Source organism: Janthinobacterium sp. FW305-128, assembly GCF_020858135.1.
Taxonomy (GTDB): Bacteria; Pseudomonadota; Gammaproteobacteria; order Burkholderiales; family Burkholderiaceae_D; genus Janthinobacterium.
The window spans coordinates 226,256-272,641 of sequence record NZ_JACYMK010000012.1 but is presented as its reverse complement, the minus strand read 5'-3'; the positions used below and the strand labels follow the sequence as shown (position 1 = coordinate 272,641).

48 protein-coding genes (1 of these 48 running past the window's edge) are annotated in these 46,386 nt (G+C 63.6%); 28 read left to right on the top strand and 20 right to left on the bottom strand.

Features of this window, described 5'->3' with window-relative positions:
* Nucleotides 1-130 precede the first annotated feature (130 nt).
* From IGS60_RS24005 to IGS60_RS23990, 4 genes are all read right to left on the bottom strand, one after another.
* Nucleotides 131-475, bottom strand: a complete 345-nt coding sequence (locus IGS60_RS24005) for a DUF1840 domain-containing protein (protein ID WP_070224486.1) — start codon at nucleotides 473-475, stop codon at nucleotides 131-133.
* Nucleotides 476-655: 180 nt separating this feature from the next.
* On the bottom strand, nucleotides 656-1,201 hold the full coding sequence (locus IGS60_RS24000) for a hypothetical protein (RefSeq protein WP_230506404.1): 546 nt from the start codon (nucleotides 1,199-1,201) through the stop codon (nucleotides 656-658).
* Between the two features lie 64 nt (nucleotides 1,202-1,265).
* The gene (locus tag IGS60_RS23995; RefSeq protein WP_230506403.1) at nucleotides 1,266-2,786 is read right to left on the bottom strand and encodes a YifB family Mg chelatase-like AAA ATPase; all 1,521 of its coding nucleotides are present in this window, start codon (nucleotides 2,784-2,786) and stop codon (nucleotides 1,266-1,268) included.
* Nucleotides 2,787-2,905: 119 nt separating this feature from the next.
* Nucleotides 2,906-3,160, bottom strand: a complete 255-nt coding sequence (locus IGS60_RS23990) for an accessory factor UbiK family protein (RefSeq protein WP_070289926.1) — start codon at nucleotides 3,158-3,160, stop codon at nucleotides 2,906-2,908.
* 270 nt (nucleotides 3,161-3,430) lie between these two features.
* Between IGS60_RS23990 and IGS60_RS23985 the strand changes: the two genes are divergently transcribed.
* The 13 genes from IGS60_RS23985 to IGS60_RS23925 all read left to right on the top strand — a co-directional run bounded on the left by IGS60_RS23985 (nucleotide 3,431) and on the right by IGS60_RS23925 (nucleotide 16,213).
* On the top strand, nucleotides 3,431-4,198 hold the full coding sequence (locus IGS60_RS23985) for a TorF family putative porin (protein WP_230506402.1): 768 nt from the start codon (nucleotides 3,431-3,433) through the stop codon (nucleotides 4,196-4,198).
* A gap of 11 nt (nucleotides 4,199-4,209) precedes the next feature.
* A complete protein-coding gene (locus tag IGS60_RS23980) occupies nucleotides 4,210-4,548 on the top strand; it encodes a P-II family nitrogen regulator (RefSeq protein ID WP_010393464.1) in 339 nt (112 codons plus the stop codon).
* Nucleotides 4,549-4,559: 11 nt separating this feature from the next.
* Nucleotides 4,560-6,095 carry an ammonium transporter gene (locus tag IGS60_RS23975; RefSeq protein ID WP_306798516.1) on the top strand — a complete coding sequence of 512 codons (1,536 nt, stop codon included), beginning with the start codon at nucleotides 4,560-4,562 and terminating at the stop codon, nucleotides 6,093-6,095.
* A 203-nt stretch (nucleotides 6,096-6,298) separates the two neighbouring features.
* Complete coding sequence (gshA, locus tag IGS60_RS23970) at nucleotides 6,299-7,597, top strand: glutamate--cysteine ligase (RefSeq protein WP_070222828.1); 1,299 nt, start codon at nucleotides 6,299-6,301, stop codon at nucleotides 7,595-7,597.
* Nucleotides 7,598-7,694: 97 nt separating this feature from the next.
* Nucleotides 7,695-8,651 (top strand): glutathione synthase, encoded by a 957-nt coding sequence (gshB, locus tag IGS60_RS23965; protein WP_070289932.1) that lies wholly within the window; start codon nucleotides 7,695-7,697, stop codon nucleotides 8,649-8,651.
* Nucleotides 8,652-8,663: 12 nt separating this feature from the next.
* Nucleotides 8,664-9,068: a PTS sugar transporter subunit IIA gene (locus tag IGS60_RS23960; protein ID WP_035824452.1), complete on the top strand. Its 405-nt coding sequence runs from the start codon at nucleotides 8,664-8,666 to the stop codon at nucleotides 9,066-9,068.
* Nucleotides 9,069-9,160: 92 nt separating this feature from the next.
* Complete coding sequence (locus tag IGS60_RS23955) at nucleotides 9,161-9,430, top strand: HPr family phosphocarrier protein (protein WP_010393142.1); 270 nt, start codon at nucleotides 9,161-9,163, stop codon at nucleotides 9,428-9,430.
* A 44-nt stretch (nucleotides 9,431-9,474) separates the two neighbouring features.
* Nucleotides 9,475-11,217 (top strand): phosphoenolpyruvate--protein phosphotransferase, encoded by a 1,743-nt coding sequence (gene ptsP / locus IGS60_RS23950; RefSeq protein ID WP_230506401.1) that lies wholly within the window; start codon nucleotides 9,475-9,477, stop codon nucleotides 11,215-11,217.
* A 133-nt stretch (nucleotides 11,218-11,350) separates the two neighbouring features.
* Complete coding sequence (locus IGS60_RS23945) at nucleotides 11,351-12,550, top strand: homoserine O-acetyltransferase (RefSeq protein WP_071650235.1); 1,200 nt, start codon at nucleotides 11,351-11,353, stop codon at nucleotides 12,548-12,550.
* On the top strand, nucleotides 12,547-13,158 hold the full coding sequence (gene metW / locus IGS60_RS23940; RefSeq protein WP_070222822.1) for a methionine biosynthesis protein MetW: 612 nt from the start codon (nucleotides 12,547-12,549) through the stop codon (nucleotides 13,156-13,158). The genes IGS60_RS23945 and metW overlap by 4 nt, the downstream gene beginning before the upstream one ends.
* Nucleotides 13,158-14,417, top strand: coding sequence for an AmpG family muropeptide MFS transporter (locus tag IGS60_RS23935; RefSeq protein ID WP_070222820.1), 1,260 nt, complete (start codon nucleotides 13,158-13,160; stop codon nucleotides 14,415-14,417). Before metW ends, IGS60_RS23935 begins: the two co-directional genes overlap by 1 nt.
* Nucleotides 14,398-15,300 (top strand): M48 family metallopeptidase, encoded by a 903-nt coding sequence (locus IGS60_RS23930; protein WP_230506400.1) that lies wholly within the window; start codon nucleotides 14,398-14,400, stop codon nucleotides 15,298-15,300. The genes IGS60_RS23935 and IGS60_RS23930 overlap by 20 nt, the downstream gene beginning before the upstream one ends.
* A gap of 1 nt (nucleotide 15,301) precedes the next feature.
* Nucleotides 15,302-16,213: a pseudouridine synthase gene (locus IGS60_RS23925; RefSeq protein ID WP_230506399.1), complete on the top strand. Its 912-nt coding sequence runs from the start codon at nucleotides 15,302-15,304 to the stop codon at nucleotides 16,211-16,213.
* Between the two features lie 134 nt (nucleotides 16,214-16,347).
* Here the strand turns inward: IGS60_RS23925 and IGS60_RS23920 are convergent, their stop codons facing one another.
* Nucleotides 16,348-17,124, bottom strand: coding sequence for an exodeoxyribonuclease III (locus tag IGS60_RS23920; protein WP_070222814.1), 777 nt, complete (start codon nucleotides 17,122-17,124; stop codon nucleotides 16,348-16,350).
* Between the two features lie 109 nt (nucleotides 17,125-17,233).
* On the opposite strand from IGS60_RS23920, the gene pyrE reads away from it, so the two are divergent.
* Entirely contained in the window at nucleotides 17,234-17,896 is a 663-nt protein-coding gene (gene pyrE, locus IGS60_RS23915; protein WP_070222812.1) for an orotate phosphoribosyltransferase, read from the top strand.
* On the opposite strand, the gene IGS60_RS23910 is transcribed toward pyrE, so the two are convergent.
* Nucleotides 17,893-18,135: a GNAT family N-acetyltransferase gene (locus tag IGS60_RS23910; RefSeq protein ID WP_230506398.1), complete on the bottom strand. Its 243-nt coding sequence runs from the start codon at nucleotides 18,133-18,135 to the stop codon at nucleotides 17,893-17,895. The genes pyrE and IGS60_RS23910 overlap by 4 nt on opposite strands.
* A complete protein-coding gene (locus IGS60_RS23905) occupies nucleotides 18,135-18,878 on the bottom strand; it encodes a sulfite exporter TauE/SafE family protein (protein WP_070311077.1) in 744 nt (247 codons plus the stop codon). The genes IGS60_RS23910 and IGS60_RS23905 overlap by 1 nt, the downstream gene beginning before the upstream one ends.
* A 125-nt stretch (nucleotides 18,879-19,003) precedes the next feature.
* On the opposite strand from IGS60_RS23905, the gene IGS60_RS23900 reads away from it, so the two are divergent.
* From IGS60_RS23900 to IGS60_RS23880, 5 genes are all read left to right on the top strand, one after another.
* The gene (locus IGS60_RS23900; RefSeq protein ID WP_034749390.1) at nucleotides 19,004-19,897 is read left to right on the top strand and encodes a LysR substrate-binding domain-containing protein; all 894 of its coding nucleotides are present in this window, start codon (nucleotides 19,004-19,006) and stop codon (nucleotides 19,895-19,897) included.
* Between the two features lie 21 nt (nucleotides 19,898-19,918).
* Entirely contained in the window at nucleotides 19,919-20,788 is an 870-nt protein-coding gene (locus tag IGS60_RS23895; RefSeq protein WP_230506397.1) for an alpha/beta fold hydrolase, read from the top strand.
* 95 nt (nucleotides 20,789-20,883) lie between these two features.
* A complete protein-coding gene (locus IGS60_RS23890; RefSeq protein ID WP_070222801.1) occupies nucleotides 20,884-21,075 on the top strand; it encodes a YqaE/Pmp3 family membrane protein in 192 nt (63 codons plus the stop codon).
* Nucleotides 21,076-21,137: 62 nt separating this feature from the next.
* Nucleotides 21,138-21,602, top strand: coding sequence for a carboxypeptidase-like regulatory domain-containing protein (locus IGS60_RS23885; RefSeq protein ID WP_230506396.1), 465 nt, complete (start codon nucleotides 21,138-21,140; stop codon nucleotides 21,600-21,602).
* Nucleotides 21,602-21,931 carry a hypothetical protein gene (locus IGS60_RS23880; RefSeq protein WP_230506411.1) on the top strand — a complete coding sequence of 110 codons (330 nt, stop codon included), beginning with the start codon at nucleotides 21,602-21,604 and terminating at the stop codon, nucleotides 21,929-21,931. Before IGS60_RS23885 ends, IGS60_RS23880 begins: the two co-directional genes overlap by 1 nt.
* Here IGS60_RS23880 and IGS60_RS23875 read toward each other — a convergent pair.
* The 6 genes from IGS60_RS23875 to gatC form a co-directional block, all read right to left on the bottom strand.
* The gene (locus tag IGS60_RS23875) at nucleotides 21,924-22,961 is read right to left on the bottom strand and encodes an oxidoreductase (protein ID WP_230506395.1); all 1,038 of its coding nucleotides are present in this window, start codon (nucleotides 22,959-22,961) and stop codon (nucleotides 21,924-21,926) included. The two genes, IGS60_RS23880 and IGS60_RS23875, sit on opposite strands and share 8 nt — an antisense overlap.
* A gap of 258 nt (nucleotides 22,962-23,219) precedes the next feature.
* The gene (locus tag IGS60_RS23870) at nucleotides 23,220-24,467 is read right to left on the bottom strand and encodes a M56 family metallopeptidase (RefSeq protein ID WP_230506394.1); all 1,248 of its coding nucleotides are present in this window, start codon (nucleotides 24,465-24,467) and stop codon (nucleotides 23,220-23,222) included.
* Nucleotides 24,464-24,847 carry a BlaI/MecI/CopY family transcriptional regulator gene (locus IGS60_RS23865; protein WP_070289952.1) on the bottom strand — a complete coding sequence of 128 codons (384 nt, stop codon included), beginning with the start codon at nucleotides 24,845-24,847 and terminating at the stop codon, nucleotides 24,464-24,466. The genes IGS60_RS23870 and IGS60_RS23865 overlap by 4 nt, the downstream gene beginning before the upstream one ends.
* Before the next feature lie 190 nt (nucleotides 24,848-25,037).
* A complete protein-coding gene (gatB, locus tag IGS60_RS23860) occupies nucleotides 25,038-26,540 on the bottom strand; it encodes an Asp-tRNA(Asn)/Glu-tRNA(Gln) amidotransferase subunit GatB (protein WP_268994183.1) in 1,503 nt (500 codons plus the stop codon).
* 8 nt (nucleotides 26,541-26,548) lie between these two features.
* Nucleotides 26,549-28,045: an Asp-tRNA(Asn)/Glu-tRNA(Gln) amidotransferase subunit GatA gene (gene gatA, locus IGS60_RS23855; RefSeq protein ID WP_230506392.1), complete on the bottom strand. Its 1,497-nt coding sequence runs from the start codon at nucleotides 28,043-28,045 to the stop codon at nucleotides 26,549-26,551.
* A gap of 53 nt (nucleotides 28,046-28,098) precedes the next feature.
* Nucleotides 28,099-28,401 (bottom strand): Asp-tRNA(Asn)/Glu-tRNA(Gln) amidotransferase subunit GatC, encoded by a 303-nt coding sequence (gatC, locus tag IGS60_RS23850; protein WP_070222787.1) that lies wholly within the window; start codon nucleotides 28,399-28,401, stop codon nucleotides 28,099-28,101.
* 351 nt (nucleotides 28,402-28,752) lie between these two features.
* Here gatC and IGS60_RS23845 point away from each other — a divergent pair, with 351 nt between their 5' ends.
* The 6 genes from IGS60_RS23845 (at nucleotide 28,753) to IGS60_RS23820 (ending at nucleotide 35,634) form a co-directional block, all read left to right on the top strand.
* A complete protein-coding gene (locus IGS60_RS23845) occupies nucleotides 28,753-29,796 on the top strand; it encodes a rod shape-determining protein (RefSeq protein WP_010393186.1) in 1,044 nt (347 codons plus the stop codon).
* A 108-nt stretch (nucleotides 29,797-29,904) separates the two neighbouring features.
* Nucleotides 29,905-30,966 (top strand): rod shape-determining protein MreC, encoded by a 1,062-nt coding sequence (gene mreC / locus IGS60_RS23840; RefSeq protein ID WP_070222785.1) that lies wholly within the window; start codon nucleotides 29,905-29,907, stop codon nucleotides 30,964-30,966.
* A complete protein-coding gene (mreD, locus tag IGS60_RS23835; RefSeq protein WP_035824494.1) occupies nucleotides 30,963-31,475 on the top strand; it encodes a rod shape-determining protein MreD in 513 nt (170 codons plus the stop codon). Before mreC ends, mreD begins: the two co-directional genes overlap by 4 nt.
* A gap of 12 nt (nucleotides 31,476-31,487) precedes the next feature.
* Complete coding sequence (gene mrdA, locus IGS60_RS23830; RefSeq protein WP_230506391.1) at nucleotides 31,488-33,458, top strand: penicillin-binding protein 2; 1,971 nt, start codon at nucleotides 31,488-31,490, stop codon at nucleotides 33,456-33,458.
* An 8-nt stretch (nucleotides 33,459-33,466) separates the two neighbouring features.
* Nucleotides 33,467-34,582 carry a rod shape-determining protein RodA gene (gene rodA, locus IGS60_RS23825; protein WP_070222781.1) on the top strand — a complete coding sequence of 372 codons (1,116 nt, stop codon included), beginning with the start codon at nucleotides 33,467-33,469 and terminating at the stop codon, nucleotides 34,580-34,582.
* Nucleotides 34,582-35,634 (top strand): septal ring lytic transglycosylase RlpA family protein, encoded by a 1,053-nt coding sequence (locus IGS60_RS23820; RefSeq protein WP_230506390.1) that lies wholly within the window; start codon nucleotides 34,582-34,584, stop codon nucleotides 35,632-35,634. Before rodA ends, IGS60_RS23820 begins: the two co-directional genes overlap by 1 nt.
* 160 nt (nucleotides 35,635-35,794) lie before the next feature.
* Here IGS60_RS23820 and IGS60_RS23815 read toward each other — a convergent pair whose 3' ends face one another.
* Genes IGS60_RS23815 through argS form a run of 7 tightly spaced genes read right to left on the bottom strand, consistent with a single transcriptional unit; the run spans nucleotide 35,795 to nucleotide 41,981 of the window.
* Nucleotides 35,795-36,484: an SPOR domain-containing protein gene (locus tag IGS60_RS23815; RefSeq protein ID WP_230506389.1), complete on the bottom strand. Its 690-nt coding sequence runs from the start codon at nucleotides 36,482-36,484 to the stop codon at nucleotides 35,795-35,797.
* Complete coding sequence (locus IGS60_RS23810) at nucleotides 36,478-37,236, bottom strand: type III pantothenate kinase (protein WP_230506388.1); 759 nt, start codon at nucleotides 37,234-37,236, stop codon at nucleotides 36,478-36,480. Before IGS60_RS23810 ends, IGS60_RS23815 begins: the two co-directional genes overlap by 7 nt.
* Before the next feature lie 4 nt (nucleotides 37,237-37,240).
* On the bottom strand, nucleotides 37,241-38,044 hold the full coding sequence (locus IGS60_RS23805; RefSeq protein ID WP_070222772.1) for a biotin--[acetyl-CoA-carboxylase] ligase: 804 nt from the start codon (nucleotides 38,042-38,044) through the stop codon (nucleotides 37,241-37,243).
* Between the two features lie 10 nt (nucleotides 38,045-38,054).
* Nucleotides 38,055-38,816 (bottom strand): SDR family oxidoreductase, encoded by a 762-nt coding sequence (locus tag IGS60_RS23800; RefSeq protein ID WP_230506387.1) that lies wholly within the window; start codon nucleotides 38,814-38,816, stop codon nucleotides 38,055-38,057.
* Nucleotides 38,817-38,853: 37 nt separating this feature from the next.
* Nucleotides 38,854-39,525 (bottom strand): thiol:disulfide interchange protein DsbA/DsbL, encoded by a 672-nt coding sequence (locus tag IGS60_RS23795; protein WP_230506386.1) that lies wholly within the window; start codon nucleotides 39,523-39,525, stop codon nucleotides 38,854-38,856.
* A gap of 9 nt (nucleotides 39,526-39,534) precedes the next feature.
* Complete coding sequence (locus IGS60_RS23790; protein WP_070289966.1) at nucleotides 39,535-40,251, bottom strand: SPOR domain-containing protein; 717 nt, start codon at nucleotides 40,249-40,251, stop codon at nucleotides 39,535-39,537.
* Nucleotides 40,252-40,271: 20 nt separating this feature from the next.
* On the bottom strand, nucleotides 40,272-41,981 hold the full coding sequence (argS, locus tag IGS60_RS23785; protein WP_230506385.1) for an arginine--tRNA ligase: 1,710 nt from the start codon (nucleotides 41,979-41,981) through the stop codon (nucleotides 40,272-40,274).
* Nucleotides 41,982-42,356: 375 nt separating this feature from the next.
* On the opposite strand from argS, the gene rsmB reads away from it, so the two are divergent.
* The 3 genes from rsmB to IGS60_RS23770 form a co-directional block, all read left to right on the top strand.
* On the top strand, nucleotides 42,357-43,778 hold the full coding sequence (gene rsmB, locus IGS60_RS23780; protein ID WP_230506384.1) for a 16S rRNA (cytosine(967)-C(5))-methyltransferase RsmB: 1,422 nt from the start codon (nucleotides 42,357-42,359) through the stop codon (nucleotides 43,776-43,778).
* A gap of 97 nt (nucleotides 43,779-43,875) precedes the next feature.
* Nucleotides 43,876-44,382: a DUF4390 domain-containing protein gene (locus IGS60_RS23775; RefSeq protein ID WP_226939765.1), complete on the top strand. Its 507-nt coding sequence runs from the start codon at nucleotides 43,876-43,878 to the stop codon at nucleotides 44,380-44,382.
* On the top strand, nucleotides 44,382-46,386 hold the 5' portion of the coding sequence (locus tag IGS60_RS23770; protein WP_070222758.1) for a PAS domain-containing sensor histidine kinase. It continues 293 nt past the right edge of the window; only the first 2,005 of its 2,298 coding nucleotides appear in the window; its start codon is at nucleotides 44,382-44,384; the stop codon falls past the right edge of the window. The genes IGS60_RS23775 and IGS60_RS23770 overlap by 1 nt, the downstream gene beginning before the upstream one ends.

Genomic DNA, 46,386 nt, shown 5'->3' with positions numbered 1-46,386 from the left:
ACAGGACCGTGAAACAACTTTGCGCCGATGATAGTGCTGCAACCAGTGTGAAAGTAGGTTATCGTCAGGCTTGTTATATAAAAAAACCCCGCATCAGCGGGGTTTTTTTTCGTCTGCAGCATTCATCGGACTAGATGCCCCAGGTGATGCTTTCATTTTCCGCCTTGGCCGAGCGCAGCATCTCCATCAAGGGATAGGCGCGCTGCGAGAAATGCACTTTTTGCGCGCGCGCATGGGCGCCCGTTTCGCCATCTTCCAGCGTTTCCGGCGTATGCGCATCGTGTTCGACGTCATTTTCCGGATGTAGTTTGCTTTCCGCGACTTCTTTTTCCAGCAGGGCCAGGGCATCGCCCGCTTCGGCTGGCGTGATGACGCCGCGTGTGGGGTTCTTGTGCAGGATGTCGAGGATGCGCTGGGCATGTTCCTGGTACATCAGCACTTCAGGGGAGGATTTGGATTTGAATGAGATCAACATAAGCGCTTTCTGAAACTTGTTGTTAGTGTCGAAACAATATCACGACTTGAAATGTCGCACAGGCCGTCCGATTGCCCGGATTGCACATTTGCAAGCCGGATAGGGCCATCTGTTGGACAACGCACGCATTTACAAGAGCTTGCTTGCGGTGAAAACACCCGTTTAAGCGATCGTTAAGTCTCAATCCAGTTTCACCGAGTCCATGAAAGTGTCGATGGTGTCACGCGACAGCTTGCTTTCTTCACCGAGGATGATGATCTGGAAAATCCGTTTATCCTGCGCCACGAAACGGCCGACCAGCAAGACAGGCTTGCCTTGCTGCGTGCCTTTGGCCTCGATGCTGAGCGAACTGTGCTGGTGTGTTCCTGCCGCCGTGCTGCTGGCCGTCGATGCCGATTTTTCGCTGCGCACGGTGCCGTTAATATTCTTTAACAGGGCAGTCTGCATGGCGGGCAGGGCCGCTTGCGCCTGTTCTGCGCTGTCGAGCACGGCGCTGCCGATGGCGAAGGTATTGCCATCAACCTCGCTGGCCGTCATGGTCAGGCTGATTTTCCTGCCATCAAGATCGATCTCGCGCGTCAGCACGGCCGGTTTGCCTGGGAACAAGGCCGTGAACTGGGCGTCGGGGCTGCGGTAGTCGCGCCAGTCGAACTTCGGACTGCAGGCCGACAAGATGCCGGCGGCCGCGAGCGTAGCCAGAAAGAGGGCAAGTGATGGTTTTTTCATCAGCAGATGGTAGCAGCGCCGCCAGTCGCGCGCAATCGTGCACGTGTGGCACTTACGGGCCGCCTTATATTTCACGCAGCACGCGCCGGTACTGGATCGCTTCGGCGACGTGCGGCTGTGTGATGCCGGGGCTAGCCTCCAGGTCCGCGATGCTGCGCGCCACGCGCAGTACGCGGTGGTAGGTACGCGCCGACCAGTGCAATCGCGCCATGGCGCCGTGCAGCAGCTGTTCGCCATGCGTTTCCAGGCGACAATGCTGTTCGATTTCCGTGCTGCTCAGGCGCTGATTCGCCTTTCCCTGGCGCGCCAGCTGCAGGGCAAAGGCTGCCGCTACCCTTGTGGCGATGGCTCGCGTGCTTTCTCCGGCGCCGGCGTGCCGGCCCAGCGCCGCCGGCGGCATCGCGGCCACTTCAATCTGCAGGTCGATACGGTCGAGCAGCGGGCCGGACAGGCGGCTGTGATAACGGAGCACGGCGTCCGGCGTGCAGCGGCAACGTCCCGAAGCGTGGCCCAGATAACCGCACGGGCAGGGATTCATGGCGGCGATCAGCTGGAAGCGGGCAGGAAACTCGGCCTGGCGGGCCGCGCGTGAAATGTTGATCACGCCCGATTCCATGGGCTGGCGCAACACATCGAGCACCCGGCGCTGAAATTCGGCGATTTCATCGAGAAACAGCACGCCGCAGTGCGCGAGCGAGATTTCTCCGGGGCGCGGAACATTGCCGCCGCCCACCAGGGCCACACCGGACGCCGTCTGGTGCGGGGCGCGGTAGGGGCGGCGTTTCCAGTGTTCCACCTTGAAGTGGCCACCCAGCGAATGCACGGCAGCCGATTCCAGCGCCTCTTCGTCGCTCATGGGCGGCAGCACGCCGGGAAAACGGCTGGCCAGCATGGTCTTGCCCGCGCCCGGCGGCCCGACCATCAGGACGTTATGGCCGCCTGCGGCCGCCACTTCCAGCGCCCGCCGCGCCTGCTGCTGCCCTTGCACGTCGGCAAAGTCGGGATACGGAAAGACGTGCGCTGCCAGCATGGGCTGATGGCGTTGCAGGGCGGTCTGGCTGCCGTGCGCGGCAAAATGCGCGCAGACTTCCAGCAGGCTGTGGGCGGGATAGATGCAGGCATCGCTGACGAGCGCCGCCTCGTCCGCGTTCGCCTGCGGCAGGATGAAGGCGCGTGGCGCGCCCGCCGGGCTGCGCTGCATGGCAAAGGTCATGGCCAGCGCGCCGCGAATGGGACGCAACTGGCCTGAGAGCGACAGTTCGCCCGCGAATTCGTAGTGATGTAATTGGTCGCCCGGCAACTGGCCCGAGGCGGCCAGGATACCCAAGGCAATAGGCAGGTCGAAGCGCCCCGATTCCTTGGGCAAGTCCGCCGGCGCCAGGTTGGCCGTGATGCGCCGCGCCGGCATCTCAAAGCCGCAGTTTTGCAGCGCGGCACGGACGCGGTCGCGCGATTCCTTCACTTCCGTATCCGGCAGGCCGACTATCGTAAACGAAGGCAAACCGTTGGCAAGGTGGACTTCGACACTTACCTCGGGCGCTTCCATGCCGGCCAGGGCGCGGCTTTTCAGGACGGCCAGACTCATCAAACTCCCCTGTGGCGCGGGCGCGGGCAGTCTCAGTCTAGCGCGTGAAACGCCGTCAGGCTTGAGCTATGCCAGCAAGGCCGTCAATAACGTGGTCTGGCTGGCGTCACCTTACAACCTTACACCTTGGCCTTGGGTTCGTTCAGACGGGTTTCCAGTTCGATCAGGCGCAATTCCAGTGCGTCGAGCTTGGCGCGGGTCTTGGCCAGCACTTGCGCCTGGATATCGAATTCCTCGCGCGTGACGAGATCGAGGCGGGCGAAGCCCTGGGTCATCATCGATTTCACGTTTTTCTCGATATCCTTGGCCGGCGAGTTCTCGATGGCCTGGTGGATCTTGCCTTGCAAGTCGTTAAAGAAGGTATTCATGTCCATGTTCAGTCCTTTTATGGTGCGGCATGTGCATCGCACCATTGCGGTGCACAGCGGTGTTAATCTGGTGCGAAAATAGGCAAATCCACAACGCTTCAGCAACGTATTTCCGCATGCCCAGCGGCTTGCACGGTATGTATGGCCGGAAAGGCACCTGTCAAGGTGGCAAGAGAGCTGGCACGTATTCTGCTAAAGAAGGTATGAACGCTTTGTGATCTCCAGCCAAGATTTTAAACCTCAACCGCTTTAAAAGTTCAATAAAAGGGAATCGCCATGAAGAATCTGTCCAAGAACATGACTTTAGCTGCAGCGTTGACGCTGGCCATGACCGCCTTGTGCGGCAGCGCCATGGCCCAGGATGCAGTGGCGGCGCCTGCTGCGGCCGAAGCCGTACCTGATAACGTGGTGAGCTACAACGTGGCGCTGACCAGCGACTACCGCTACCGTGGCGTGTCGCAAAGCCGTCTCGACCCTGCCATCAGCGGCGGCGCCGACTATACCCACAACCCGACGGGTTTGTACGTGGGGACCTGGTTGTCGAGCATCAAATGGATCAAAGACGGCGGCGGCGATACCAACCTGGAATGGGATATCTACGGCGGCAAACGTGGCGAGATCAGCAACGATTTCACCTACGATGTGGGCGGCCTGTACTACTTCTATCCCTCGAATGGGCTGAGCACCAACGCGAACACCTTCGAACTGTACGGCCAGCTCGGCTATGGCCCGGCCTACATCAAGTACTCGCATTCGACCAGTAATCTGTTCGGCGTGCCTGACAGCAAGAACAGCGGCTACCTCGATGTGGGTGCCAACGTCGATGTGCACGATGGCTACATGCTGAACCTGCATGCCGGACGCCAGAAGGTCGCGCACAACGATTCCCTCAGCTATAACGATTACAAGATCGGCGTGACCAAGGATTTCGGCGTGGTGACCGTGGCTCTGGCCGCCGTCAAGGCCAACATCACGTCGCTGGCACCGAATGGCAAGAATCTGGCGAAATCCGGTCTCGTGCTGACCGTATCCAAAACCTTTTAAGCGAGACTGCCATGAAAATGATTACTGCAATCATTAAACCGTTCAAACTGGACGAAGTACGCGAAGCCTTGTCGGCTATCAATGTGCAAGGCATTACCGTCACCGAAGTCAAAGGTTTCGGCCGCCAGAAAGGCCATACGGAACTCTACCGTGGCGCCGAGTATGTCGTTGATTTTTTGCCAAAAACCAAGATTGAAGCAGCCGTCGATGACGCCATTGTCGATCAGGCCATCGAAGCGATCGAAGGCGCCGCGCGTACCGGTAAAATCGGCGACGGCAAGATTTTCGTCTACAACCTGGAACAAGTCATCCGCATCCGTACCGGTGAAACCGGCAACGAAGCGCTCTAAGGGGAATATTGATGCGTAAAAATATAACAAAATTGCTCGCTGGGTTTGCCTGTCTGTGTGCGTTTGGCGTCGCCGCGCCGAGCTTTGCCGATGCCCCTGCCAAGACGGAGGCGGCCACGACTACGGCCGTTGCCGCCCCCGCCGTCACGCCCGTGCCTGACGCCGCCCCCGCTGCCGCCGCCCCGGCCCCGGCCGCTGCCGCACCGGCCGCCGCCCCTGTCGCCAACAAGGGCGATACCAGTTTCATGATGATTTCCACCTTGCTGGTGATTTTGATGACCATCCCCGGCCTGGCCCTGTTCTACGGCGGCCTGGTGCGCTCGAAGAACATGCTGTCGGTGCTGATGCAAGTGTTCATGGTGTTCGCGCTGGTCATCGTGCTGTGGTGTATCTACGGCTACTCGATCGCCTTTACGGAAAAAACCGCCTTCTTCGGTGGCTTCGACCGCCTGTTCCTGAACGGTATCTGGGATCCGGCCAAGGGCACGTTTGCCGCCGCTGCCACCTTCAGCAAGGGCGTCGTCATTCCCGAGTTCGTCTTCGTCGCCTTCCAGGGCACGTTTGCCGCCATCACCTGCGCACTGATCGTCGGCGCCTTCGCCGAGCGCGCCAAGTTTGCCGCCGTGCTGGCCTTCGTCGTGCTGTGGTTCACGTTCGCCTACCTGCCAGCGGCCCACATGGTGTGGTTCTGGACCGGTCCTGACCTGATCACCAATGCCGCCACCTCGGCCAGCGAAGCCCTGAAAGCGGGCTGGATCTGGCAAAAAGGCGCGCTGGACTTCGCCGGCGGCACCGTGGTGCACATCAATGCCGCCGTCGCCGGCCTGGTGGGCGCGATCATGATCGGCAAGCGCGTCGGCTACGGCCGCGAATCGATGGCGCCGCACTCGCTGACGATGACCATGATCGGCGCCTCGCTGCTGTGGGTGGGCTGGTTCGGTTTCAATGCCGGTTCCTCGCTGGAAGCGGGCGACGTGGCGGCCCTGGCCTTCGTCAACACCTTGCTGGCCACTGCCGCCGCCACCCTGTCGTGGGTATTTGGCGAGTGGATCAGCAAAGGCAAGCCATCCATGCTCGGTGGCGCGTCCGGCGCCGTGGCCGGCCTGGTGGCGATCACCCCGGCGGCCGGCTTTGTCGGCCCGATGGGCGGCCTGGTCATCGGCCTGCTGGCCGGTATCGTCTGCCTGTGGGGCGTGAATGGCCTGAAACGCCTGATCGGCGCCGACGATTCGCTCGACGTGTTCGGCGTGCATGGCGTGGGCGGTATCCTCGGTGCCTTGCTGACGGGCGTGTTTGCTGCACCACAATTGGGCGGCCAGGGCATCTTCGACTATGTCACCAACAAGATGTCGGCCGATCCGTATTCGATCGGTCATCAGGTGTGGGTGCAGGCGCAAGCGGTCGGCACCACCATCGTCTGGTCGGCCGTCGTCTCCGTCGTCGCCTATAAACTGGTCGACATCGTCATCGGCTTGCGCGTACCGGAAGAAGAAGAGCGCGAAGGCCTCGACATCACCAGCCATGGCGAGCAAGCGTATCATGGTTAAATAACAAGGATCTGGCATGCCAGCGCCCCGGCGCGGCATGTCCGGCCAGAAAGGCGCCTCATTGAGGTGCCTTTTTTTCGTTGTGGGAATGGAAAAGGTCTTTAAAACAAGGGTTTTGCCCCGATTTGGGGTACTTACACGGTAATATAGTCGGCAGTTCTGTGTGCTTTTTTGAATACTGCACATAATTTAAGGATGTAACTATGGTTCCCCATCTCGTCACGGCCCTGACCGGACCGCTGCTCGACCTCGAAAAAAAGATTCTGGCCGCGACGCCGGCCATTGAGCGCTGGTTTCGCATGGAGTGGCAAGAACACACGCCGCCCTTCTATTGCTCGGTAGACTTGCGTAACGCGGGCTACAAACTGGCGCCCGTCGATACCAATCTGTTCCCTGGCGGTTTCCATAACCTGGCCACGGAAATGCTGCCCTTGTCCGTGCAGGCCGCCATGGCTGCCATCGACAAGTATTGCCCGGACGCCCGCAACCTGCTGATCGTGCCGGAATTGCACAACACCACGCCGCAATACCTGCAGAACGTGGCGCGCCTGATGCAAATCTTCCGCCAGACGGGACTGCACGTGCGCTTCGGTTCGTGGTCGCCCGAGATCACCCAGCCGACACCCTTGGCGTTGCCGGATGGCAACATGCTCGTCATCGAGCCCCTCGTGCGCCTGAACAACGGCCGCCGCCTGGGCTTGAAGGATTTCGACCCGTGCACGATTCTGCTGAATAACGACTTGTCGGACGGCATCCCTGATATCTTGCAAAATATTCATGAACAAAGCCTGCTGCCGCCCTTGCACGCGGGCTGGGCTTTGCGCCGCAAGAGCAACCACTACACGGCCTACGATGAAGTGGTGAAAAAATTCGGCAAGATGATCGATGTCGACCCGTGGATGCTCAATCCCTTCCACGCCAAGTGCAGCGACGTCAATTTCCAGGAAGGCGAGGGCGAAGATGCGCTGGCCGCCAGCGTCGACGTGCTGCTGGCCAAGATCCGCAAGAAATACAAGGAATACGGCATCAAGGAAAAGCCCTTCGTCATCGTCAAGCCCGATGCGGGCACGTATGGCACGGGCATCATGACGGTGCGCGACGCCAGCGAAGTGCGCGACCTGTCGCGCAAGCAGCGCGACAAGATGTCCATCGTCAAGGATGGCAAGGTCGTCACCGACGTCATCATCCAGGAAGGCGTGCCCACGTTTGAAAGCATCAAGGATGCCGTGGCCGAACCCGTCGTCTACATGATCGACCGCTATGTGGTGGGCGGCTTCTACCGCGTGCACGCGGAAAAGGGCGTTGACCAGAATCTGAACGCGCCTGGCTCGCAGTACGTGCCGCTGGCGTTTGCCCAGCAGCATGCCGTGCCGGACTTGAAGGCCAAGCCGGGCACGGCCGCGCCGAACCGCTTCTATGTGTATGGCGTGGTGGCGCGCCTGGCCTTGCTGGCGGCGTCGCTGGAAATGGAGCGCACGGACCCGAATCCCGAGGTGTATTGATCGCTCCCCGCAGCTTGCCGGGCGCGGTGACTACCGCACCTGGCGATCTCGGCTAGAATCAAGCATTCCTTATCCAGGCTCCCCGATTGGACGCACCATGAAAATTGCATTCCTTGCCGACCCGCTGGCAGGCTTCAAGACTTACAAAGATTCCACCTTCGCCATGATGCGCGAGGCGGCCAAACGCGGTCATGCCGTGTATGCGTTCGAACAGAAGGACATGGCGCTGGAAGAGGGCATCGTCACGGCACGGGTAAAACACATCGCGCTGACGGGCGACGAACACGATTGGTACAAGGTCGTCTCGACCGAGGAAGTGCGCCTGTCGGCCCTGGACGCCATCATCGAGCGCAAGGACCCGCCGTTCGACATGGAATACGTGTACGGCACGTATTTGCTGGAACTGGCGGAAAAGCAGGGCGCGCACGTCTTCAACAAGCCGTCCGCCATCCGAGACAACAATGAAAAGCTGGCCATTGCCCAGTTTTCCGAATTCACGTCGCCGACCCTGGTGACGTCGGATGAAGCGCGCCTGCGCGCCTTCCACGCCAAGCACCAGGACGTCATCTTCAAGCCGCTCGACGGCATGGGCGGCACGGGCATCTTCCGCGTCAAGGCCGATGGCCTGAACTTGGGCGCCATCATCGAGACCTTGAGCGAGAACGGCGCGCAGACCATCATGGCGCAGCGTTTCATCGCCGACATCGTCAAGGGCGACAAGCGCATCCTCGTCATCGGCGGCAAGCCGGTGCCGTTTTCGCTGGCGCGCATCCCGCAGGCGGGCGAAGTGCGGGGCAACCTGGCCGCCGGCGGCACGGGCGTGGCGCAGCCATTGACGGCGCGCGACCTGGAAATCGCAGAAAAGCTGGGCCCGATCCTGGCCGCGCGTGGCCTGATGCTGGTAGGATTGGACGTGATCGGCGACTATCTGACGGAAGTCAATGTCACCAGCCCGACCTGCTTCCAGGAAATCATGCAGCAAACGGGTTTTGACGTGGCTGCCATGTTTGTCGACGCCGTCGAGCATGGCGTTGCGCAAGCGCAGCAGCGCTAGAGGGTATTGACTATGGTAGGGATTTTGCTCATGACACATGCACCGCTGGGACAGGCTTTCATCGCTGCCTGCGCGCATGTGTTTCGCGGTCCAACGGAGCGGTTTGAAGCCATCGACGTCGTCGCCGACCAGGACCTGGCGGAAGTGCAAAAGCTGGCGTCGGACGCCATTTGCCGCCTCGACGACGGTTCCGGCGTGCTGGTGATTACCGACGTGAAGGGCGGCACGCCGTCGAACTGCTGCAACAAGCTGGCCGATGCGGGCAGGGTGGAAGTCATCGCCGGCATCAGCCTGCCGATGCTGCTGCGCGCCATCACGTATCGCCGCGACACGCTCGACGTGGTGGTGGAGATGGCGCTGGCCGGCGCGCAAAGCGGCGCCGTGCGCGTCGATAACCGCATTCGCGTGGGCGAGTAAGGAAGTACATGGCCGCCGCCCTGAAGGCGGCGGGTTTTATAGGCCAAGATTGTCATCAGCGTAGTGCATTCAGGGATAGAGACCATACAAAAATGATTCAAAAAGAACTCGAAATCATCAACAAGCTGGGACTGCACGCACGCGCCTCCGCCAAATTTACCCAGCTCGCCGCCAAGTTCAAGAGCGACGTCTGGCTGACCCGCAACGCGCGCCGCATCAACGCCAAGTCCATCATGGGCGTGATGATGCTGGCCGCCGGCAAGGGCGCGAAAGTGACCCTGGAAGCCGAGGGCGATGATGAGCAGGCATGTGTCGATGCGCTCACCGCCCTGATTAATGACAGGTTTGGCGAAGGCGAGTAATGCCCGCCGAACGCAGCCGCAGCCGCATTCCGACAGGTCAACCCATGGCATCTTTCACGCTCCACGGCATCCCGGTTTCCCGCGGCATCGCCATCGGCCGCGCACATCTGCTGGCGCCGGCCGCCCTTGACGTCAAACATTACCTGGTCGCCCAGGAACAGATCGAAGCCGAAGTCCAGCGCCTGCAAAGCGCCATCGCCACCGTCCACAAGGAACTGCAGACCCTGTGGAACGAGCTGCCCAAGGATGCGCCCACGGAGCTGGGCGCGTTCATCGACGTGCATGCGCTGATCCTCTCCGACCCGATGATTTCCGAAGCGCCGCTCGACATCATCCGCAAGCGCCATTACAACGCCGAATGGGCGCTGTTGACGCAGATCGATGAGTTGTCGGCGCAGTTTGATGAAATCGAAGACCCGTACCTGCGCGAACGCAAGGCCGACATCCAGCAGGTGGCCGAGCGCGTATTGAAAGTCTTGCTGGGCACGGAGCAGCTGCTGCCCAAGGCCGCGGCCGAAGACGAATTGATGGCGCAGATGATCGTCGTCGCGCACGACATTTCTCCGGCCGACATGCTGCAGTTCCGCGACCGCTCCTTCATCGGTTTCATCACCGACGTGGGCGGGCAGAACTCGCACACGGCCATCGTCGCGCGCAGCCTCGACATCCCGGCCGCCGTCGGCATGTCGCAGGCGTCGATGCTGATCGACCAGGATGACTGGCTGATCATCGACGGCGACGCCGGCGTCGTCATCGCCAACCCCAGCGCGCTGGTGCTGGAACAGTACCGCGAGCGCCAGCTGGCCATGCAGCGCGCGCGCAAGAAGCTGGGCAAGCTGAAAAAGACGCCGGCCGTCACCAAATGCGGCACGCCCGTCACCCTGCTGGCGAATATCGAGTTGCCCGAGGATTGCGCGTTTGCGCTGGAGTCGGGGGCCAGCGGCGTGGGCCTGTTCCGCTCCGAATTCCTGTTCATGGGCCGCGCCCACAAGATTCCCACCGAGGACGAGCAGTTCGAGGCTTACCGCAACACGGTGCAGTCGATGAAGGGAAAAGTCGTCACCATCCGCACGCTCGACATCGGCGCCGACAAGCCGCTCGACCAGTCCGACCATACGGCCCTGAATCCCGCCCTGGGCCTGCGCGCCATCCGTTACTGCCTGGCCGAGCCGCAATTGTTCCTGACGCAGCTGCGGGCGATTTTGCGCGCCTCCGCCTTCGGCAAGGTGCGCATCCTGATCCCGATGCTCGCGCATGCGTTCGAGATCGACCAGTCGCTGGCCATGATCGCGCAGGCGAAGGCCAGCCTGCGCGAGGAGGGCGTCAAGTTCGACGACGAGGTCGAAGTGGGCGCCATGATCGAGATTCCGGCCGCCGCGCTGGCCCTGCCCATGTTCGTCAAGCGCATGGATTTCCTGTCGATCGGCACGAACGATCTGATCCAGTACACCCTGGCCATCGACCGGGTCGACTACGAAGTGGCGCATTTGTACAATCCGCTGCACCCGGCCGTGCTGCAGCTGATCTCGATGACGATCGCGGCCGGCCACAAGGCGGGCATCGACGTGGCCGTGTGCGGCGAGATGGCGGGCGACGTGAAGCTCACGCGCTTGCTGCTGGGCATGGGCTTGCGCGAGTTTTCCATGCATCCGGCGCAGCTGTTGGCGGTCAAGCAAGAGATCCTCAACAGCGACCTGGGCCTGATTGCGCCACAAATGCGCAAAATTATGCGTTCGATGGAACCAAATGTGATCGCGGAAGCCGTCCAGCAACTGCAGCTCATGTAAACTGTCACCTTAAGCATCAGGACACATCGCGCGCGGCAAGAGGTGTCCTGATGTTAAAGTTGCAGCACCTATCATCGCGGTGCTGCATCGACCATGGCCCGTGGGGCCGCCCCCCTTTTATAAACCGACACACATGTCATCCATTGGAATCGTTTCGCCGCAAACCATGTATTTTGCGCAACCCCTGCAGCTGCAAAGCGGCGCATCGCTGCGGGACTATATGTTGATGTATGAAACCTACGGCACCCTGAACGCCGACAAATCGAACGCGGTGCTGGTCTGCCACGCCCTGAACGCCTCGCACCACGTGGCCGGCGTCTATGCGGACGAGCCGAAAAGCACGGGCTGGTGGGACAATATGGTCGGCCCCGGCAAGCCGCTCGACACGGACAAGTTCTTCGTCATCGGCGTCAACAACCTCGGCTCCTGCTTCGGCTCGACGGGCCCCATGCACACCAATCCCGCCACCGGCAAGCCGTATGGCGCCAGCTTCCCCGTCGTGACGGTGGAAGACTGGGTCAGCGCGCAGGCGCGCCTGGCCGATGAACTGGGCATCACCCAGTTCGCCGCCGTGATGGGCGGATCGCTGGGCGGCATGCAGGCGCTGGCGTGGAGCATCATGTTCCCCGAGCGGCTGCGCCACTGCGTGGTGATCGCCTCGACGGCCAAGCTGTCGGCGCAAAACATCGCCTTCAATGACGTGGCGCGCCAGGCCATCCTGTCCGACCCCGATTACCATGGCGGCGACTTCTATGCGCACGGCGTGGTGCCGAAGAACGGCTTGCGCGTGGCGCGCATGGTGGGCCACATCACGTATCTGTCGAATGACGACATGGCCGAGAAATTCGGCCGCAAGCTGCGCGACGCGGCGCAGACGGGCGACTACAAATTCGGCTTCGGCATCGACTTCGAGATCGAATCGTATCTGCGCTACCAGGGAGACAAGTTCTCCGAGTACTTCGACGCGAACACGTATTTATTGATCACCAAGGCGCTCGACTATTTCGATCCGGCGCGCGCGCATGGCGGCGACCTGGCCAAAGCCCTGTCGGGTACCAAGGCCAGGTTCTTCCTCGCCTCGTTTTCCACCGACTGGCGCTTCTCGCCAGAACGCAGCCGCGAGATCGTCGAAGCGCTGGTGTGCAACCGCCGCCAGGTCACGTATGCCGAAATCGACGCGCCGCACGGCCACGACGCCTTCCTGCTGGAAGATGCGCGCTACATGAACATGGTGCGCGCCTATTATGGCCAGGTTTGGAACGACATCGGGGCGGGCTTGCCCGCTCCTGCACCGCACACCGCCGTCCGCCAGGGCGCCAAGGAGACCGCATGACTTTTGACGAATTGAGCGCGCTGCGCCCCGACCTGGCCTTCATCGCCCATTGGGTGCCGAACAACGCGCATGTGCTGGACGTGGGCTGCGGCGAAGGCGTGATGCTGCAGTATCTGCAAAGCGACAAGGAGTGCAGCGGCTATGGCATCGAGATCGCCGACGACAAGGTGCTGGCCAGCACCCTGCGCGGCGTGAACGTGATCCAGCAGGACATGGAAAAGGGCCTGGCCATCTTTGGCGACAACAGTTTCGATACGGTGCTGTGCCTGTCGTCCTTGCAGATGATGAAGCAGGTCGAGCCGCTGCTGCGCGACATCGTGCGCGTGGGCGCCGAGGCTATCGTCTCGTTCCCCAACTTCGCCTACTGGCCGCACCGCGTGGCCTTGCTGAAAGGCCGCATGCCCGTGTCGAAGTCGCTGCCCTACCAGTGGTACGACACGCCCAACGTGCGCTGCGCCACCATCAACGACTTCCGCGAGCTGGCCGAGGAATGCGGCCTGGAAGTGATCGAGTGCGTGGCCCTGGCCGAAGGCAAGATGGTCTCCGTGCTGCCCAACCTGCGTGGCGACCTGGCCGTCTTCCGCCTGCGTAAAAAAGCGGTGCATTGATGAGCACAAGCCCGGCGCCTGGCTGGCGTTCCTATGCCAATGGCCGCATGCTGGCCGTGCTGGTGCTGGGCTTCAGTTCCGGCCTGCCCCTGTTCATCCTGCTGTACCTGCTGCAGGCATGGCTGGCCAAGTCGGGCTTGAACGTCAAGGCGCTAGGGCTGTTCGCGCTGGTGCAGTTCCCGTACATCTGGAAATTCCTGTGGGCGCCCCTGATGGACCGCTACCGCATCCTGGGACTGGGACGCCGGCGCGGCTGGATGGCGCTCACGCAAGTGGCGCTGTTCTTTTCCATCGGCGCCATGGGCATGCTCGATCCGCTCACGCAGATCGGCCTGATCGCGGCCGCCGCCGGCGGCGTGGCCTTTCTGTCGGCCAGCCAGGACATCGTCATCGACGCCTACCGGCGTGAAATCCTTGCCGACAACGAGCAGGGCCTGGGCGCGGCCGTCATCGTCAACGCGTATAAAGTGGCGGGCATGGTGCCGGGCGCGCTGTCGCTGATCCTGGCCGACCGCATGCCGTGGCAGCCTGTCTTCTGGATCACGGCCGCCTTCATGCTGCCGGGTCTCGTGTGCACCCTGCTGATCAGGGAGCCGACCGTGTACGGCTCGCCGCCAAAGACCATGCGCGAAGCGATCATCCTGCCGTTCCAGGAATTCATCGCACGCGATGGTTGGCGTAACGCAATGTGGATACTCGCCTTCGTATTACTCTACAAAATCGGCGACAGCATGGCCACGGCGCTGGCGACGAAGTTTTATCTGGACCTGGGTTTTTCCATGACGCAGATCGGCCTGGCCGCCAACACCACGGGTTTCTGGGCCAGCCTGGCCGGTGGCGTGGTCGGTGGCGTGTGGATGCTCAAGCTGGGCATCAACCGGGGCCTGTGGGTGTTTGGCGCGCTGCAGGCGATCGCGATTCTGGGTTTCGCCTGGCTGGCGCAGGTGGGGCCGAATACCATGCTGCTCAGCGCCGTGATCGGTTTTGAAGCCTTCGCCAGCCTGGGCCTGGGCGCGGCCGCCTTTGTCGCGTTCCTGTCGCGCACCACGGACCCGCGCTATACGGCCACGCAATATGCCTTGTTTTCCAGCCTGAGCGCCGTGCCGCGCACCCTGATCAATGCCTCGGTGGGCTTTCTGGTCGCCGAGCTGGGCTGGTTCTCGTTTTTCATCGTGTGCTTCTTCCTGGCCTTTCCGGCCATGATGATGCTGCCTAAAATTGCTCCATGGAGGTCTGCCAATGGCACCAATATCCCTTAAACGTTACGCCATCCTGGCCAGCCTGTGCGCGGCCACCGCGCTGGCGCCCCTGTCCGCCCATGCCCAGCAGGCGACGGTCCAGGACGGCATCAAGGTGCGTCCCCTGTCGACGTCGCGCATCTTTGCCGGCGGCGCCGATTTCAATGCACAATCGAAGCAGCAATATGCGCAGCTGGTCAACGAGGCGAAGGAAAAAAATGCGCTGGTGCCCGACAGCGACCCGCAAGTGAAACGCCTGCGCGCCATCGCCCAGCGCATCATCCCGTTCGCCACGCGCTGGAACGAGGCGGCGGCCGACTGGAACTGGCAGGTCAACCTGCTCAATTCCGACCAGGTCAATGCATTCTGCATGCCGGGCGGGCAGATTGCTTTTTACAGCGGCATCATCACCAAGCTCAATCTGACCGACGACGAAGTAGCCATCGTCATGGGGCATGAAATCTCGCATGCGCTGCGCGAACACTCGCAGGCGCAGGCGGGCAAGGGCAACCTGGCCGCCGTCGGCGCCAAGCTGGCCGGCGCCGGACTGTCGGCCTGGCTCGGCGTCGATCCGAGCATCACCAGCACCGCCACGAATATGGCGGCGCAGGGCGTGATGCTGAAGTTTTCGCGCGACGATGAGCGCGAAGCGGACCTGATCGGCATGGACCTGGCCGCGCGCGCCGGTTTCGACCCGCGCGCCGGTGTCATCCTGTGGCAGAAAATGGCGGCAGTGAGCAAGGGCGCGCCGCCGGAGTTCCTCTCGACGCACCCGTCGGGCAAGGACCGTATCTCGCAGATGAACAGCCACATGGCGCAAGTGCTGCCTCTGTACGCGCGCAGCAAGGGCGTCAGCGTGGACGCCTTGCCGCCATACCGCAGCACCGCCATCGCGCAGCGCTAGAATGCCGAAGCGTCACGCCGCCGCACCCTTGCCCATGCGCGACGGCGTGGCGGCCAGCTACCTGTGGCTGCCGGAAGGGCAGTGGCCGGACATGCTGTCCTTTCTGGTCGAGCGCTATCCGCAGATCAGCGCCGCGCAATGGCGGGACCGCATGGCGCGCGGTGAAGTGGTCGATGGCGACGGCGCCGTGCTGGCGCCCGGCAGCACGTACAAGCGCGGCATGCGCATTTTTTACTACCGCGAGCTGGAGCGGGAAACGCCGATTCCCTTCCAGGAAGAGATCCTGTTCCAGGACGAGCATCTGATCGTGGTCGACAAGCCGCATTTCCTGCCCATGACGCCGGGCGGGCGCTTCGTGCAGGAGACCTTGCTGACGCGCCTGAAGAAACGGCTCGATAGCGCCGACCTCACGCCGATCCACCGCCTCGACCGCGAGACGGCCGGCGTGGTGATTTTTTCGCGCCAGATCGCCAGCCGGGGCGCCTATCAGTCGCTGTTCCAGCGCCGCGAAGTGCGCAAGACGTACGAGGCGCTGGCGCCCGTGCTGGCGGGACGCGATTTCCCATTCACCTACCGCAGCCGCATGGTCGAGGGCGCGCAGTTTTTTCTCATGCGCGAGGAAGCGGGTGAGCCGAATTCGGAAACCGTCATCGATGTGATCGAAGAGCGCGGCGGCGCGAATCTGTACCGGCTGCAGCCGCACACGGGGCGCAAGCACCAGCTGCGCGTGCACCTGGCCTCGCTGGGCATCCCCATCGTCAACGATGCGTTTTACCCTGTGGCCCTGCCGTGCAAGGAAGACGACATGTCGCAGCCCTTGCAGCTGCTGGCGCGGGCCATCGATTTCACGGACCCTTTGAGCGGCGAGCCGCGCCATTTCGAAAGCCGGCGCGTGCTGGCGTGGCATGCTTAATCCGCCACCATCACTGACGTGCCAACAATGCTGTCGGATTACGGTCCTGCGGACCTAACCCGACCTACAGCAGATTCAGCGTAGGTCGGGTTAGCGCGCAGCGCGTAAGCCGACACCACCACGGACGTATCAGATCAGCCCTTGACCGTGTAATCGATGATCAACGGTGCATGGTCGGAAAACCGCTCGTCCTTGTAGACGCTGACCGTATGCGCCTGGGCTGCGATGCCGGGCGTGGCGACGTGGTAATCGATGCGCCAGCCCACGTTCTTCGCGTAGGCTTGTCCGCGGTTGCTCCACCACGTGTACTGGTCTTCGCGCTTGTCCAGGCCGCGGTGCACGTCGACAAAGCCCACTTCGTCGAAGACGCGCGTCAGCCACGCGCGTTCCTCTGGGAGGAAGCCGGAATTCTTTTTGTTGCCCTTCCAGTTCTTCAGGTCGATTTCATGGTGGGCGATGTTCCAGTCGCCGCAGATGACCACTTCGCGTCCCAGCGCCTTCAATTCGAGCAAATGCGGCAGGAACAGTTCCATGAAACGGAACTTGGCTTCCTGGCGTTCCGGCCCGGACGAACCGGAGGGGCAGTACACGGAAATGACGGACAGGTTGCCAAAATCACAGCGCACGTAGCGGCCTTCGGCATCGAATTCGGGGCTGCCGAAACCGATATGCACGGCGTCCGGTTCCACCTTGCTGTATACGCCCGTGCCTGAGTAGCCCTTTTTCTCGGCATAGTGGAAATGGCCATGGTAGCCGTGCGGGTTGAGGAACTCCGGCGTCATGTCGGGCAGCTGCGCCTTCAATTCCTGTACGCAGATGAAATCGGCCGTCTGCGTGCCCATCCAGTTGAAAAAGCCTTTTTTTGCGGCGGAGCGGATGCCGTTCAGGTTGGCGGAGATAATTTTTGGCATAGAGTGAGAATGAAAAGGGCGCTGGACGGGGCCGGCGGGCGCGGCATGGCGATTGTCTCGCCGCTGCGCGCGGATTAAAATACAGGCACTTTTAAAAAATGAGGCTAATGTGAATAATTTACGCCAGCAGTTTATCGCGTTTTCAGTATCCAAGGGAGTCTTGCGGTTTGGCGAGTTCACCACCAAGGCCGGGCGATCATCGCCGTACTTCTTCAATGCGGGCCTGTTCCATGACGGCGCCACCCTGGCCGAGCTGGCGCAGTTCTACGCGCAGACCCTGCTCGACTCGGGCGTGGAATTCGACATGCTGTTCGGCCCCGCCTACAAGGGCATCACCCTGGCGTCGGCCACCGCCGTGGCGCTGGCCGGCAAGGGCCGCAACACCTCGTTCGCCTTCAACCGCAAGGAAGCCAAGGACCACGGCGAAGGCGGCACCATCGTCGGCGCCAAGCTGCATGGCAAAGTTGTCATCATTGACGATGTGATCTCGGCCGGCACCTCGGTGCGCGAATCGGTGGACATGATACGCGCCGCCGGCGCCGAACCATGCGCCGTGCTGATCGCCCTGGACCGCATGGAGCGTTCCGGCCCGGACGGCCAGCTGTCGCCAAGTTCGGCGGTGCAGGAAGTGTCGAAACAGTACGGCATTCCCGTCATCTCGATCGGCAACCTGGACGACTTGTTCGGCTACCTGAACGGCGCGGGCGCCGATCCGGAACTGCTCCAATACAAGGATGCCGTTTCCGCGTACCGCACGCGCTACGGTATTTAAGTCGTCTTTTCCAGCAGCGCCCGCAGCCGCGGGTCGCTGCAGGCGGCGCCAGCTTGCGGATGGCATTGCAGCAGCCGCTGCAGCAGCGCGCCGCCGATGCCGCGCCGGCGGAACGGCGGTTTCACGAACAGCATGTTCACCGTCACTTCATCGGCGTCTCTGCTGATATCGAGCATGGCCACCTGCTGGCCGTCGATCCACGCGCACAGCGCGCTGTCCCCTTGCCAGTCTATCCGCATCACGCCAGCCATGGTTTGACCGCCGCATGCAGGCCCAGGGCGAACAGGCCGATAAAAAAGCAGCGCTTGAATACCTGCTGCGCGATTCGCCCGCGCAGCCATTGACCGGCCAGCATGCCGGCCAGCGCCGGCAGCAGCGCATACGCGGATGCGCCGGCCGCGCCGAGGCTGAAGTCGCCGTGCAGGGCCAGGCTGGCCGCCAGCGCCACGGTCGACGCGGTAAACGCCAGGCCCAGCGCCTGCACCAGCGCGTCGCGCGCCAGCCCCAGTCCCTGCAGATACGGCACGGCGGGGATTACGAACACGCCCGTGGCGGCCGTTACCAGTCCCGTCACGGCGCCTGCCACGGGGCCCAGCCACGCTTCATGCCGCGCCGGCACGCGCAGCTGCAGCGAGAACAGGCCCGCCAGCGCGTACAGCATCAGCGCCACGCCCAGCGCGCAGACGGCCCAGGCGCCGCTGTCGGCCGGCAGCAGGGCGCCGCCCGCCACGGTAGCGGCCATGACGGCCGCCAGCATGGGCCACAGGCGCCCCAGCAGGGCGCGCAGGCCGGGGCCGGCCGCCAGTTGCCACACATTCGTCACCATCGACGGCACGATCAAGAGGGCCGCCGCCTGCACGGGCGGCATGACGAGGCTGAGCGTGCCCATGGCCACCGTCGGCAAGCCCAATCCGACTACGCCCTTGACGAAGCCAGCGACGAGGAAGCTGGCGCCGACGGCCAGCAGAAATGATGTCTCCATTTTTTCTGTTCCACAGTGAATTGCGTGGATTCTGCGCGTGCTGGGCGGTTTCGCCAAGGTGGATTATTTTGAGTCAGCCTCAGTAAAATACGAAGGCTGGTAAGATGGGGAAAAGGGGAGCCGTCATGCGCTTTGATCTGGTCGATTTACAGCTGTTCGTCAACGTCGTGGAAGCGGGCAGCCTGACGGCGGGCGCCGCGCGCAGCCATCTCGCATTGGCCTCCAGCAGCGCGCGCGTGCGCGGCATGGAAGAGATGCTGGGCATGCCCTTGCTGCTGCGCGGACGGCGCGGCGTGGAGCCGACGCCCGTGGGCCAGACCTTGCTGCATCACGCGCGCCTCGTCTTGCTGCAAATGGAGAAAATGCGTGGCGAGCTTGGCGAGTTTGCGCGCGGCTTGAAAGGGCAGTTGCGCCTGCTGTGCAATACGGCCGCGCTCAGCGAATTTTTGCCCGAGGCGCTAGGCGCTTTTCTCGACCGCCATCCGAACCTGACCATCGACCTGGAAGAGCGCCTCAGTTACGATATCGTCAAGGCCGTCTCGGAAGGGCTGGCCGACATGGGCATCGTGTCCGACTCGGTCGACATGCGCGGCTTGCAGACGTTTCTGTTCCGCCCCGACCGGCTGGTCGTCATCGCCGCGGCCGATGGCGTGCATCACCGCGCGCTCGGACAGGATGGCGTCGTCGACTTTGCCAGCGTGCTGGATCACGATTTCATCGGCCTGGCCGACGATAGCGCGATGCAGCAGTACCTGGGCATGCATGCGGCGCGCCTGGGCCGCCCCTTGAAGGTGCGCGTGCGCCTGCGCAGCTTCGATGCCGTGTGCCGCATGGTGGCCAGCGGCGTGGGCATCAGCGTGGTGCCGCTGGCGGCGGCCAGCCGCTGCCAGCAGACGATGGCGCTGCGCTGCCTGGAATTATCCGATCCCTGGTCGGTACGCAATCTGACGATCTGCGTGCGCCAGTTCAGTGAATTACCCCTGTATGCGCGCCAGTTGATCGATCATCTGAAGGCGTGACAGGGCATGACAGGAGCAGCGATGCGTTTTTCAGAAGACAAGATGGCCAGCCTGCTGTGCAGCGACCGGGTCGAACGGCCCATCCACATCTGGCAGCCGCCACAGCCCCCTCGCGCCGTGATCCTGGCGATCCACGGCGGCATGGCGCATGCGGGCGACTACGTCACGCCGGCGCTATACTTCCGCCAGCACGGCATCGCCACCGTCAGCTTCGACATGGTGGGCCACGACGGCAAGCGCAAGGTGGACATCCCCTCGTTCGACGCCTTCCTTGACGACGAAGAGCTGTTCCTCGCCTGGGTCAAGCAGGCGTATCCGGGCGTGCCGATCTTCGTCATGGGCCACTCCATGGGCGGCCTGATCGCCACCCACCTGGGGCTGCGCCGCTTTGCGGGCGATCCGGCCATCAAGGGCTTCATTATTTCATCGCCGTATTACGTGAATGCGATTCCCGTGCCGAAGGTGCTGCAGATGCTGTCGGGCTGGCTGGCGCGGCGCTTCCCCACGATGAAGGTGCCGCTGGGTAACCTGACCATGCTGCTCACGCATGACCAGACCATCACCGCGCGCCATTTCCAGGACGAGCGCGACGGCATACGCGCCAGTGCGGCGTCGGTGCGGTTTGCCCATGCGCTGACGTCGGCGCAAAAGGAACTGGCGGGCGGCCTGTCGGACTGGCGCTTCCCCCTGTTCGCCGCGGTGGCGGGCGACGACAAGCTGGCCGACAGCCGCGCCACGGAAAGCCTGCTGCGCAGCGTGCCCGATGGCTTGCTCGACTATCATTTTTATCCGGCCAATTATCACGAGAATTTCAATGAAGTGAACCGCGAAGCGATCTTTGCCGCCATCCTGGCCTGGATGGAAAAACTGCTTGCACCCGTGCAGGCTTGACGGCCGGGTATCGTTATAATCGGTTTGACTGCATTTACCGCCGGCGCATGCCGGCCCGGTCCCCGCGGCACAGGGGAATACTCAAGGAACGAACGATGCGCTTGCTGATTGCCCTGTTACTCCCATGGCTGACCTTTTTCACGATCGGCCGTCCGATCGCCGGCATCATTTGCCTGATCCTGCAAATCACCTTGATCGGCTGGCTGCCGGCCACGATCTGGGCCGTGTATGCGCTGAGCCAGTACAAGACGGACCAGAAGATCGCCGACGCCATGCGCCGGCGCTAACCTTCTAAGACTGGCCTAAGCTGCGCTTCCTATCTTGATTCAACCGACATGAGGAGAGTGAGATGGCGTTAAACAGACGCGGTACCCTGGGCCTGGCGGCGGCGATGCTGGCCGCCGGGCTGTTGCTGGGAAGTGCGGCGCAGGCGCAAACCGACGGCGCACTGCCGCCCGTGCAGAAAAGCGGGGCGGTGGAGTACCTGAGCGGCGGCATCGGCCTCGATGAGTCGACGGCCATCAAGAGCGCCAGCCGGCATTGGCCTTTGAGCCTGGTGTTTTCCGTGCAGGCGGCGGGCAAGGCGGAATTTGCTTCCGACGTGAAGCTGGAAATACGCGATGCCAAGGGTAATCCGGTGCTGGACACGACGGCCAGCGGACCGTTCCTGCTGGCGAAACTGCCGCCAGGCAGCTACAGCCTGCGCGCCACCCTGGCCGGCAAGTCGCTGGAGCGCAAGGTGCAGATCAAGGCAGGCAGTTCCGCGCGCGTGGAGCTGGTCTGGCCAGCAGGAACGAACCAGGGCCGGCCTTGATGCCTGGCGACGGCAAGGCGCCCGAACGGGGCTTGTCGGCGCGGGGCTTGTCGGCGCATATCCTGCCCACGTCGGCGACGATGGTCGGCGTGTGCATGACGGTGCTGTCGATCGGGCATCTGGCGCCGCGCGGCGACATGCGCGTGGTCATCGACAAGCTGCTCGCCGTCGATGCCATCGTCTTTCTCGTCAGCGCCGTGCTCTCGTTCATGTCGCTGCGCCCCGGCCAGTCGCGCTTGCGCTACGAATCGTGGGGCGAGCTGTTGTTCATCTGCGGCCTGGCCTTGCTGGCGCTGGGCGCCGTGGTGCTGGCCTTCGTCATCAACTGACCGCGAGCACGCGCCCTTCGGCGGCGCTTTGCAGCGCCAGTTCGATCAGGCGTATCGTCGCTGCCGCATCCTCGGCCGCCACGGGCGCCGGTGCGCCGTGGTGGATGGCGTCGGCCATGCCCTGGTAAAAGTCCTGGTAGCGGCCCGCCTGCATCTCGAGGTGTTCGCAATGGCCGTCCGGCTGCGTGCCCAGGTGCAGCGCGCCGCGCACGGGGTCCACGCCCCAGCCGGGCTGGCCCGGCCTGCCGCCCGCCTTCAGCGCGTCTTCCTGCGGATCGAGGCCGAATTTCACGAAACTGCCCTTGTCGCCATGCACGGCGAAGCGCGCCGTCGGCGCCTTCACCAGGCAGCCCGCTTGCAGCACCACGCGCAGCCGGTCGTAATACAAAACGATGTGCATGTAGTCGACGGCTTGCGCGCCATCGCGCTGCAGGACGATATCGGCGTACAGTTTTTCCGGCTTGCCGAACAGCTGCATGGCCTGGTCCAGCATGTGCGGACCCAGGTCGTACAGCAAGCCGCCGCCCGGCGCGCCGGATTCGCGCCAGCGCTGGCGGATCTCGGGGCGGAAACGGTCGAAGTGCGATTCGACGCTGGCGATGCGCCCCAGCGTGCCTTGCGCCAGCAGCGCTTGCAGGGTCAGGAAGTCGCCATCCCAGCGCCGGTTGTGATACACGCTGAGCACCAGCTGGCGCTCTTTCGCCAGCGCGATCAGACTCTGCGCCTCCGCGCTGGAAATGGTGAAGGGCTTGTCGACCACCACGTGCTTGCCCGCCTGCAGGGCCGCCTGCGCCAGGCTGAAATGCGCCTCGTTGGGCGCGGCGATGACGACCAGTTCGATCGAGGCATCGGCAAACAGCTGCGCCGCATCCGCATACACGGTGGCGTGCGGCCAATCCTTGTGCACGAGCTCGGGCTTGCTGGAGGCGACGGCCGCCAGTTCCAGGGCATCGATGGCGGACAGGACGGGAGCGTGGAAGGTGGAGCCGGCAAAGCCGTAGCCGACCAGGCCGGTTTTGATCTTGTTCATGGCGGGTTCACAGGTGCGTGGAAGAATCCATGATCATACCCGCAAGCGGGCGGCGGCACCGCTGCAGCAATGCTGCCACGATGCCGCCGCGCATGCTTTAGAGCCTATCCCAGTAGGGAGCGTCTTTTGCAAGCAGCACATCAGGAGCGCGGACAAGGCGCGAGGAGGACGCGTGGCGAGCCACGCGACGACGAACAACGCAGTCCCCGCTTCTGAGGGGCGCTTGCAAGAGATGTATTCATCTACTGGGATAGGATCTTAGTTCAGGCTCCAGACGTATTGCACCTTGACGCTGGCGCTGACCGGCTTGCCGCCAGCGAGGGCCGGCTTGAACGTGCACTTGGCAATGCCAGTGCGCGCCGCCTCGTCGAGGGCAGGATGGCCGCTGCTCTTGACCACGCTTGACCCTTGGACCTTGCCGGTGGCGTCGACATCAAAGGACAGGTTGACCGTGCCCGTTTCCTTCGCCTGCAGCGATGCGGGCGGGTAGACCGGTTTGCCGCACACGCCAAAGTCGATGACGGGGCGGCGCTCCAGCACGGGTGCGCTGTCGGCGGCGACGGCCTGGCCGTAGATGCCGAGGCAGGCGCCGGCCAATGCCAGCAGCGGCACGGCCGCCTTCCAGTTCAGGGCTTGTGGTGCGGGGCGCAGCAATCGTTTGATACGTGACATAAGATCTCCTCCGTTGGCCGCCTGGGCCAGGTGGTGGGTTGAGAACTGGAGACGTTCCAGTTCCGAGAGTGCAAGAGCCAGACGCCGCGGTTCGCCCAGTTGTCTTGCTGCGAAATCATCTGCAATATGTTCGCGTTCGAGGCGCACGCCGCGTGAAATCCACCAGACGGCAGGGTGGAAGAACAGCAGCGCCTCGATGGCGTTTTGCAGCAGGTTGATCAGATAATCGTGGCGCCGGATGTGCGCCAGTTCATGCGCCAGCAGCGCATCGAGCAGGTGCGGCGGCATGCCGGTGAGCAGCGCCGCGGGCACCAGCACCATGGGGCGCCAGATGCCGGCCGTGAGCGGACTGGCGATGTTGTCGAGCACGCGCAGCCGCACGGGCCGCGCCACGCCGGCATCGTGCGCCATGCGCGACAGCCTTGTCTGCAGTTGTGCATGCGTGGCGCCCGTATTCCTGGCGCTGCGCTCTATCCACAGCATGCCCAGCGCCATGCGCACGGCCAGCACGGCGGCGCACACGGCCCACACGCCGACGACGGCGCGCAGCAGCAGGTCCAGGTCGGGCAGGCTGTCGGGCGCCAGCAGGGCGGCGGGCAGCAAGGCGCTGGAGTACAGCGCGCCCGTGGCATCGGCCCCGGCCAGGCGCAGATACAAGCCCGCCGCCGGCCACGCCAGGCAGGCCAGCAGGGCGCCGCAACCGACGGCGTAGCGCGCCTCGGGACGCGCATTGCGCAGGGCCGCCCACGCCAGCGCCGTGGCGCAGCCGATCAGCAGCCCTTGCCACAGGAAGTGCAGCAGGGTCCAGCCCAGCGCCGGCACGAAGCCGCTCATGACTGATCGTCCTTGAGCATTTTTTCGATTTCCTCGCGTTCGGCGCGCGACACGCCCGTGCGCAGCGCCGCCAGCACCAGCGCCTTGGCCGAACCGGCAAAGGCCTTCTGCATCAATTCCTTCAGCAGATTCGTCTGCAGGCTGTCCTGCGCCTGGGCCGGCGCATACACGTGCGAGCGCTGGCTTTCGTCGCGGATCAGCAAGCCCTTGCCGTGCATGATCTGCATCAGGCGCAGCACGGTGCCATAGGTGATGGCCGGCTTGGCCAGCGCCATCGCCTCGTGCACCTGCTTGGCCGTGGCCGCACCCAGCGGCCACAGCGCCTGCAGCAGATCGAGCTCGGCTGCCGTCGGTTTCGGGGTGTCGTGCGTCTTGGCCATGCGGTTTTCCTCTTGCCTGAAATTCAATATGGCTAGATTAAACCTTGTAGACAAAAATGTATACTTTAATTTTCAGTGGCGTATAAACGCCTGTCAGACGTGACATAAAACGTAGACAAGCTTGTTTATGAGGAGACCCGACAGGCAAAAAAAAAGACGCCGCAGCGTCTTTTTTTGGGGCGAGTGAAAATTATCCAGCCAGCTTGGCCTTCAGCAGTTCCGTCAGCTGGGCCGGGTTGGCCTTGCCCTTGGATGCCTTCATGGCCTGGCCGATCAGCGCGTTGATGGCCGCTTCCTTGCCGGCGCGGTACTGCTCCACCGACTTGGCGTTGGCCGCCAGTACTTCATCGACGATGGCTTCCAGCGCGCCCGAGTCCGAGATTTGCTTCAAGCCCTTGGCGTCGATGATGGCGTCGACCAGATGCTCGTCGTTTGACTTCGCTTCCCACATGCCGGCGAAGACTTCCTTTGCCGCCTTGTTCGAGATCGTGCCGTCGGCGATGCGCTTGAGCATGGCGGCCAGCTGGGCGGCGGAGACGGGCGCGTCGTCCAGGTCCACGCCTTCGCGGTTCAGGGTCGACGAGACGTCGCCCATCAGCCAGTTGGCGGCGGCCTTGGCGTTTTCCTTGCCGGCCTTGTCCACCACGGCGACGAAATAGGTGGCCATGGCTTTCGATTGCGTCAGCACCAGCGCATCGTAGTCCGGCAGTGCGTATTCGCTGATGAAGCGGGCGCGCATGGCGGCCGGCAGTTCCGGCATCGAGGCCTTGACCGTGTCGATCCACGCTTGCGAGATGACCAGCGGCGGCAGGTCAGGGTCCGGGAAGTAGCGGTAATCCTGCGCGTCTTCCTTGCTGCGCATTTCGCGCGTTTCCTTGCGGTCCGGATCGTACAAACGCGTCGCTTGCACGACCTTGCCGCCGTCTTCGATCAGTTCGATCTGGCGGCGCACTTCGACGTGCACGGCTTCCTCGATGAAGCGGAAGGAGTTCAGGTTCTTGATCTCGCAGCGCGTGCCGAATTCCTTCTGGCCGACGGGGCGCACGGAAACGTTGACGTCGCAGCGGAACGAGCCTTCCTGCATGTTGCCGTCGCAAACGCCCAGCCACATGACCAGCGAGTGCAGCGCTTTGGCGTAAGCCACGGCTTCGGCGGCGCTGCGGATTTCCGGCTCCGAGACGATTTCCAGCAGCGGCGTGCCGGCGCGGTTCAAGTCGATGCCGCTCATGCCGGCATAGTCTTCGTGCAAGGACTTCCCGGCGTCTTCTTCCAGGTGGGCGCGCGTCAGGTTCACCGTCTTGGTGACGAATTCGCCATCCTTTTCATAGCCGAAGGTCAGTGCGCCGCCGATGACGACAGGGTCTTCGAACTGGCTGATCTGGTAGCCCTTGGGCGAATCGGGATAAAAATAGTTTTTGCGGGCGAAGACCGAGTGCGGCGCGACGGTGGCGCCCACGGCCAGGCCAAAGCGGATCGCGCGGTCGACGGCTTGCTTGTTCATCACCGGCAGCACGCCCGGCAGCGCCAGATCGACGGGGCTCGCCTGCGTGTTGGCTTCGGCGCCGTACTTGATCGGCGAACCGCTGAAAATTTTGGATTCGGTCGTGAGCTGCACGTGGTTCTCAAGACCGATGACGACTTCCCATTGCATAGTGTTCTCGCTTAATTTGGTGGCGCCGCCTGGGCGGCGCAAATTTTTTCTTAGATGCCGGCCGTTGCGTTGCCTGGAGCACGCGTATGCCAGTCCGTCACTTGCTGGAACTGGTGGGCCACGTTCAGCAGTTTGGCTTCGCCAAAATAATTGCCGATGATTTGCAGGCCGACGGGGCGCTTGCCGTTTTTCTCGCCTGCGCCGAAGCCGCAGGGTATCGACATGCCGGGCAGGCCGGCCAGGCTGGTCGACAGGGTGTAGATGTCGGCCAGGTAGTTCGCCACCGGGTCGTCCGTCTTGTCGCCCAGGTCCCAGGCGACGGTCGGCGCGACGGGGCCCATGATGACGTCGCAGACGGCGTCCGGGCCATTCAGGACGGCGTCGAAATCCTGCGCGATCAGGCGGCGGATCTTTTGCGCCTTCAGATAGTAGGCGTCGTAGTAGCCATGGCACAGCACGTAGGTGCCGACCATGATGCGGCGCTGCACTTCCGGACCGAAGCCCTGGGCGCGCGACTTCTTGTACATGTCCTGCAAGTCCTTGTACTCGGCGGCGCGGTGGCCGTAGCGCACGCCGTCGTAGCGCGACAGGTTCGACGATGCTTCGGCCGGGGCGATCATGTAATAGGCGGGAATCGACAGGGCCGTATTCGGCAGCGAGATGTCGACCAGGGTGGCGCCCAGCTTTTCATACTGCGCCAGCGCGCTGCGCACGGCCGCTTCCACGTCCTTGGCCAGGCCCTCGCCGAAGTACTCGCGCGGCACGCCGATGCGCAAGCCCGTCAACGGCTGGCCCAGTTCACGTGAAAAATCTTCCGCCACGCCGCCCTGTTCCGGCGACAGGCTGGTCGAGTCGCGTTCGTCGAAGCCGGCCATGGCGGTCAGCAGCAGGGCGCAGTCTTCGGCCGAGCGGGCCATCGGGCCGCCCTGATCCAGCGACGAGGCAAAGGCGATCATGCCGAAGCGCGAGACGCGGCCATAGGTCGGCTTGATGCCGGTGATGCCGCAGAAGGCGGCCGGCTGGCGGATCGAGCCGCCCGTATCGGTGCCGGTAGCCGCTGGCGTGAGGCCGGCCGCGACGGCGGCGGCCGAGCCGCCGGACGAGCCGCCCGGCACGGCTGTTTTATCCCACGGGTTCTGCACGGCGCCGAAGGCCGAGTTCTCGTTGCCGGAACCCATGGCGAATTCATCGCAGTTGACCTTGCCCAAAGTGACCATGCCGGCCGTCTGGAATTTTTCCACCACGGTGGCGTCAAACGGGCTGGCGTAGTTGGCCAGCATTTTCGAGCCGGCCGTCGTGCGCCAGCCTTTCGTGACGAACAAGTCCTTGTGCGCGATCGGCACGCCCGTCAATGGCGTGGCCGTGCCGGCGGCGATACGCGCGTCGGCGTCGGCTGCTTGCGCCAGGGTCAGGGCACGGTCGATGTGCAGGAAGGCGTTCGAGTTGTCCGCTTCGATGCGGTCGAGGAAATGCGTCGCCAGTGCAACGGCGGAAATTTCCTTGTTCTGCAAAAGCGTGGACAGCTGTTTGATGGATTTTGTATGCATGGCGTTTCTATTGTGATATTCGGCAAGAAGGCGGGAACGGCGCAACGGCGTGTTTATTCGATAACCTTGGGAACGAGATAGAGTCCATCCTGTACCTTCGGCGCCACGGCCTGGTAGGCGTCGCGGCGATTCTGTTCCGTGGCGACGTCTTCGCGCAGGCGCAGGGCGATATTGTCCATGTGGGCGGCCAGCGGGTGGCTCAGGGGCGCCACACCATCGGTATTGACGGCTTGCATTTGTTCCGCCAGTGCGAAAATCTTGTTCAATTGGGCCAAAGACGTGACGGCCTGGTCGTCGGCCATTTCAAGTTGGGCCAGGTGGGCGATGCGTTTTACGTCGGAGAGTGTCAGGGACATGGCGAATGGCGCGGAGTGCCGCGCATTAGTATTAAGTTGGCGTTTTGATAAAACGCGGGTATTTACTGCTATTTTGCTCACAAAAATCGAGGAATGCCGCGTAACTCGCGGCTGCAAGAGTCGCACTTTTCCATGGTTTTTGAGCAAATCGCATTCAAATTATAAGGTAGAATGGCGGGTTAATGCGTTGCCGGCGCTGATGGACCGCTGCCGCAGCATAGAAAAGATTGCGCAAGCGCCAAGCGAAACCCGAAAAAATCGCCTCCACGGATTTTCAGGGTGCCTGAAAGCGCCCGCTTTGAAACTCCCCATAAACAGCTTTTGCGCAGCTCGATGCGCTACAGGACACTCATGTTTGGTTTTTTACGCAGGTATATCTCCACCGATCTGGCCATTGACTTGGGCACGGCCAACACCCTTATTTATGTACGCGGCCTCGGTATCGTCCTGGACGAGCCATCCGTCGTCGCCATCCGCCAGGAAGGCGGTCCGAATGGCAAGAAGACCATTCAGGCAGTCGGCAAGGAAGCCAAGCAGATGCTGGGCAAAGTGCCGGGCAATATCGAAGCGATTCGTCCGATGAAAGATGGCGTGATCGCCGACTTCACCGTGACCGAACAGATGCTCAAGCAATTCATCCGCATGGTGCATGACTCGAAATTCTTCCGTCCATCGCCGCGCATCATCATTTGCGTGCCGTGCGGTTCGACCCAGGTCGAACGCCGCGCGATCCGCGAATCGGCCCTGGGCGCCGGCGCCTCGCAGGTGTACCTGATCGAGGAACCGATGGCAGCGGCCATCGGCGCGGGCTTGCCCGTGTCGGAAGCGACCGGCTCGATGGTGGTCGACATCGGCGGCGGCACGACGGAAGTGGGCATCATCTCGCTGGGCGGCATGGTCTACAAGGGTTCCGTGCGCGTGGGCGGCGACAAGTTCGATGAAGCCATCGTCAACTACATCCGCCGCAACTACGGCATGCTGATCGGCGAACAGACGGCCGAAGCCATCAAGAAGGCCATCGGTTCGGCCTTCCCTGGTTCGGAAGTGAAGGAAATGGAAGTCAAGGGCCGCAACCTGTCCGAAGGCATCCCGCGTTCGTTCACCATTTCCAGCAACGAGATCCTCGAAGCGCTGACCGACCCGCTGAACAACATCGTCTCGGCAGTGAAAAACGCGCTGGAACAGACGCCGCCGGAACTGGGCGCCGACATCGCCGAAAAAGGCATGATGCTGACGGGCGGCGGCGCGCTGCTGCGCGACCTGGACCGCCTGCTGATGGAGGAAACCGGCCTGCCGGTGCTGGTGGCCGAGGACCCGCTCACCTGCGTGGTGCGCGGTTCCGGGATGGCACTGGAACGTATGGACAAGCTCGGCTCGATCTTCTCCTACGAATAATCTGACAGAAGGGCCGGAAACCATTCCGGCCTTTTTTTGGTTTTGGCGCCGGCGTCTGACCGGGGCCTGCACGTTGGCGCACTGCGCCTGGCCTGATTATTGGAAGTCATGGAATACAGTCCTCCGCCACTTTTCAAACAAGGCGCCTCCGCCCGCGTCAAGATGATGGTGTTCGCCGGCATTTCTATCGCCCTGCTGCTGGTCGATTCGCGCATGCACGCGCTGACGGCCGTGCGTCAGGCGGTCGGCACCGTGCTGTATCCGGTGCAGATGGCGGCCCTGGTGCCGCGCGACGTGGCGCTGGGCGTCGGCAATTACTTTTCTTCGTTGTCGGCCCTGGAAAAACAGGTGCGCGACCTGAAGCACGAACAGATCGCCTCGGCGCAGATCCTGCAGCAGGCGCAGCTCAACATCGTTGAAAACAACCACCTGCGCAAGCTGATGGAAGCGCGCGAGCGCGTGCCCGTCAAGACCATGATGGCCGAAGTGCTGTACGACACGCGCGATTCGGCCTCGCGCAAGATCGTGCTCGATCGCGGCATCCAGAACGGCGTGGAACTGGGCCGCCCCGTGATCGACAACCTGGGCGTGGTGGGGCAGGTCACGCGCGTGTTCCCGTTCACCTCCGAAGTAACGCTCTTGACCGATGAAGAGCAGGCCATTCCCGTGCAGCTGCTGCGCAACGGCGTGCGCAGCGTGGCCATCGGCCGCGGCAAGTCGGGCACCATGGAGCTGCGCTTCACGGCCCCCAGCGCCGACATCCAGATCGGCGACATCGTCATCACCTCGGGCCTCGACGGCCTGTACCCGGCCGGCCTGGCTGTGGCGCGCGTGACCCTGGTCGAGCGCAATGCGCATGGCCCGTTCGGCCGCGTCGTGTGCCAGCCGCTGGCCGGCATCGAACGCAACACCCAGCTGCTCATCCTGATGACGTCGCCCGATATTCCGCCGCGCCCGCCCGCCGAAGATGTCAAGACGGGCCGCAAGATCGCCGGCAAGATGGCGCCGATCAAGGACCCGGCCAAGGAGCCTGCCGCCGCCGCGACAGCCCCCGCCGCGAAGCCGCCCGCCAGCGCCGCGCCGAAACCGGCGGCGCCGGCAGGACCTGCCGCAACGCCTGTAACAACGCCAGCACCTGCCGCCGTGCCACCGAAGGAAGCGACACGATGAACCGCCCGCATTACATCCTGCTGCCGGTCAGCCCCCTGTTCATCGGTTTTTCCCTGCTGTGCGCTTTTTTGCTGAATCTGCTGCCATGGGGCCAGTTTGTCGGCGTGCCCGATTTCGTCGCGCTGGTGCTGGTCTTCTGGGGCATCCACCAGCCGCGCAAGGTCGGCATCGGCGTCGCGTTCTTCATGGGCCTGATGATGGACGTGCACGATTCGACCCTGCTGGGCGAGAATGCCTTGGCGTATACCTTGCTGTCGTATTTCGCCATCATGATGCACCGGCGCGTGCTGTGGTTCCCCATCCTGACGCAGGCGTTGCACGTGCTGCCGCTGCTGCTGCTGACGCAGGCGCTGCAATTGCTGACGCGGCTGATCGTCTCGGGCCGTTTCCCCGGCTGGCTCAATTTCATCGAGAGCTTCGTCGCCGTCGCCCTCTGGCCTTTCGTGACGTGGATCCTGCTGGCGCCGCAGCGCCGCGCCGTGGACCGCGACCATAACCGGCCGATCTGACGGGCGCCTGCCATGACCGAACTGAAAAATACCGAGCGCGAACTGCATTTTTTCCGCATGCGCCTGACCATCCTGGGCGCGCTCGTCTTCGTCTGCTTTTCGCTGCTGCTGGCGCGCTTCATCTGGCTGCAGGTGATCAAGCACGAAGACTACGCGACCAAGGCTGAAGACAACCGCATCGCCGTGGTGCCCATCGTGCCCACGCGCGGCCTGATCCTCGACCGCAACGGCGTGGTATTGGCGCGCAATTACTCGGCCTACACGCTGGAAATCACGCCGTCGAAATTGAGCGCCAGCCTCGATTCGGTGATTGACGAGCTGTCGACCCTGGTGCAGATCGATATCAAGGACCGCCGCCGCTTCAAGAAGCTGCTGGAAGAATCGAAGAACTTCGTCAGCGTGCCGCTGCGCACGCGCCTGACGGACGAGGAAGTGGCGCGCTTCACGGCGCAGCGTTTCCGCTTCCCCGGCGTGGAAGTGCAGGCGCGCCTGTTCCGCCAGTATCCGATGGGCGAGGTGGCCTCGCACGTGGTGGGCTTCATCGGCCGCATCAACCGCAATGAAGCCAAGGCGCTGGAAGAGGGCGAGGACGCGGCCAACTACAACGGCACCGACCATATCGGCAAGGAAGGCCTGGAAAAAAGCTACGAAAAGCAGCTGCATGGCACCACCGGCTACGAAGAAGTGGAAGTGTCGGCCGGCGGGCGCGCCATGCGCACCCTGTCGCGCACGGCGGCCACCCCCGGCAACAACCTGATCCTGTCGATCGACATCGAACTGCAGAAGGTGGTCGAGGAAGCGTTCGGCGAATGGCGCGGCGCGGCCGTGGCCATCGACCCGGCCACGGGCGACATCCTCGCCTACGTCTCCAAGCCAGGCTATGACCCCAACCTGTTCGTCGACGGCATCGACCAGCAAAGCTGGAACGAACTCAATACCTCGCTGGACCGGCCGATGGTCAACCGTCCCCTGTCGGGCACCTACGCGCCCGGTTCGACCTTCAAGCCCTTCATGGCGCTGGCCGCGCTGGAACTGGGCAAGCGCACGCCGAGCCAGTCGATTTCCGATCCCGGCTTCTTCATCCTCGGCGGCCATACCTTCCGCGACGACAAGGTGGGCGGCCATGGCACGGTGGACATGCACAAGTCCATCGTCGTCTCGTGCAACACCTATTACTATCAGCTGGGCCGTGACATGGGCATCGACGCCATCCACGACTTCATGAAGCCGTTCGGTTTCGGCCAGCTGACCGGCATCGACCTGAATAATGAAAAGACGGGCGTGCTGCCGTCGACGGAGTGGAAGCGCAACCGCTTCAAGACGCCGCAGCAGAAAAAATGGGTGGGCGGCGACACGATTTCGGTGAGTAACGGCTCCGGCTACAACTCCTACACGCCGCTGCAGATCGCCCACGCGACGGCCAACCTGGCCAATAACGGCGTGGTGATGAAGCCGCATCTGGTGAAGATCATCGAAGACGCGAGCACGCGTGCGCGCACCCTGACGGTACCGAAGGAAAGCTACCGCATCGCGCTCAAGCAGGAAAACATCGACATCATCAAGCGCGCCATGGTGGGCGTGACCAGCGAGCAGGGTGGCACGGCCGCGCGCATCTTCACCGGCGTGCAGTACACGGTGGGCGGCAAGACTGGCACGGCGCAGGTGGTCGGCATCAAGAAAAACGAGAAGTACAATGCCAAGCTGCTGGCCGAGCGCCTGCGCGACAACGCCCTGTTTACGGCCTTCGCGCCGGCCGACAAGCCGCGCATCGCGATCGCCATCGTGGTGGAAAATGCGGGCTTCGGCGCCGGCGTGGCCGCGCCGATCGCGCGCAAGGCGCTCGACTACTACCTGCTGGGCAAGCGCCCGAGCGACAAGGAAAAAGACACCACCAAGGTGCCCAAGGAAGATGTCGACGAAGTGCGCACCCTGGAAGAAATCACCGACGAGCAGGCCGCCCCGGCGCCGCCTGCCAGGCAATAAGGAAGCACATGCCCATTAACGAGAGGCGCTCGCTGTGGCGGCGCGCCAAACCCTACCTGGCGGTGTTCGATCCGCCGCTGATGATCATCATCCTGATGCTGCTGTGCACCAGCCTGCTGACCCTGTATTCGGCCAGCATCGGCATCCCCGGCAAGATCGAGGACCATCTGCGCAACATCATGCTGTGCTTTTTCGTCATGTGGGTGGCGGCCAACGTCACGCCGCAGATGATGATGCGCATCGCCGTGCCGGCGTACACGGTATCGGTGATCTTGCTGGTGGCCGTGGCGCTGTTCGGCACCATCAAGCTCGGTGCGCGGCGCTGGCTGCATATCGGCGTGATCGACATCCAGCCGTCCGAATTCCTGAAGATCGCCACGCCGCTGATGCTGGCCTGGTTCTTCCAGCATAATGCGGGCGCCCTGCGCTGGAAATCGTTCCTGATGGCGGCCGTGCTGCTGCTGGTGCCCGTCTACCTGATCGCGCGCCAGCCCGACCTGGGCACGGCGCTGCTGGTGGTGGCGGCCGGCTTTACCGTCATTTTCCTGGCCGGCCTGTCGTGGAAGGTGCTGGCCGGCTTGCTGATCACCTTTGTTTCCTGCCTGCCGATCGCCTGGTCGCACCTGCATGATTACCAGCGCGACCGCGTGATGATGCTGATCGACCCGACCAAGGACCCGCTGGGCAAGGGCTTCCATATCATCCAGTCCATCATCGCCATCGGTTCCGGCGGCATGACGGGCAAGGGCTGGACGCACGGCACGCAGGCTCACCTGGAATTCGTTCCGGAGCGCACCACCGACTTCATCTTCGCCGTGTATTCGGAGGAGTTCGGCCTGGTCGGTAATCTGATTTTGATGCTGATGTATTTACTGCTGGTGGGACGGGGGATGATGATCGCCGCCAACGCCCCCAGTTTTTTCACTCGCCTGCTGGCAGGAGCGATAACTATGATTTTCTTTACGTATGCGTTTGTCAACATGGGCATGGTCAGCGGCATCGTGCCGGTGGTCGGCGTTCCCCTTCCATTCCTCAGCTATGGCGGCACCGCGCTGCTGACCCTGGGCGTGGCCACCGGCATCCTGATGAGCATTCAGCGCCACCGCAAGCTGGTGCAGACCTGATGCGGGCGCCTATCGATACCTTCGCCATGCGCGGGCTGAGCCTTGTCGCCTTGCTGACCCTGGCCGCCTGCGGCACCGCGCCGCACAAGCCCGCATCGAACAACGTGCCGCTGCCGTCGGGCGGCAAGGTCAAGGTGCCCGTGCGCCAGGATCCCACCTTGCCGGTCTTGCCGGCGGCCGGCTCCGGGCGCGGCGGCTACTACAAGGATGACGGCCCGGGCGACAATCCGCCCGCCAACCTGCGCGACGTGCCCGATGCGGAAGTGCGCAACGAGCCGTATTCGACGCGCTCGAACCGCCCGTATGTCGTCTTCGGCAAGACGTACACGCCGATCACCGACAACGAGCCATTCAAGCAGAAGGGCACGGGCACCTGGTATGGCAAGAAATTCCATGGCCAGCGCACCTCGTCGGGCGAAATCTACGATATGTACAAGATGACGGCGGCCCATCCGACCTTGCCGATTCCATCGTATGCGCGCGTGACGAGCATCGACAGCGGCGAGCAGGTGATCGTGCGCATCAACGACCGCGGCCCGTTCCACGCCACGCGCGTGATCGACGTGTCCTACACGGCGGCGCTGAAACTGGGCTTTCTCGGCAAGGGCAGCCACCAGGTGGTCGTCGAACGCCTGCTGCCGGCCGATATCGATGCCATCCTGGCGGCCCGCGCGGCGCCCAAGCCGGTGCCGTCGGTGGTGGCCATTTCCATCGATACGTCGGCCGACAGCGAACCGGAAATGCGCGCCGTGGTGCAGCCTGAAATCACCGCGCTGTCAGCGGTCGATGCCACCGTGGCCGCGCCCGCGCCAGCGGCGCTGGCCACCGGCTTCTACCTGCAGCTGGGCGCCTATTCGCGTGCGGACAATGCGGAAGCGGGCCGCGCGCAACTGGCGCCGTATGCGCAAACGCTGGGCAATCTTGATGTGGTGCCGGCCGGCCCGTTGTTCCGCCTGTACGGCGGACCGTTCACGAGCCGCACCGATGCGGCGCGCGCGGCGGCCAGCCTGCCGGCGTCGGCGGGTGTCAAACCGATCGTCATTGAGAGATGAGCGTAGGTCGGATTAGCGTGCAAGCGCGTAATCCGACACCATGGTTGGCGTCGCTGGCGTTGTCGGATTACGCGCAAGCGCTAATCCGACCTACCTGGCTGAATCACAGTGAGCATCGCAGGTTGCCTATGTCGGACGCGCAGTAGGTTTGGTCCGGCGCTTATTTACAGGAGCGCAGTTCCTGCTCGTCGAACTGCTTCGTGATCTCGGCCAGCCGCGCGCGCGTGGCGGCGTCGAGGTCGCGGAACTGGTAGGCGAATTGCTTGCTGGCGCTGTAGCGCGGCGCGACGCGGGCGCTGTGCACGCCCTGTTTGTTGAGCGATGCCAGCTGACTTTGCGCGCTCGTTTCCGACTTGAATACGCCCAGTGAAATGCCCCAGCGCAGCGGGCTGTTTTCGTTCATGATGAAGTAATTCGTCACGCCCAGCTGCTTCAATTCGCCGGCCTTGCGGTCGGCGCCTTCCTTGCTGCCCTGCGGCGGGATGTACACCATGTAGCTGGAAATGTCCTGGCCGGCGACGTTGCGGCGCGACTGGCGGTCGCCCAGGCTCAGCGCGGCCACTTGCGCTTCGAAGCGGCGGCCATCGGCCAGCAGGAAATTGCCCACCTCCGTGCACGCATACGATGGCGGCGGCGCCGGCGTTTCTGCGGCGACCGGCGCAGGCGCTGTGGCCACGGCCGGTGCGGTCGCCTGCTCCTGCGTCAGCAAGGTGAGCTTGCCCGCCTGCAGCTGGTTTTTCAGGCGCGCCGGTTCGCGCGTCTCGGCGCGAAAACTGCCCAGATAACCCTGGCCGATGGCCAGCACCAGCAGGTTGACGCCGGCCAGCAGCCAGAAGACGAATTTCAGCATACGTGGTTTCCTTGTGTTCCTGCCGCCCCGGCGCGCGCGGCCGTCTGCAGGCCGATCATGACGATATTGTCGACCAGGTGCAGCGGCACCGCCAGCGCCAGGGCCGGTGCGATGCGCGCTGCGGCGCCGCCCGACAGCAGGCAGGCGCTGGCGCCGTGCATGCGCACGGCCCGTTCGATGGCGCCCGCCTGCGCCGCCAGGCAGCCGGAGAGGATGGCGTCGTCCGTATTGTCGGCAAAGCCGGCCGGCAGCATGGCGTCGCTGGCGATGTGCGGCAGCTGCGCCGTGTTGCGCGCCAGCGAACTGGCCATCAGTCCCAGTCCCGGCAAGATCATCCCGCCGAGGAAAACGCCATCGGCCGTGATGGCGTCGATGGTGGTGGCGGTGCCGCAATTGGCGACGATGACGGCCTGGCCAGGCGCCAGCGCGTGCGCGCCGATGGCGGCGGCAAAGCGGTCGCAGCCCAGTTGCGACGGCGCGCGGTAGCCGTTCGTCAGTCCGACCAGCTGCGGCAGCGAGACAAAGTCACGCGGCACGACCGGCAGCATGGCGCGCAGGCGCGTGCCGATGACGGCGCCGGCCACGTTCGACATCAGCGCTTCGCTGATGGCCAGTGGTGCCCAGTGCGCGGCCAGGGTGTCGATCTGCGCATGCGCGACGGCGCCGCTGGCCAGCCAGCCGCCGGCGGCACTGTCGGCGGCCACGAGCGCCCATTTGATGCGCGTATTGCCGGCGTCGATCAGCAGCAGCATGCGCTCACTCCCCGGCCAGGCGCAAGGACACGTCGCCCGACATGACTTCCTGCAGGCCGCCGTCGGTGCGCAGCAGCAAACGGCCCAGCTGATCCACGCCGGCCGCCACGCCTTGCTGCAGCAGCTGGCCGTTGTCGAGGATTTTCACGTGCTGGCCCTGCCACGCGTGCAGCAGGTTCCAGCGCTCGGCAAACGGCGCAAAGCCGGTGTCGTCGAATTCGGCCAGCACGCCGGCCAGGCGGCTGAGCAGCGCCGCCACCAGGGTGTTGCGCTCCATCTGCGCCAGCCAGGGCACGGCCGAGACGCTGCGCCCGATCTGCCGTTCCAGCGCATCGGGCATCAAGAGATTGATGCCGCAGCCGATGACGGCCCACACGCCGCCGCTATCGTCGCCCTGTGCCTGTTGCGTTTCGACGAGGATGCCGGCCAGTTTGTGGCCATCCTTGAGCAGGTCGTTCGGCCATTTCAGTTGCACCGGCACGCCCAGCGCCGTCATGCTTTCGGCCAGCGCCACGCCGACGGCCAGCGGCAGGCCGACCAGCTGGTGCAGCGGCCCCTTGAAGCGCCAGGCCAGCGAGAACATCAGGCTGGCGTCCGCCTGCGACACCCATGGCCGTCCGGCGCGCCCCCGTCCGGCCGTCTGCTGGCCGGCGATGCGCAGGGTGGGGCCGGCCAGGCTGGCGCAGCGCGCCAGCAGGTCGGCGTTGGTCGATCCCGTTTCATCGACCACTTCGATGGCAACGTGCGAGGCGCCGGTGGCGCAATGGGCGGCGATGGCCGCGCTGTTCAAGTCTGAGTGCTTCGTCATGTTGGTCAGTTCAGTTGCGCGCCTTGTGCGGCGCATTCGCGAAGGCCCGGTCGTAGACGGCATTGGGCAGCGCGCGCAGCAGCTTGGCGACGACGCCCATCTGCCACGGGATCACGCGGTAGCTGTCGCCGTCGGCGATGGCGCGCGCGGCGCGCACGGCGAATTTTTCGGCCGGCATCAGGAAGGGCATGCGGTAGGCGTTGTGGCGCGTCATCGGCGTGTCGATGTAGCCGGGCGTGATGGTGACGACCTTGATGCCCGCCGGTTTCAATTCCAGGCGCAGCGATTCGCAGTAGCTGATGACGGCCGCCTTCGAGGCGCTGTAGGCTTCGGCGCCGGGCAGGCCGCGGATGCCGGCCACGCTGCCGATGCCCACCAGGCGTCCGCTGCCCTGGCTTTTCATTGTGGAGATAAAAGGCGCGAAGGTGGCGACGGTGGCCGTGACGTTGATGGCGATGAGGCGCGCGAAGGCGTCGAGGTCTTCCGCGTGTTCGCTCAGGGTGCCGTAGGACACGCCGGCGCTGGCGATGACGACGTCGATGCCGCCGGCGTGGGCGATGAAGTCCTGTGCTGCGCCTTTCAGGGCGGCGTGGTCGCACACGTCGACGGCGTATGCGCGGTGGCGTTCAGGGTGGGGCAGGGAAGCGATCAGTTGCTGCAGCGTGTCGCCGCGGCGGGCCAGCAAGCCCAGTTGGGCACCCTGGCGCGCGTACTGCAGCGCCAGGGCGGCACCCAGTCCGCTCGACGCGCCCGTGATGAAAACGCGATGCATCAGGCGATGCCCGGGCGCGCCAGGGAAGTGGCCATGCTTATTTCTTTTCCGCTTTGGCTTTCGCGACCAGCACGTCCATCACGGTGAGCGCCTGGGCGTTCAGCTGCTCTTCGTTCTTGGCCGACTTGCTGCCCTGATCGGCTTGCGAAGGCGAGGTGATGTAGCGGCCGTCGATGGCGATCATGGGCCAGAACGTCACGTTATAGCCCTGCATCATGGCGTCCGCGCGGCGCACGCGGGCCGAGACGCCCATCGAACGGTAGGTGTCGATGAATTTCTGGCGGTCCACGCCCTGCTTGGCGACGAAGTCGAAGACGGCGTCGTCGGTGTTCAGGCGGTTGCGTTCCACGTGCATGGCGTGGAAGACGCCGGTGTGCAGCTTGTCGACCAGGCCCATGGCTTGCAGGGTGAAGAACAGGCGCTGCTGCGGCGCCACGCTCTCGTCGCGCGACACGTGCACGCGCTTGAAGACGATGTTGTCGCCCTGTTTTTTGACCCACGCCGCCAGCTGCGGCTCGAGCACGTTGCAGTGCGGGCAGTAATAGGCGAAGAATTCCGTCACTTCGATTTTCTTGCCCGATTCCGTCGCCTGCGGCGCGGGCAGGGTTTCGTATTCGACGCCGTTCTTCGGCTCGGCCGGCGAGGCGGAGGCGCCCAGGGCGATGCTGCACAGGGCGGCGGCGAACAGGATTTTCTTCAGAAAACGCATGCTGGTTCCTTATTTTTGGTTGCGGACGACGGCGACATCGATGCCGTTTTCAGACAGTTTGGTGCGCGCGCGGTTCATCGCTTCGAGCTGGTTGAACGGCCCGACGCGCACGCGGTGCAGCACGCCGGCGTCGGTGCTGCGGTCGCTGATGGCCGCTTCGAAACCGAGCAGCGCCAGTTTGCCGCGCGTGCTTTCGGCGTCCGACATGTCATGGAAGGCGCCGGCCTGCAGATAATAAATCCATTTGTCGCTGGCTGCATCGGCCTTGGCTTCCTTCACGTCTGCCTTGGCTTGCGGTGCTGGCGCCGCTGGTGCGGCCGCTGGCGTTTTCGGCGCCGGCTTGTCCTTCAAGGTACCGATCAATTCCTGCAGCGCGTCCGGCGGCGGTGCCTTCGGCTGCTGCGCGGGTGCGGGCGCCGGCGCCGGTGCGGCTGGCTGCGTCGGCGTGACGATCTCGCGCGGCTCCTTGGAGAAGTCGCGCGCCGCTTCCTTGGCCGCTTCCTTGTTGCCGTACATCGGCTTGTTCGGGTCGGCGATCTGGCCGGCCGTCGGTTCGGCCGACTTGCCGGCCTTGCCCGACTTGTCGGTGAAGGGCGAGGCGCCCTTGGTGATCACCAGGGCGACCACCACGGCGATGCCCAGGCCGATGACCAGGCCGATGATGATGCCGACCAGGGTATTGCCCTGCTGGCGCCGGGTCGAAGAGAAGCGGGAAGCATGATTCATTGACGGTTTGACCTTCGCGATTACATTTTGTTTGGCGCGGACACGCCGATCAGTGCCAGGCCGTTGCGCAGCACCTGGCGCGCGGCGACGACGAGGGCCAGGCGGGCCATCTTGACGGCGTCGTCCTCGACCAGCACTTTTTCGGCGAAGTAGAAGCTGTGCAGGTTGGCGGCCAGCTCGCGCAGGTAGAAGGCGACCTGGTGCGGTCCCAGTTCCGCTTGCGCGCGCGCCAGCATTTCCGGGTAGGCGGCCAGAGTCGCCAGCAGGGTCGCTTCGGTCGGCGCCGTCAGCGGGGACAAGTCCACGCCGGCAAGCGTGCTTTCATCGCCGCCCCAGTTTTCCAGGATGCGGCAGATGCGCGCATGCGCGTACTGCACGTAATAGACGGGGTTTTCATCGGTGGTTTTCAGCGCCACGTCGACGTCGAAGACGAATTCCGTGTCGGCCTTGCGCGAGATCAGGAAGAAGCGCACGGCGTCGCGGCCCTTGGCGATGTCGCCGCCGCCCGACCATTCGATCAGGTCGCGCACGGTCACGTAGGAGCCGGCTCGCTTCGAAATCTTGACTTCTTCGCCGTCCTTCATGACGGTGACCATCTTGTGCAGCACGTAGTCGGGGTAGCCTTGCGGGATGCCCATGTCGACGGCCTGCAGGCCGGCGCGCACGCGCGCGATGGTGCCGTGGTGGTCGCTGCCCTGGATATTGATGGCCTGCACGAAACCGCGCTGCCATTTCACCAGGTGATACGCGACGTCCGGCACGAAATACGTGTAGGTGCCGTCCGTCTTGCGCATGACCCTGTCCTTGTCGTCGCCGAAGTCGGTGGTGCGCAGCCACAGCGCGCCATCCTGCTCGTAGGTGTGGCCCGCCTTGATCAAGGTTTCCACGGCGCTATTGACCTTGCCGTCCGCGTACAGCGACGATTCGAGGTAGTAATTGTCGAACTTCACGCCAAACGCCTGCAAGTCGATGTCCTGCTCGTTGCGCAGGTAGGTGACGGCGAACGGGCGGATCGAATCGATGTCTTCCACATTGCCGTTGGCCGTCGCTGGCAAGCCGTCGCTGGCCGCAACCGTCTTGCCGGCCTTGAAGTCGCTGGCGATGTCGGCGATGTAGTCGCCGTTGTAGGCGGACTCGGGCCATTCGGCGTCGCCGGGCTTGAAGCCGCGCGCGCGCGCCTGCACGGAGTTGGCCAGGGTCTGGATCTGCACGCCCGCGTCGTTGTAATAGAACTCGCGCGTCACTTGGTAGCCTTGCGCGTCGAACAGCGAGGACAGGGCGTCGCCCAGGGCCGCCTGGCGGCCGTGGCCCACGTGCAGCGGGCCGGTCGGGTTGGCCGAGACGAATTCGAGGATGACTTGCTTGCCGGCGCCTGCCGTGCTGCGGCCATAGCGATCGCTTTCGCCCAGGATGGTCTTGATGACGGCCTGCTTGGCGGCGGCGGAGACGCGCACGTTGATGAAGCCGGGACCGGCGATTTCCACTGCTTCGACCAGGCCCTTGCCGGCCGGGTTGGCCAGCACGGCCGTCACGATGGTTTGCGCCAGTTCGCGCGGGTTCTGTTTCAGCTGCTTGGCCAGTTGCATGGCGATATTGCAGGCGACGTCGCCATGCGATGCATCGCGTGGTCGCTCGAGCACCACGGTAGGCTCAAGCGAAGTGCCGGCCAGGACGGGAGCGAGGGCGGCCTGGAACAGGGCGATGATTTCTTGTTTCTGTTGGGCGAGCATGAGCAGGATGGCGGTGGAACCGCGTTAAGAATGAATAGAATGAATCGAAAAGCAAAACGGACGGCCATGACATCGCCGCCCAGACTGCGTTAATTATACTGGTTTGCTGCCGGGAACAATACGCTAGCCGGCAGTGTCCCCGTGCTGGCGCGTTTCACGATATTATCAGGACAGCATGCCCATGTTGGTGCGCGAAAACATCAGCATGGCGCATTCTGCTTGTATATATGCAGTTTTTTGCCGCAATTTACATGTATCGCTGCAATCGCTTGGGTCAGAGGACGCCACAAACGCTACAATCGACCCTTTATTGATGACGCGCGGCCGCGACTTTGCCTCCATGCAGCCCGCCGCGCGCAGCCACACCGGATAACTATGAACAAGCGCCCCACGCTGAAATTGAAAACCAAGCCGGCGCCAGGCCAGGCGCCTGCCGCACCGAAATTGCGTCCCAGCTACCATCCCGACCTGAAACCGGTCTTGCAGCCAGGCTTCCAACCCGATTTGCGCGCCGACTCGCTGGCGTTTTGCCTGCTGGGCGCGGCCAATGCCGTGGCGCAGGTGCGCACGGGCACGGCCCTGCCGCAGGCGCTGGCCAAGGTGTTTGCGCAATCGAACGCCAGCCCGCAGGCGCGCGGCGCCATCCAGGATATTTCCTACCGCACCATGCGTCAGCTGGGCCGCAGCGAAACGCTGGTCGGCCTGATGACGTCGAAGGCGCCGGAGCCGCCGATGCTCGCAGCCCTGCTGTGCTGCGCGCTGTCCTTGATGTCGGCCGAGCCGGGCGAGCAGCCGTACGAAGAATTCACGGTGGTCGACCAGGCTGTCACGGTGGCCACCTCGCACCCTGACCTGGCGCATGCCAAGGGCATGGTCAACGCCGTCTTGCGCCGCTTCTTGCGCGAGCGCAAGTCCTTGCTGGAAGCGGCCTTGCAGCAACCTTTGGCGCAATGGAATTATCCGCAGTGGTGGATCGATTCGCTGCGCCTGGCTTACCCGCGCGACTGGCAAGCCATTTTGACGGCCGGCAATGCCGTACCGCCATTGACCTTGCGCGTGAACCGCCGCAAGAGCACGGTCGAAGCCTACCTGGCCGTGCTGGCGGAGGCGGGTATCGCCGCGCGCCAGGTGGGACCGTTTGCCGTGCGCCTCGACAAGCCGATCGGCGTGGCGCTGATCCCCGGCTTCGAGCAGGGTGTCGTTTCCGTGCAGGATGCTGGCGCGCAACTGGCCGCGCCGCTGCTGGATTTGCAGGACGGCATGCGCGTGCTCGATGCCTGTGCGGCGCCGGGCGGCAAGACGTGCCATATCCTGGAACTGGCCGACGTGCACGTGACGGCCATTGATGCGGACGCCAAGCGCCTGCCGCGCATCGCGGAAAACCTCGAACGCCTGGGCCTGGACGCGACCTTGAAGGCGCAGGACGCGCAATCGAGCGCATGGTGGGACGGCCAGCAGTACGACCGCATCCTGGCCGATGTGCCGTGCACGGCCTCGGGCATCGTGCGCCGCCATCCCGATATCCGCTGGTTGCGCCGCAAGGGCGACGCGTTCCAACTTGCAACACTTTCATCCAAAATTCTGGACAACCTGTGGCAGATGCTGCGCCCCGATGGTAAATTGCTGTTCGTGACATGTTCGTTGTGGCCGCAAGAGTCCGAGGCACAGGCGGCGGCATTTGCGGTGCGCAATAATGCGACCCGATTGACAGCGCCTGGCCAGCTGTTGCCGACTGGCAGCGCGGAGCAGGACCACGACGGTTTGTTCTATGCGCTATTCCAAAAAAATGCGGCTTGAGCGATTCGTCGAACCTTTCCTCACGGACACTACCGGCACACTTGTGACAACACGACTCTTCCGACTCCTGGCCCTGCTGCTGATGCTGGCATGTACCATGCCACGCGCGCATGCCGCCGATATGGTCGAGATTACCCGTGCCTACATCGAGGCCAGCGAAGAGGGCTACAAGCTGGCCGCCACGTATTCCTTCGAGCTCAATCATGACCTCGACGATGCCGTGCAGCATGGCGTGCCGCTGTATTTCACGACGGAAATCGAACTGACCCGGCCCCGCTGGTATTGGTTCGATGAAAAAGCCATCGTGGCGCGCCAGACCAGCAAGCTGTCGTACAACGTGCTCACGCGCCAGTACCATGTGTCGGGCGGCGGCTTGCAGCAAAGCTTTCCCACGCTCGACGATGCGCTGTTCCTGATCCGCCGTCCCAGCCGCTGGCTGGTGGCGCGGCGCGGCGAGCTGAAAGTGGGGCAGACGTATAACGTCACCTTGCGCATGGGCATGGACCGCGATTACCTGCCCAAGCCGATACAGGTCAATGCCTTCAATAACAGCGACTGGCGCCTGGCTTCGAATAAAAAAACCTTCTTGTATACGGCGGAGTAGTGAGTCAAGCATTGCGCTATCTGCTGGTGGTGGGCGGCGGCATAGTCAGTATCCTGCTGTTCCTGCTGGCATCGGCTTCCGATAATTCCGGCTTTTTCGACCGTTACTACACCTGGCTGCTGGGCCTGAACGCGGCCGTGGCCGTGTCCCTGCTGGCGCTGGTGGGTATTTCCCTGGGGCGTCTGTACGCGCGCTACAAGAGCGGCAAGTTCGGCTCCAAGCTGATGACGCGCCTGGTGATGCTGTTCGCCGCCGTCGGCATCCTGCCGGGCCTGGTGATTTTCCTTGTCTCTGTGCAATTTGTCTCCCACTCGATCGAATCCTGGTTCAACGTCAAGATCGAAGCGGCGCTGGAATCGGGGATTGAGCTGGGCCGTGCCGGCCTCGATGCGGCCCTGGTCGAGCTCGATCACCGGGGCCACAAGGCCGTCGAAGAAATGGGCGCCGACCCGGTGGCCGGCCCGGCCGTGCTGACCAGCCTGCTGCGCGAAGAGGGCATGCAAAATGCCATGCTCGTCAGCGGCGACGGCGTGCTGCTGGCCAGCGCCGGGCCGCACAGCGCGGCCGACTTGCCGACGCCGGCCATGCTGGTACAGGCAGCCTTGCCGGCAGGCTATGCCTCCGCCGAAGGGGGACTGGAATTGCACGACGACGGCACGGAGTCGGGCGGCGGCGGTTTCCGCTCGGGCTTGCCGGCGTCGCTGGAAACGGCGGCCAGCCTGCGCCTGCGCGTGCTGGTGGCCGTGCCGGGACCGTCCGTCTCGCCCCGCTACCTGCAACTGCTGCAATCGGTGCCGCCCAAGCTGGCGACGAATGGCGAGGTGCTGCGCGCCGCCTACAGCGAGTACAAGGAACGTTTCGTCGCGCGCGTGGGACTGCGCAAGATGTACATGGAAATCCTCACCTTGACTTTGCTGCTGGCTATCTTTGGCGCCATCGGCAGTGCTTTCCTGATCGCGGGCAACCTGGCCCAGCCCCTGCTGCTGCTGGCCGAGGGCACGCGCGCCGTGGCCGAGGGCGACCTGTCGCCGCGCCCCATCGTCGCCACCAAGGATGAACTGGGTACCTTGACGCAATCGTTCAACATCATGACGCGCCAGCTGCTCGATGCGCGCACGGCCGTGGAAAGCAACCGCGCCGCGCTGCAAAACGCCAAGGCCCACCTGGAATCGGTACTGGCGAATATGTCGGCCGGCGTGATGGTGCTCGATGGCGACTTTAAACTGGTGACCTGCAATGAATCGGTCGAGCGCATCCTCCAGCATTCCGGAATGAGCATGGTGGGCCAGCCGCTGGCGCAGATTGCCGGAATGGAAGAATTTGGCGGCGCCATCATCAGCGCCTTCACGGCGCAAAGCGCGCAATCGGCGTCGGGCCGCAACCAGCAGCGCCTGCATTGGCAGCGCCAGATCGAGATTCCGCGCCGTCTGGGCAGCAGTGCCGACGAGCATGACATCACCTTGCTGGCGCGCGGCTCGCGCTTGCCGCTGGAGTCCGGCAGCGGCTACATCGTCGTGTTCGATGATATTTCCGACGTCATTTCCGCGCAGCGCTCGATCGCCTGGGGCGAGGTGGCGCGCCGCCTGGCGCATGAAATCAAGAATCCGCTCACGCCGATCCAGCTGTCGGCCGAGCGCCTGCAGATGAAGCTCGAAGGCAAGCTGGAGCAACCCGATGCAGACCTGCTCAGCCGCGCCACCACCACCATCGTCAAGCAGGTCGATGCGATGAAGCGCATGGTCGACGACTTCCGCGACTATGCGCGCACGCCGCCGGCCGTGCTCGTGCCCCTGCGCCTGAACGAGCTGATCGAAGAGATCCTGAACCTGTATCTGCGCGGCGACGATGGCGACATCATCCACCCGCTGCTGGCGCCGAATCTGCCGATGGTGATGGGCGATCCGACCCAGTTGCGCCAGGTGATCCATAACCTGCTGCAGAACGCGCAGGACGCCATGGCCGACCTGCCGCCGGATTCGCCGCATCCGCGGATTGACGTAAGGA

What these genes read in the sequence shown, in the direction of transcription:
- IGS60_RS24005 (WP_070224486.1), bottom strand. Translation starts at nt 475, where the DNA reads ATGTTGATCTCATTCAAATCCAAATCCTCCCCTGAAGTGCTGATGTAC.
- IGS60_RS24000 (WP_230506404.1), bottom strand. Translation starts at nt 1,201, where the DNA reads ATGAAAAAACCATCACTTGCCCTCTTTCTGGCTACGCTCGCGGCCGCC.
- IGS60_RS23995 (WP_230506403.1), bottom strand. Translation starts at nt 2,786, where the DNA reads ATGAGTCTGGCCGTCCTGAAAAGCCGCGCCCTGGCCGGCATGGAAGCG.
- IGS60_RS23990 (WP_070289926.1), bottom strand. Translation starts at nt 3,160, where the DNA reads ATGGACATGAATACCTTCTTTAACGACTTGCAAGGCAAGATCCACCAG.
- IGS60_RS23985 (WP_230506402.1), top strand. Translation starts at nt 3,431, where the DNA reads ATGAAGAATCTGTCCAAGAACATGACTTTAGCTGCAGCGTTGACGCTG.
- IGS60_RS23980 (WP_010393464.1), top strand. Translation starts at nt 4,210, where the DNA reads ATGAAAATGATTACTGCAATCATTAAACCGTTCAAACTGGACGAAGTA.
- IGS60_RS23975 (WP_306798516.1), top strand. Translation starts at nt 4,560, where the DNA reads ATGCGTAAAAATATAACAAAATTGCTCGCTGGGTTTGCCTGTCTGTGT.
- gshA (WP_070222828.1), top strand. Translation starts at nt 6,299, where the DNA reads ATGGTTCCCCATCTCGTCACGGCCCTGACCGGACCGCTGCTCGACCTC.
- gshB (WP_070289932.1), top strand. Translation starts at nt 7,695, where the DNA reads ATGAAAATTGCATTCCTTGCCGACCCGCTGGCAGGCTTCAAGACTTAC.
- IGS60_RS23960 (WP_035824452.1), top strand. Translation starts at nt 8,664, where the DNA reads ATGGTAGGGATTTTGCTCATGACACATGCACCGCTGGGACAGGCTTTC.
- IGS60_RS23955 (WP_010393142.1), top strand. Translation starts at nt 9,161, where the DNA reads ATGATTCAAAAAGAACTCGAAATCATCAACAAGCTGGGACTGCACGCA.
- ptsP (WP_230506401.1), top strand. Translation starts at nt 9,475, where the DNA reads ATGGCATCTTTCACGCTCCACGGCATCCCGGTTTCCCGCGGCATCGCC.
- IGS60_RS23945 (WP_071650235.1), top strand. Translation starts at nt 11,351, where the DNA reads ATGTCATCCATTGGAATCGTTTCGCCGCAAACCATGTATTTTGCGCAA.
- metW (WP_070222822.1), top strand. Translation starts at nt 12,547, where the DNA reads ATGACTTTTGACGAATTGAGCGCGCTGCGCCCCGACCTGGCCTTCATC.
- IGS60_RS23935 (WP_070222820.1), top strand. Translation starts at nt 13,158, where the DNA reads ATGAGCACAAGCCCGGCGCCTGGCTGGCGTTCCTATGCCAATGGCCGC.
- IGS60_RS23930 (WP_230506400.1), top strand. Translation starts at nt 14,398, where the DNA reads ATGGCACCAATATCCCTTAAACGTTACGCCATCCTGGCCAGCCTGTGC.
- IGS60_RS23925 (WP_230506399.1), top strand. Translation starts at nt 15,302, where the DNA reads ATGCCGAAGCGTCACGCCGCCGCACCCTTGCCCATGCGCGACGGCGTG.
- IGS60_RS23920 (WP_070222814.1), bottom strand. Translation starts at nt 17,124, where the DNA reads ATGCCAAAAATTATCTCCGCCAACCTGAACGGCATCCGCTCCGCCGCA.
- IGS60_RS23910 (WP_230506398.1), bottom strand. Translation starts at nt 18,135, where the DNA reads ATGCGGATAGACTGGCAAGGGGACAGCGCGCTGTGCGCGTGGATCGAC.
- IGS60_RS23905 (WP_070311077.1), bottom strand. Translation starts at nt 18,878, where the DNA reads ATGGAGACATCATTTCTGCTGGCCGTCGGCGCCAGCTTCCTCGTCGCT.
- IGS60_RS23900 (WP_034749390.1), top strand. Translation starts at nt 19,004, where the DNA reads ATGCGCTTTGATCTGGTCGATTTACAGCTGTTCGTCAACGTCGTGGAA.
- IGS60_RS23895 (WP_230506397.1), top strand. Translation starts at nt 19,919, where the DNA reads ATGCGTTTTTCAGAAGACAAGATGGCCAGCCTGCTGTGCAGCGACCGG.
- IGS60_RS23890 (WP_070222801.1), top strand. Translation starts at nt 20,884, where the DNA reads ATGCGCTTGCTGATTGCCCTGTTACTCCCATGGCTGACCTTTTTCACG.
- IGS60_RS23885 (WP_230506396.1), top strand. Translation starts at nt 21,138, where the DNA reads ATGGCGTTAAACAGACGCGGTACCCTGGGCCTGGCGGCGGCGATGCTG.
- IGS60_RS23880 (WP_230506411.1), top strand. Translation starts at nt 21,602, where the DNA reads ATGCCTGGCGACGGCAAGGCGCCCGAACGGGGCTTGTCGGCGCGGGGC.
- IGS60_RS23875 (WP_230506395.1), bottom strand. Translation starts at nt 22,961, where the DNA reads ATGAACAAGATCAAAACCGGCCTGGTCGGCTACGGCTTTGCCGGCTCC.
- IGS60_RS23870 (WP_230506394.1), bottom strand. Translation starts at nt 24,467, where the DNA reads ATGAGCGGCTTCGTGCCGGCGCTGGGCTGGACCCTGCTGCACTTCCTG.
- IGS60_RS23865 (WP_070289952.1), bottom strand. Translation starts at nt 24,847, where the DNA reads ATGGCCAAGACGCACGACACCCCGAAACCGACGGCAGCCGAGCTCGAT.
- gatA (WP_230506392.1), bottom strand. Translation starts at nt 28,045, where the DNA reads ATGCATACAAAATCCATCAAACAGCTGTCCACGCTTTTGCAGAACAAG.
- gatC (WP_070222787.1), bottom strand. Translation starts at nt 28,401, where the DNA reads ATGTCCCTGACACTCTCCGACGTAAAACGCATCGCCCACCTGGCCCAA.
- IGS60_RS23845 (WP_010393186.1), top strand. Translation starts at nt 28,753, where the DNA reads ATGTTTGGTTTTTTACGCAGGTATATCTCCACCGATCTGGCCATTGAC.
- mreC (WP_070222785.1), top strand. Translation starts at nt 29,905, where the DNA reads ATGGAATACAGTCCTCCGCCACTTTTCAAACAAGGCGCCTCCGCCCGC.
- mreD (WP_035824494.1), top strand. Translation starts at nt 30,963, where the DNA reads ATGAACCGCCCGCATTACATCCTGCTGCCGGTCAGCCCCCTGTTCATC.
- mrdA (WP_230506391.1), top strand. Translation starts at nt 31,488, where the DNA reads ATGACCGAACTGAAAAATACCGAGCGCGAACTGCATTTTTTCCGCATG.
- rodA (WP_070222781.1), top strand. Translation starts at nt 33,467, where the DNA reads ATGCCCATTAACGAGAGGCGCTCGCTGTGGCGGCGCGCCAAACCCTAC.
- IGS60_RS23820 (WP_230506390.1), top strand. Translation starts at nt 34,582, where the DNA reads ATGCGGGCGCCTATCGATACCTTCGCCATGCGCGGGCTGAGCCTTGTC.
- IGS60_RS23815 (WP_230506389.1), bottom strand. Translation starts at nt 36,484, where the DNA reads ATGCTGAAATTCGTCTTCTGGCTGCTGGCCGGCGTCAACCTGCTGGTG.
- IGS60_RS23810 (WP_230506388.1), bottom strand. Translation starts at nt 37,236, where the DNA reads ATGCTGCTGCTGATCGACGCCGGCAATACGCGCATCAAATGGGCGCTC.
- IGS60_RS23805 (WP_070222772.1), bottom strand. Translation starts at nt 38,044, where the DNA reads ATGACGAAGCACTCAGACTTGAACAGCGCGGCCATCGCCGCCCATTGC.
- IGS60_RS23800 (WP_230506387.1), bottom strand. Translation starts at nt 38,816, where the DNA reads ATGCATCGCGTTTTCATCACGGGCGCGTCGAGCGGACTGGGTGCCGCC.
- IGS60_RS23795 (WP_230506386.1), bottom strand. Translation starts at nt 39,525, where the DNA reads ATGCGTTTTCTGAAGAAAATCCTGTTCGCCGCCGCCCTGTGCAGCATC.
- IGS60_RS23790 (WP_070289966.1), bottom strand. Translation starts at nt 40,251, where the DNA reads ATGAATCATGCTTCCCGCTTCTCTTCGACCCGGCGCCAGCAGGGCAAT.
- argS (WP_230506385.1), bottom strand. Translation starts at nt 41,981, where the DNA reads ATGCTCGCCCAACAGAAACAAGAAATCATCGCCCTGTTCCAGGCCGCC.
- rsmB (WP_230506384.1), top strand. Translation starts at nt 42,357, where the DNA reads ATGAACAAGCGCCCCACGCTGAAATTGAAAACCAAGCCGGCGCCAGGC.
- IGS60_RS23775 (WP_226939765.1), top strand. Translation starts at nt 43,876, where the DNA reads ATGCCACGCGCGCATGCCGCCGATATGGTCGAGATTACCCGTGCCTAC.